50 protein-coding genes (1 of these 50 running past the window's edge) are annotated in these 56,693 nt (G+C 72.7%); 31 read left to right on the top strand and 19 right to left on the bottom strand.

Features of this window, described 5'->3' with window-relative positions:
• Positions 1–534, bottom strand: partial view of an FAD-dependent monooxygenase gene (locus tag ACWCPW_RS43830; RefSeq protein ID WP_449767218.1) — the start only. 996 nt of this gene lie to the left of the window's left edge; 534 of the gene's 1,530 nt are visible here — the first part of the coding sequence; its start codon is at positions 532–534; its stop codon lies off the left edge, out of view.
• Positions 535–867: 333 nt separating this feature from the next.
• Here ACWCPW_RS43830 and ACWCPW_RS43825 point away from each other — a divergent pair, with 333 nt between their 5' ends.
• The 4 genes from ACWCPW_RS43825 (at position 868) to ACWCPW_RS43810 (ending at position 6,615) form a co-directional block, all read left to right on the top strand.
• A complete protein-coding gene (locus tag ACWCPW_RS43825) occupies positions 868–2,103 on the top strand; it encodes an amidohydrolase family protein (protein ID WP_449767217.1) in 1,236 nt (411 codons plus the stop codon).
• A 133-nt stretch (positions 2,104–2,236) separates the two neighbouring features.
• Positions 2,237–3,751: an FAD-dependent monooxygenase gene (locus ACWCPW_RS43820; RefSeq protein ID WP_449767216.1), complete on the top strand. Its 1,515-nt coding sequence runs from the start codon at positions 2,237–2,239 to the stop codon at positions 3,749–3,751.
• A gap of 280 nt (positions 3,752–4,031) precedes the next feature.
• Positions 4,032–5,510, top strand: coding sequence for an MFS transporter (locus tag ACWCPW_RS43815; protein WP_449767215.1), 1,479 nt, complete (start codon positions 4,032–4,034; stop codon positions 5,508–5,510).
• Positions 5,511–5,565: 55 nt separating this feature from the next.
• Positions 5,566–6,615, top strand: coding sequence for an LLM class flavin-dependent oxidoreductase (locus ACWCPW_RS43810; RefSeq protein WP_449767214.1), 1,050 nt, complete (start codon positions 5,566–5,568; stop codon positions 6,613–6,615).
• 238 nt (positions 6,616–6,853) lie between these two features.
• Here the strand turns inward: ACWCPW_RS43810 and ACWCPW_RS43805 are convergent, their stop codons facing one another.
• Positions 6,854–8,191, bottom strand: a complete 1,338-nt coding sequence (locus ACWCPW_RS43805) for an alpha/beta hydrolase family protein (protein WP_449767213.1) — start codon at positions 8,189–8,191, stop codon at positions 6,854–6,856.
• Positions 8,192–8,525: 334 nt separating this feature from the next.
• Positions 8,526–9,824, bottom strand: coding sequence for an NAD(P)/FAD-dependent oxidoreductase (locus ACWCPW_RS43800; RefSeq protein WP_449767212.1), 1,299 nt, complete (start codon positions 9,822–9,824; stop codon positions 8,526–8,528).
• A 265-nt stretch (positions 9,825–10,089) separates the two neighbouring features.
• On the opposite strand from ACWCPW_RS43800, the gene ACWCPW_RS43795 reads away from it, so the two are divergent.
• From ACWCPW_RS43795 to ACWCPW_RS43785, 3 genes are all read left to right on the top strand, one after another.
• Complete coding sequence (locus tag ACWCPW_RS43795) at positions 10,090–10,764, top strand: GAF domain-containing protein (RefSeq protein WP_449767211.1); 675 nt, start codon at positions 10,090–10,092, stop codon at positions 10,762–10,764.
• Positions 10,765–10,773: 9 nt separating this feature from the next.
• Positions 10,774–11,316 (top strand): PucR family transcriptional regulator, encoded by a 543-nt coding sequence (locus ACWCPW_RS43790; protein ID WP_449767210.1) that lies wholly within the window; start codon positions 10,774–10,776, stop codon positions 11,314–11,316.
• Between the two features lie 100 nt (positions 11,317–11,416).
• Positions 11,417–13,636, top strand: a complete 2,220-nt coding sequence (locus tag ACWCPW_RS43785) for an NADP-dependent isocitrate dehydrogenase (protein ID WP_449767209.1) — start codon at positions 11,417–11,419, stop codon at positions 13,634–13,636.
• Positions 13,637–13,797: 161 nt separating this feature from the next.
• On the opposite strand, the gene ACWCPW_RS43780 is transcribed toward ACWCPW_RS43785, so the two are convergent.
• Both ACWCPW_RS43780 and thpR read right to left on the bottom strand, forming a co-directional pair.
• Positions 13,798–15,144: a sulfite oxidase gene (locus ACWCPW_RS43780; RefSeq protein ID WP_449767208.1), complete on the bottom strand. Its 1,347-nt coding sequence runs from the start codon at positions 15,142–15,144 to the stop codon at positions 13,798–13,800.
• A 401-nt stretch (positions 15,145–15,545) separates the two neighbouring features.
• On the bottom strand, positions 15,546–16,133 hold the full coding sequence (gene thpR / locus ACWCPW_RS43775; protein ID WP_449767207.1) for an RNA 2',3'-cyclic phosphodiesterase: 588 nt from the start codon (positions 16,131–16,133) through the stop codon (positions 15,546–15,548).
• A 573-nt stretch (positions 16,134–16,706) separates the two neighbouring features.
• On the opposite strand from thpR, the gene ACWCPW_RS43770 reads away from it, so the two are divergent.
• The gene (locus ACWCPW_RS43770) at positions 16,707–17,666 is read left to right on the top strand and encodes a hypothetical protein (protein ID WP_449767206.1); all 960 of its coding nucleotides are present in this window, start codon (positions 16,707–16,709) and stop codon (positions 17,664–17,666) included.
• 35 nt (positions 17,667–17,701) lie between these two features.
• Here the strand turns inward: ACWCPW_RS43770 and ACWCPW_RS43765 are convergent, their stop codons facing one another.
• From ACWCPW_RS43765 to snpA, 3 genes are all read right to left on the bottom strand, one after another.
• Positions 17,702–18,157, bottom strand: a complete 456-nt coding sequence (locus tag ACWCPW_RS43765; RefSeq protein ID WP_449767205.1) for a hypothetical protein — start codon at positions 18,155–18,157, stop codon at positions 17,702–17,704.
• 146 nt (positions 18,158–18,303) lie between these two features.
• Positions 18,304–18,714, bottom strand: a complete 411-nt coding sequence (locus tag ACWCPW_RS43760) for an NTP pyrophosphohydrolase (RefSeq protein ID WP_449767204.1) — start codon at positions 18,712–18,714, stop codon at positions 18,304–18,306.
• A 340-nt stretch (positions 18,715–19,054) separates the two neighbouring features.
• Positions 19,055–19,726 carry a snapalysin gene (snpA, locus tag ACWCPW_RS43755; RefSeq protein ID WP_449767203.1) on the bottom strand — a complete coding sequence of 224 codons (672 nt, stop codon included), beginning with the start codon at positions 19,724–19,726 and terminating at the stop codon, positions 19,055–19,057.
• Between the two features lie 228 nt (positions 19,727–19,954).
• Between snpA and ACWCPW_RS43750 the strand changes: the two genes are divergently transcribed.
• Both ACWCPW_RS43750 and mtnB read left to right on the top strand, forming a co-directional pair.
• Complete coding sequence (locus ACWCPW_RS43750; protein WP_449767202.1) at positions 19,955–20,920, top strand: LysR family transcriptional regulator; 966 nt, start codon at positions 19,955–19,957, stop codon at positions 20,918–20,920.
• A gap of 183 nt (positions 20,921–21,103) precedes the next feature.
• The gene (gene mtnB, locus ACWCPW_RS43745) at positions 21,104–21,751 is read left to right on the top strand and encodes a methylthioribulose 1-phosphate dehydratase (RefSeq protein WP_449767201.1); all 648 of its coding nucleotides are present in this window, start codon (positions 21,104–21,106) and stop codon (positions 21,749–21,751) included.
• 116 nt (positions 21,752–21,867) lie between these two features.
• On the opposite strand, the gene mtnA is transcribed toward mtnB, so the two are convergent.
• Complete coding sequence (gene mtnA, locus ACWCPW_RS43740) at positions 21,868–22,863, bottom strand: S-methyl-5-thioribose-1-phosphate isomerase (RefSeq protein ID WP_449767200.1); 996 nt, start codon at positions 22,861–22,863, stop codon at positions 21,868–21,870.
• 657 nt (positions 22,864–23,520) lie between these two features.
• Here mtnA and ACWCPW_RS43735 point away from each other — a divergent pair.
• From ACWCPW_RS43735 to ACWCPW_RS43700, 8 genes are all read left to right on the top strand, one after another.
• Complete coding sequence (locus ACWCPW_RS43735; RefSeq protein WP_449767199.1) at positions 23,521–24,591, top strand: BMP family ABC transporter substrate-binding protein; 1,071 nt, start codon at positions 23,521–23,523, stop codon at positions 24,589–24,591.
• Positions 24,592–24,700: 109 nt separating this feature from the next.
• Positions 24,701–26,338 (top strand): ABC transporter ATP-binding protein, encoded by a 1,638-nt coding sequence (locus ACWCPW_RS43730; protein ID WP_449767198.1) that lies wholly within the window; start codon positions 24,701–24,703, stop codon positions 26,336–26,338.
• Positions 26,339–26,351: 13 nt separating this feature from the next.
• Complete coding sequence (locus tag ACWCPW_RS43725; RefSeq protein WP_449767197.1) at positions 26,352–27,584, top strand: ABC transporter permease; 1,233 nt, start codon at positions 26,352–26,354, stop codon at positions 27,582–27,584.
• A 2-nt stretch (positions 27,585–27,586) separates the two neighbouring features.
• Positions 27,587–28,555: an ABC transporter permease gene (locus tag ACWCPW_RS43720; RefSeq protein WP_449767196.1), complete on the top strand. Its 969-nt coding sequence runs from the start codon at positions 27,587–27,589 to the stop codon at positions 28,553–28,555.
• A complete protein-coding gene (locus ACWCPW_RS43715; protein WP_449767195.1) occupies positions 28,552–29,340 on the top strand; it encodes a nucleoside phosphorylase in 789 nt (262 codons plus the stop codon). The genes ACWCPW_RS43720 and ACWCPW_RS43715 overlap by 4 nt, the downstream gene beginning before the upstream one ends.
• Entirely contained in the window at positions 29,337–30,710 is a 1,374-nt protein-coding gene (locus tag ACWCPW_RS43710) for an amidohydrolase family protein (RefSeq protein WP_449767194.1), read from the top strand. The genes ACWCPW_RS43715 and ACWCPW_RS43710 overlap by 4 nt, the downstream gene beginning before the upstream one ends.
• Complete coding sequence (locus ACWCPW_RS43705) at positions 30,707–31,321, top strand: sulfite oxidase-like oxidoreductase (protein WP_449767193.1); 615 nt, start codon at positions 30,707–30,709, stop codon at positions 31,319–31,321. Before ACWCPW_RS43710 ends, ACWCPW_RS43705 begins: the two co-directional genes overlap by 4 nt.
• Positions 31,314–32,129 (top strand): ferredoxin reductase, encoded by an 816-nt coding sequence (locus tag ACWCPW_RS43700; protein ID WP_449767192.1) that lies wholly within the window; start codon positions 31,314–31,316, stop codon positions 32,127–32,129. The genes ACWCPW_RS43705 and ACWCPW_RS43700 overlap by 8 nt, the downstream gene beginning before the upstream one ends.
• Before the next feature lie 118 nt (positions 32,130–32,247).
• Here the strand turns inward: ACWCPW_RS43700 and mtnC are convergent, their stop codons facing one another.
• Positions 32,248–32,997: an acireductone synthase gene (gene mtnC / locus ACWCPW_RS43695; protein WP_449767191.1), complete on the bottom strand. Its 750-nt coding sequence runs from the start codon at positions 32,995–32,997 to the stop codon at positions 32,248–32,250.
• Entirely contained in the window at positions 32,994–33,575 is a 582-nt protein-coding gene (locus tag ACWCPW_RS43690; protein WP_449767190.1) for a 1,2-dihydroxy-3-keto-5-methylthiopentene dioxygenase, read from the bottom strand. The genes mtnC and ACWCPW_RS43690 overlap by 4 nt, the downstream gene beginning before the upstream one ends.
• Positions 33,576–34,104: 529 nt before the next feature.
• Here ACWCPW_RS43690 and ehuB point away from each other — a divergent pair.
• The 4 genes from ehuB to ehuA all read left to right on the top strand — a co-directional run bounded on the left by ehuB (position 34,105) and on the right by ehuA (position 37,343).
• A complete protein-coding gene (ehuB, locus tag ACWCPW_RS43685; RefSeq protein WP_449767189.1) occupies positions 34,105–35,052 on the top strand; it encodes an ectoine/hydroxyectoine ABC transporter substrate-binding protein EhuB in 948 nt (315 codons plus the stop codon).
• A 61-nt stretch (positions 35,053–35,113) separates the two neighbouring features.
• On the top strand, positions 35,114–35,812 hold the full coding sequence (gene ehuC / locus ACWCPW_RS43680) for an ectoine/hydroxyectoine ABC transporter permease subunit EhuC (RefSeq protein WP_449767188.1): 699 nt from the start codon (positions 35,114–35,116) through the stop codon (positions 35,810–35,812).
• Positions 35,809–36,471 carry an ectoine/hydroxyectoine ABC transporter permease subunit EhuD gene (gene ehuD / locus ACWCPW_RS43675; protein ID WP_406294498.1) on the top strand — a complete coding sequence of 221 codons (663 nt, stop codon included), beginning with the start codon at positions 35,809–35,811 and terminating at the stop codon, positions 36,469–36,471. The genes ehuC and ehuD overlap by 4 nt, the downstream gene beginning before the upstream one ends.
• Before the next feature lie 50 nt (positions 36,472–36,521).
• Positions 36,522–37,343: an ectoine/hydroxyectoine ABC transporter ATP-binding protein EhuA gene (gene ehuA / locus ACWCPW_RS43670; RefSeq protein WP_449767187.1), complete on the top strand. Its 822-nt coding sequence runs from the start codon at positions 36,522–36,524 to the stop codon at positions 37,341–37,343.
• Between the two features lie 331 nt (positions 37,344–37,674).
• On the opposite strand, the gene ACWCPW_RS43665 is transcribed toward ehuA, so the two are convergent.
• On the bottom strand, positions 37,675–38,511 hold the full coding sequence (locus ACWCPW_RS43665; protein ID WP_449767186.1) for a LuxR C-terminal-related transcriptional regulator: 837 nt from the start codon (positions 38,509–38,511) through the stop codon (positions 37,675–37,677).
• A 326-nt stretch (positions 38,512–38,837) separates the two neighbouring features.
• Here ACWCPW_RS43665 and ACWCPW_RS43660 point away from each other — a divergent pair, with 326 nt between their 5' ends.
• Complete coding sequence (locus tag ACWCPW_RS43660) at positions 38,838–40,526, top strand: AMP-binding protein (protein ID WP_449767185.1); 1,689 nt, start codon at positions 38,838–38,840, stop codon at positions 40,524–40,526.
• A gap of 37 nt (positions 40,527–40,563) precedes the next feature.
• Here ACWCPW_RS43660 and ACWCPW_RS43655 read toward each other — a convergent pair whose 3' ends face one another.
• The gene (locus ACWCPW_RS43655; protein ID WP_449767184.1) at positions 40,564–41,658 is read right to left on the bottom strand and encodes a nucleotidyl transferase AbiEii/AbiGii toxin family protein; all 1,095 of its coding nucleotides are present in this window, start codon (positions 41,656–41,658) and stop codon (positions 40,564–40,566) included.
• A 157-nt stretch (positions 41,659–41,815) separates the two neighbouring features.
• Here ACWCPW_RS43655 and ACWCPW_RS43650 point away from each other — a divergent pair, with 157 nt between their 5' ends.
• On the top strand, positions 41,816–42,193 hold the full coding sequence (locus ACWCPW_RS43650) for a DoxX family protein (protein WP_449767183.1): 378 nt from the start codon (positions 41,816–41,818) through the stop codon (positions 42,191–42,193).
• 14 nt (positions 42,194–42,207) lie between these two features.
• On the opposite strand, the gene ACWCPW_RS43645 is transcribed toward ACWCPW_RS43650, so the two are convergent.
• Positions 42,208–43,020: a DUF5984 family protein gene (locus ACWCPW_RS43645; RefSeq protein WP_449767182.1), complete on the bottom strand. Its 813-nt coding sequence runs from the start codon at positions 43,018–43,020 to the stop codon at positions 42,208–42,210.
• Between the two features lie 291 nt (positions 43,021–43,311).
• Here ACWCPW_RS43645 and ACWCPW_RS43640 point away from each other — a divergent pair, with 291 nt between their 5' ends.
• Complete coding sequence (locus tag ACWCPW_RS43640; RefSeq protein WP_449767181.1) at positions 43,312–44,298, top strand: serine hydrolase; 987 nt, start codon at positions 43,312–43,314, stop codon at positions 44,296–44,298.
• Between the two features lie 52 nt (positions 44,299–44,350).
• On the opposite strand, the gene ACWCPW_RS43635 is transcribed toward ACWCPW_RS43640, so the two are convergent.
• Genes ACWCPW_RS43635 through ACWCPW_RS43625 form a run of 3 tightly spaced genes read right to left on the bottom strand, consistent with a single transcriptional unit; the run spans position 44,351 to position 47,552 of the window.
• Positions 44,351–45,139, bottom strand: a complete 789-nt coding sequence (locus ACWCPW_RS43635) for an ABC transporter permease (RefSeq protein WP_449767180.1) — start codon at positions 45,137–45,139, stop codon at positions 44,351–44,353.
• Complete coding sequence (locus ACWCPW_RS43630; protein WP_449767179.1) at positions 45,136–46,623, bottom strand: ABC transporter permease subunit; 1,488 nt, start codon at positions 46,621–46,623, stop codon at positions 45,136–45,138. The genes ACWCPW_RS43635 and ACWCPW_RS43630 overlap by 4 nt, the downstream gene beginning before the upstream one ends.
• On the bottom strand, positions 46,623–47,552 hold the full coding sequence (locus ACWCPW_RS43625; RefSeq protein WP_406294512.1) for an ABC transporter ATP-binding protein: 930 nt from the start codon (positions 47,550–47,552) through the stop codon (positions 46,623–46,625). Before ACWCPW_RS43625 ends, ACWCPW_RS43630 begins: the two co-directional genes overlap by 1 nt.
• Before the next feature lie 165 nt (positions 47,553–47,717).
• Here ACWCPW_RS43625 and ACWCPW_RS43620 point away from each other — a divergent pair, with 165 nt between their 5' ends.
• The 3 genes from ACWCPW_RS43620 (at position 47,718) to ACWCPW_RS43610 (ending at position 50,214) form a co-directional block, all read left to right on the top strand.
• Positions 47,718–48,824 (top strand): sensor histidine kinase, encoded by a 1,107-nt coding sequence (locus ACWCPW_RS43620; RefSeq protein WP_449767178.1) that lies wholly within the window; start codon positions 47,718–47,720, stop codon positions 48,822–48,824.
• Positions 48,821–49,504 (top strand): response regulator, encoded by a 684-nt coding sequence (locus ACWCPW_RS43615; RefSeq protein ID WP_449767177.1) that lies wholly within the window; start codon positions 48,821–48,823, stop codon positions 49,502–49,504. The genes ACWCPW_RS43620 and ACWCPW_RS43615 overlap by 4 nt, the downstream gene beginning before the upstream one ends.
• A 113-nt stretch (positions 49,505–49,617) precedes the next feature.
• On the top strand, positions 49,618–50,214 hold the full coding sequence (locus tag ACWCPW_RS43610) for an HhH-GPD-type base excision DNA repair protein (protein WP_449767176.1): 597 nt from the start codon (positions 49,618–49,620) through the stop codon (positions 50,212–50,214).
• Positions 50,215–50,232: 18 nt separating this feature from the next.
• Here ACWCPW_RS43610 and ACWCPW_RS43605 read toward each other — a convergent pair whose 3' ends face one another.
• Entirely contained in the window at positions 50,233–51,699 is a 1,467-nt protein-coding gene (locus tag ACWCPW_RS43605) for a DHA2 family efflux MFS transporter permease subunit (protein ID WP_449767175.1), read from the bottom strand.
• Between the two features lie 124 nt (positions 51,700–51,823).
• On the opposite strand from ACWCPW_RS43605, the gene ACWCPW_RS43600 reads away from it, so the two are divergent.
• Positions 51,824–52,318, top strand: a complete 495-nt coding sequence (locus tag ACWCPW_RS43600; RefSeq protein ID WP_449767174.1) for a winged helix-turn-helix transcriptional regulator — start codon at positions 51,824–51,826, stop codon at positions 52,316–52,318.
• A gap of 107 nt (positions 52,319–52,425) precedes the next feature.
• Here ACWCPW_RS43600 and ACWCPW_RS43595 read toward each other — a convergent pair whose 3' ends face one another.
• On the bottom strand, positions 52,426–52,683 hold the full coding sequence (locus ACWCPW_RS43595) for an SCO5918 family protein (protein ID WP_449767173.1): 258 nt from the start codon (positions 52,681–52,683) through the stop codon (positions 52,426–52,428).
• 275 nt (positions 52,684–52,958) lie between these two features.
• Here ACWCPW_RS43595 and ACWCPW_RS43590 point away from each other — a divergent pair, with 275 nt between their 5' ends.
• Complete coding sequence (locus ACWCPW_RS43590) at positions 52,959–54,386, top strand: helix-turn-helix domain-containing protein (RefSeq protein ID WP_449767172.1); 1,428 nt, start codon at positions 52,959–52,961, stop codon at positions 54,384–54,386.
• A 291-nt stretch (positions 54,387–54,677) separates the two neighbouring features.
• A partial coding sequence (locus tag ACWCPW_RS43585) for a M4 family metallopeptidase (RefSeq protein WP_449767171.1) occupies positions 54,678–56,693 on the top strand: 2,016 nt, incomplete at its 3' end.

Raw genomic sequence — 56,693 nt, 5'->3', positions numbered from 1 at the left:
CACCCCGGCGTACTCCTTGCCGGACGCGACGAACTCGATGCCGGCCAACCGCCGTACGGTGCTGTCCGCGCCGTCCGCGCCGACCAGGTAGGCGGCGCGCAAGGTCTCCTCGGTGCCGTCCTCGGCGCGGGTGTGGACCGTGACGCCGTCCGCGTCCTGGGTGTAGTCGCTCACCCGCACGCCTCGGCGCAGTTCCACGCCCAGTTCGCCGGCCCGCGCGCGCAGCAGCCGCTCCAGGCGCCACTGCGGGTAGGCGTAGGTGTATTCGGTCGGGCCGACCGACCTCAGGTCGAGCCAGTGGAAGGCGAACGGGGTGCGCGGCCAGGCGAACATCTCGTGTTCCCCGATGCGGTCCGCGAGTGCGCGCTGTTCCAGGATCTCCAGGGTGCGGCCGTGCACGGCCATGCCCGGGGAGAACTCGGGATCGTCGGTGCGCGCTTCCACCACGACGGGTTCGGCGCCGGCCAGGGCGAGTTCGCACGCGAGCAGGAGACCGGTGGGGCCTCCCCCGGCGATCACGACGGTGCGGCTCATGCTCTTCTCCTCCGCGCTGGGCGTTGGGGGTCGGCCCAGAGCTTGAGCGCAACGGCTAAGGCTGGGCTTAAGGGCGCCGGGCGGCCGGGCTCGCGGGGGCGTTCGAGGGCGCCCTTCACCCGGGCCGGCGAGCGCCGCCCCGGCATCCCGGCGAGCGGGCCGGTGAGCCGCCGGCACCGGCGCCGTGACCGGTCGTAAGAGTCGCTTTAGAACCGGCTGTGACAGTGGGCGCGAACGACCGGGGGCACCCGTCGGCGAGGCAGTGGGAGGGCCTGCCGCGGGCGTGGCCCCGCCCGGCGGTCGCGGTCTCACGGTGCCGAGGAGAAGCAGTCCATGACAGCACGGATCATCGCCGCCGACCGGGTGTTGCCCGGCGCGGGGGCCCCGGAGGTGCCCGACGGGGCGGTCCTGGTGGCGGACGGACTGGTCCGGGACGTGGGCCCGCGGGCCGAGGTCCTGGCCCGGGCGCCGGCCGGCACACCGGTGTCCGATCATCCGGGCGCCAGCGTCCTGCCGGGGTTGATCGACAGCCACGTCCATCTCGTGTTCGACGCGAGCGCGGATCCGGTGGCCGCGTTGGCCGGGGTCGACGACCTGGACCTGCTGCCGGCGATGGCGAGCCGGGCCCGGCTGCTGCTGGACAGCGGCGTGACCACGGTGCGCGATCTCGGCGATCGGGGCGGCTTGGCCCGGCGGTTGCGGGACGCGATCGCCGCCGGGCTGTTGCCGGGGCCGCGGGTGCTCGCCGCGAACACGCCGCTTACCGTGCCCGGCGGGCACTGCTGGTTCCTCGGTGGCGAGGTGGCCGACCACGACGAGTTGCTCGCCACGACCCGCGCGCACATCGCCTCCGGCGCGGACGTGCTCAAGGTGATGGCGACCGGCGGCAACCTGACCCCCGGCGGCCCCCAGGCGTGGCAGCGCCAGTTCGGCGCGGACGCGATCGAGCTGGTCGTGCGCGAGGCGCACGCCGCCGGACTGCGGGTGGCCGCGCACGCGCACGGCGCGGTCGGCGTCGAGGCGGCGCTGGCGGCGGGCGCGGACACCCTGGAGCACTGCACGTTCATCCCGGAGGCGGGCCCGGCGGCGGGTCCGGACGTACGGCTGGACCTGGTCCGCGAGATCGCCGAGCGCGGGGTGTTCGTGTGTCCCACCTTCAGTCGCGCGTTCGATCTGACCCGGGATCGGATCGGCCACGAGGCGATGGGCCCGTGGCTGGACGTGGCCCGGGTGTTGCACGAACACGGCGTGCGCCTGATGGCCGGTACCGACGCCGGCATCGCGGGGGCGCGCTTCGACGCCTACGTGATTGGCCTGGAGTGGCTGGCACGGTCCGGCCTGGCCAACACCGACGTGTTGGAGATGGCCACCACGAACGCGGCGGACGGGCTCGGGCTGGGTGATCGCACCGGGCGGCTGGCCCCGGGCTTCGCCGCCGACCTGGTGGTCGTCGCCGGCGATCCGCGCGCCGATCTCGCGGCGCTGCGCGCGGTGCGGCTGGTACTGGCCGACGGCCGCGCGCATCTGCCGCCGGCCGAGGTCGAGGCCCGGCTCCACGCCGACCGCTGAGCGCCGGGCGGGCCGGCCGAGGACCGCCCGCCCGCCCCCGGGGCGCCCGGGGCCGCGCCCGCGTGTCGGCGGATCCCCCTCGTCACACATCGCACATCGCACATCGGACATCGCACATCGCCGAGGAGTCGAGATGGAACGCACCGAGCACAGCGATCGCACGGTAGTCGTCGCGGGGGCCGGGCCCAGCGGCCTGATGTTGGCCTGTGAGTTGGCACTGGCCGGCGTGCGCACGATCGTGCTGGAGCGGTTGGCGGAGCCGCCGGGGTGGTCCCGGGCGCTCGGGCTGCAGTACGGCTCGATTCGGGCTTTGGAGCAACGCGGCCTGGCCGCACCGGTGTTCGAGTACGCGCCGATCAAGCACTTCGGTTTCGGGATGTTGCGGTTCACCGGGCTGGAGGAGCACCTGGTGCCGCGCCGGGTGCCGCAGCGCCGGATCGAGCAGCATCTGGAGGAGCGCGCGGTGGAGTTGGGGGTGGACGTGCGCCGGGGGCACGAGGTCGCCGACTTCACCCAGGACGAGTCCGGGGTCGCCGTCACGGTGCGCACGGCGGACGGCGAGTACCGGGTGGCCGGCGCGTATCTGGCCGGGGCCGACGGCGGCGCCAGCGTGGTGCGCAAGCGGGCGGGCATCGACTTTCCCGGCACGCCGTCGGTGGCCGACGGCATCACCGGCGACCTGCGGATCCCGGTGGAGCGGCAGATCCGGATCGACCCGTCACTGCACCCGAACGGGATGTTCGCGCTGATCCCGTTGGAGGACGAGCTGGTCCGGGTCACCGTGGCGGAGTTCGGCGCGCCCCGGACCGGACGCGAGGTCCCGGTCACCGAGGAGGAGTTGCACCGGCAGATCCGACGCGTGGTGGGCCGCGAGTTCGACCTGGGTACTCCGCAACTGCTGTCCCGGTTCGGCTCGTCCGCGCGGCAGGCGGAGCGCTATCGGCGCGGGCGGGTGATCCTGCTGGGCGACGCCGCCCATGTGCACTTCCCGATCGGCGGCCAGGGGCTGAACACCGGCTTGCAGGACGCGGTGAACCTGGGCTGGAAACTGGCCGCGACGATCCAGGGGTGGGCGCCGGAGGGGTTGTTGGACACCTACGCCGTCGAGCGACACCCGGTGGCCGCACGGGTGTTGATGAACACGCGGGCCCAGTTGTCGCTGATGTTCCCGCTTGCCGAGGCCGAGCCGCTGCGCGAGGTGCTGGGCGAGCTGCTGGCACAGGAGGAGGTCAGCCGGCATCTGGTGCACATGATCGCGGGAGTGGACATCCGCTACCCGGTCGCGGAGCGGTCCGGCATCGGCGCGGACGGGGGCGCCGCCGCCGAGGTGGGCGCGCACGCCCTGCTGGGCGAGCGCTTCCCGGACGCGGCGCTGGTCACCGAGGCGGGCGCGACGAGCGTGGACCGGGTGCTGCGGACCGGCCGCGCGGTGCTCCTGGACCTGTCGGCGGGCGGCGCCGAGCCGTTCGACATCACCGGCTGGAAGGACCGGGTGGACGTGGTACAGGCCGCCCCGGTCCCGGAGTCGGCCGCCTCGGCCGTGCTGCTCCGGCCCGACGGGTACGCCGCCTGGATCCGCCCGGAAGGCGCGACCGGGGACGGCGGCCTGCGACTCGCCCTGACCGGCTGGCTCGGCGCGCCCGCGTAGGGACCCGCTCGTTCGCCCGCGCGTTCGTCCGCCCGGTGCACCGTGTACCCGGCCCCAATTCCCGGACCGGACACGCGGGTTGCTGATGCGATTGAAAAGTCGAGAGTTCCTCCGTATCGTAAGTCGAGAGATCCTCCGGTTTGCTTTCGGTCCGGAAGGGGCGCCGTCGCGTGCCTTGCCCCGGCCGGCCACACCCGACCGGCACAACGGTCATCGCTGCGGGCACCCCGAGCCCGCGCACGCTCACCGTTCCCCCTTCTTGGCCCCTTGTGGAGGCACCATGTCGACCCCGCCGGCAGTTGGCACACCGGCCGATCCGGTCTCGGCCGTCGAACGACGCGAGCGCCGCCCCGGCCTCGCGCTGGCCGTGATCCTGGCCTGCCAGTTGATGGTCATCCTGGACGCGACCATCGTCAACATCGCACTGCCGGACATGCAGGAGGCCCTGGACTTCTCACCCACCGGCCTGACCTGGATCATCAACTCGTACACGCTCGCCTTCGGCGGGCTGCTCCTGCTCGGCGGGCGCGCCGGCGACATCCTCGGGCGCCGCAAGGTCTTCATCGCCGGCATCGCGCTGTTCACGCTCGCGTCGCTGGTCGGCGGCTTCGCCAACTCCGAGGCGATGTTGCTCACCGCCCGCGCCTTCCAGGGCGTGGGCGCCGCGTTCGCCGCGCCCAGCACCCTCGCGCTGTTGAACACCAACTTCGAGGGTCCCGCCCGCGCCAAGGCGCTCGCCGTCTACTCGGCGGTGTCCGGCGCGGGCATGGCCTTCGGCCTGGTCTTCGGCGGCCTGCTCACCGACGCCACCTCCTGGCGCGCGGTGTTGTTCATCAACGTGCCCATCGGCATCGGCATCCTCGCCCTGGCACCGCTGTACATCCGCCAGCCCGAGCGCCACCCCGGCCGCTTCGACATCCTGGGCGCGGTCACCTCGACCGCGGGCATGGTCGCCCTGGTCTACGGCTGCATCCGGGCCGCCTCCGACGGCTGGAGCGACGGTCTGACCATCGGCGCGCTCGTCCTGGCCGGGGTGCTGCTCACCGCGTTCATCGCGATCGAGTCCAAGGCCGCGCAGCCGATCACCCCGCTGCGCCTGCTCGCGCACCGCAACCGGGCCGGCGCGTACCTGAACATGCTGCTGCTGCCCGCCACCATGTTCGCGATCTTCTTCTTCCTCACCCAGTTCCTGCAGACCGTGATGGGCTACAGCCCGCTCAAGGCCGGCTGCGCGTTCCTGCCGATGGCGCTGTGCCAGTTCGCCTTCGCCCGGGCAACACCCAAGCTGCTGCCCAAGTTCGGCCCCAAGCCGATCCTGGTCTTCGGCGGCGTCCTGGTCGCGCTGGGCATCCTGTGGCTGACGCAGATCGACGACTCCAGCAGCTACGCGGGCGGCGTGGTCGGACCGATGCTGCTGTTCGGCATCGGCTCGGGACTGAGCTTCATGCCACTGAACATGATCATCCTGTCCGAGGTCCCGCCCAAGGACGCGGGCGCCGCCTCCGGCCTGCTCCAGGCCCTCCAGCAGGTCGGCGCGAGCCTGGGTCTGGCCATCCTGGCCACCATCTCCGGCACCGCGAGCAAGAACGCCGCCGAGCACCCGCCGGCCGGCCTCGATCCCGAACAGACCGCACACCACGTGCTCACCGAAGGCATCTCCACCGCGGCCATCGGCGCGGCGGTCTTCGCGGTCGGCGCACTCGTCGTGTCGATCTTCGTGATCCGCCCCAAACCCCCCGCCCCCAAGCCCGCCGCCTGAACCGCGTCCCGTGCCGCGTCCGGCGCCGACCGGCCCTTCGGAAGGAACTTCCCGCATGACGGACACAAGCAGTCGACTTCCCCTGTCGGTGCTGGACTTCGCACCCGTGGCCAGCGGTGCCTCGGCCGCCCAGGCACTGCGCGACACCGTTCGGATCGCGCAGAGCGTGGACCGACTCGGGTATCTGCGCTACTGGATGGCCGAACACCACAACGCGCCCAACATCGCGAGCTGCTCGCCGCCGTTGATGATCGGTCGGATCGCCGCGGCCACCTCGCGGTTGCGGGTGGGTTCGGGCGGGGTGATGTTGCCCAACCACGCCCCGCTGGTGGTCGCCGAGCAGTTCGGCACCCTGGAGGCGCTGCACCCCGACCGGATCGACCTGGGCATCGGCCGGGCCTCGGGCACCGATCCGATCACCGCCCGGGCGCTGCGCCGCAGTTCCGACCCCGGTGACGACTTCCCGCAGCGCTTTGCCGAACTCCTGGACTACTTCGAGTCGCCCGCACACGGCGGCCCGATCTCCCCGGTCAGCGCGATCCCGGCGGAGGGCAACCGGCCGCCGATCTGGATGCTCGGCTCGAGCCCCTCCAGTGCCCGGATGGCCGGCATGCTCGGCCTGCCGTTCGCGTTCGCACACCACTTCAGCGCGGAGAACACCATTCCGGCGTTGGCCACCTACCGGGAGAACTTCCGTCCGTCGGCCGACCTGGACCACCCCTACGCCATCGTCGCGGCCATCGTGATCGTCGCCGAGACGCAGGAGCGGGCGGAGTGGCTGGCCGGACCGATGGGGCTGTCGTCGCTGCTCCAGCGCACCAGCGGGATCACCGGGCCCTACCCCAGCCCGGAATACGCCGAGGCCTTCGAATACAGCCCGGATGAGCGGGAGTTCGTCCGTCAGCGGATAGCGGCGCACCTGGTCGGCGGACGGCACGACATCGCGGCCAAGATCGACGCGTTCGTCGACCGCACCGGCGCCGACGAACTCATGGCGCTGACCCTGGTGCACGGTGTCGACGACCGCATCCGCTCGTTCGAGATCCTCGCCGAAGCGACCGGACTGGTGCCCTCGGCGCACTCGGCCGACTCGCTGACCCGCTGACCCCCCGACCCCCTGACCCGGGTCGCTCGACCCCCCGGTCGCTCGCCCCGACCGGCCGCCCGACCCGCCGGCCGGCCGGTGAACCGACCCGCGAACCCGGTTGCGTCGCGGGCGGCGGGGCAGCGATACCACCAGACCGCTCGACGGCCCGACCCCGGCCGCCGGGCGCTCCGTGCCCGCCCGCCTCCATCCCCGTGAGCGGGCGGGCACCAGCCCCGGTCCGGCGCGCGTGCGGGTCTCAGGCCGCCGGACCGGGGGCCATGTGCTTGTCGAACCAGGCCGGCAGCCGGGCGCAGTGGTCGATCACGGCCGGGAAGGCGCGCACTCCGTGGCCCTCCCGGGGATACACCACGAGCGTCGACTCCACGCCCGCCTCCACCAGCGCGCGATGGAACTCCCGGGCCTGCCCGGCGGGCGTGCAGCGGTCCAACGCGCCCGCCGTCACCAGGGTGGGCGTGCGCACGCTCGCCGCAAAGCGCAGCGGGCTGCGCTCGACGTAGCGGCCGGTGTACGAGAGCGGTTCGTTGGCCAGGAAGATCCGGTCGAAGTGCGGGATGTCGGAGGTGTGGTGCTGCGAGATCCAGTCGGTGACCGGGGCGGTCGGCGCCGCCGCCGCGAACCGCGCGTCCTGGGTGATCAGCCACGCCGACATGAACCCGCCGCACGAACCGCCCATCACGCCGAGGCGAGCCGGATCGGCGATGCCCCGGGCGACCATCGCGTCGATCCCGGACAGGATGTCCCCGGTGTCCGCGCCGCCCATGTCGCCGAACACCCCTTCGACGAACCGCTGTCCGCGCCCGGAACTGCCGCGCGGATTGGGGTGCAGCACCGCGTATCCCCGGCTCACCAGCAACGGCGTGCCCTGGAAGGCCGACGACCAACTGTTGCGGAAGCTCCAGACCGGGCCGCCGTGCAGATGGGTCACCAGCGGATACGGCCCCGGGCCCGCCGGTCGGCACAGGATCCCCTGGATCTCCAGGCCGTCGGGGGCGGTCCAGCTCACCGCCTCGGCGATGCCCGCCCGCTCCCTCACGTGCTCCGCGCCCGGATGGCTCAGTGACGCGATCGTGCGTACCGACTGCCCTGCCACGACCGCCAGTTCCGGATAGCGATCGTAGCCGTGCCGCACTCCGGCGTGCCCGTGCACGGAGAAGGAGAGCTCGGGGTAGCGGCCACCGAAGGTCTCGGTGCCGCGGCAGAGTTCGGTGACCTTGCCGGAGGTGCGGTCGTACTCGCCGACCACCGTGTCCAGCCCGGCTATGCCGGCCCACCCGAGCCGGTCCTCGTCGAGCCAGCCGGTCGAGGTGACGTCCACGCCGTTCGTGTCGATCCGCACCGCGTCCGTCGCGGCCCCGGAGCGATCCACCGCGAGCAGCACCAGGTCCCCGGCGACCACCTGGCGATCGGAGCACAACGCCTCCACCACGGCCACCGCACGTCCCGACGGTGTCGCGGACGGCACCCCGAACTGCCGCTCACCCGTGCGCAGTACGGTCTGCCTACCGTCGGCCCGGGCGATCCGCCGCAGGTCGGCGGTGTACCAGCCCTCCTCGCCCGCCTGCGGGCTCGTCACGCAGACCAGCGCGTCGGGACCGCCGGAAGTGCTGTTCGACGGTGTCGAAGTACTCGGGAGTCAACACGATCTCCATTCGGTGGTTCGGACGCGCCCGACGGTCGCCCGACTGCCGCCCGGCGGTGTTCCGACGCGGAGTCGGCGAACACCCGCCGGGCGACCGCCGGAAAGCGAGGCGGAACACAATCGGAAGCGATGAGGAGCCTGGCGGGGAAGCGATGGGGAGCACGGTGGGAAGGCGATGAGGAATGCGGTGGGAAGGCGTTCGAGAGTGCGGGTGCGAAGGCGATACGGAAGGCCCGACGACGTGCCGGTTACCGGCGGCACGAAGGCATCAGCCGAACACCGTCCCGGAGTTGGCCGTGTTGACGCTGCGCCGACGGGAGAACGCGCCCAGGTCGATCGGCTCGCCGGTGTGTACGCCGACGAACCGCACCGGTTTCGCGTCGTGATCGATCCCGCTCTCCACGCCCTCGATCAGGGTCGCCATCAACTGCCCCACCAGCGGCGCGTTCTTGAACTGGTTGCCGCTGGTGCCCATCGCCACATAGAAGCCGTCCAGGTCGGTGCGGTCGTAGATCGGCGTCCAGTCGTCGGCGACGTCGTACACCCCGGCGATGCCGCGCGGCCGATTGGGCACGGTCAGCCCGGTCAGCCGCCGGGCCGCGCGGGTCACCTGCGCCTCGAAGACGTCCGGCGTCGGGTTCGGGTCGGCGGCGTCGGGGTCGTCGAGCCATTGGAGCGGGTCGCACTCCGGCTCGGTGCCGCCCACGAGCAGTCCGCCGTCGACCTCGCCGCGCAGGTACACGCCCAGGTCCAGATCCGCCACGGTGACCCCGGCCGCCCCCTCCGGGTTGTAGCCGGCGGGCGCCCGCAGGTATCCGACCTCCTGCCGCATCGGCCGCACGCCGATGGTGAAGTCGGCACCCACCCCGGCCAGTTCGTTGACCCGGCCGGACCACGGACCGGCCGCGTTGACCACGGTCGGGCAGGCCACCACCGTGCCGTCGTCCAAGGTCACGCCGACCACCCGGTCGCCGGTCGAGCGCACCGCGACCACGGTCCGCCGGAACCGGAACTCGGCGCCGTACCGCGTCGCCGCCGCGGCCAGGTTCTGCGCGGCCAGTTGCGGATCGCTGATGTAGCCCGCGTCGGGCGTGAAGACCGCACCGAGCGTGCCGGCCGGCTCCGCCCAGAAGTCCTCGTCGTCCAGGCGCTTGGGCGGCCCGTACCGCCCGGTGTCCAGGCCCGGGATCCTGGCCGCCAGGGTGTCGGCGTCCCACTCCTCGTAGGGCACCCCGACCGCGTCGAACAGCGGCAGGTAGGCGCCGCGCGGCGCGGCGTCCACGTCGAGCAGGGCCAGGCCGCAGCGTACGAACCGGACCGGGTCGCCGACGTCGCAGCCCAGGTGCTCGCGCCAGGCGCGCCAGCAGAACTGCGCCTCCCACGACGCGGCCACCCCGGCGTGCGTGGAGAAGTTGAATCGGATGACGGCGCTGGAAGCGCCGGTGGAGCCCAGGCCGACCCCGCCGGCCTTGTCCACCACGAGCACCCGTCGTCCGGCTCTGGCCAGTTCGAGCGCGATCGACGCGCCGATCACCCCTGCTCCGACCACCACGACGTCCGTGTTCATCCGGGTTTCCTCCCTGGCGATGCGGCGGCACGCGGACGGGTGCCCGGTGGGTCGTCCCGGTCCGTGTCACCGCTCCAGTCTGACCGGCGGACCGCTCCGGGGCAGTCGACCACCGTCGCGGATCGCGACCGGTCGATGCGACGATCGTCGCGCCCCCGGCCGGGTCCGCGCCCCGGGCGGGGCGTGGTCGCGGCCCGGCCCGTGCTCCAAGCGGGGCGTACTCCGGCCCGACCGTCGACCGCACGGCGCGCACGGAGGAGGTCCGATGGGTGACGACGATCTGCAATCCCTGGTCGACGAGCTCTCCGAGCGCCTGCAGCGGTCCGTGGCGATCGACGACGCGGGCATCCGGTTGTTGGCCGCCAGTCGACACTTCGGCGACGAGGACGCGGTCCGGGTGGCCTCGGTGCTGAACCGGTCGGTGCGGCCCGAGATCGCCGACCGGGTGCCGGCCCAGGGAATCGCCGGTTGGACCCGACCGGGCCGGGTGCTGATCGACGTCGCGGGCACCCGGCCGCGCTGGTGTGCGCCGATCCGCTGCGACGGGCTGCTGCTGGGCTACCTGTGGTTGATCGACGACGCGCCGCCCGCGACCGAGGCGCAGCTCGCCCTGGCCGAGGCGGCGGCCGGGCGGGCCGGCGTCGTGCTGTACCGGCGGTTGTTGTTGCGCGAGCGGGTCAAGGCCCGGCACGAGGCGATCCTCCGCGAGCTGGTCGGGTCCGATCCGGCCGGTCGGCTCCAGGCCGCCGCGGATCTGCGCGCCGAGCAGGTGTTCACCGAGGGGGCCGGCCCGTTCCGGGTGATCGCGGCGCAGTGCGTCGAAGAGCCGGGAGCCACGGACGGCTCGCGCGAGGTCGCGCTGGCCGCGGCGGTCGAGGACGGCCTGCGGGCGCTCCCGGAGCGGGGCCGGCTGATGGTCGCCCAGCGCTCGCGGGCCTAAATCCTGCTGGTGCCGCCGGCCGCCGCGGCGGCGGAGCTGCCGGACGTGCTCGGTGCGCGGATCACCGCCAGGTTCCGGGGTCTGACCCACGGCGCCGGACGGGTGGTCGTCGGGGTCGGCGCGCCGGTGGATCGCCTCGACCTGGTGCCGGATTCGTACCGGCAGGCGCTGCCGGCCGTGCGCGCGACGCTGCTGGTGCCCGGCCTGGGCGACATCGCGCGCAGTGGTGCGCTGGGGCCCTACGACCTGCTTCTGCGGCTGCCCGCAGCGGAGCTGCGCGCGGCGGCTCGGGTGCCGGCCCTGGTCGCGCTGGAGCGGGCGGACGCTCACGGGGTGCTGCTGCCGACACTGGCCGCCTTCCTCGACCACGCCGGCGATGTACGGCGCACCGCCGCGTTGTTGTGCGTGCACCGGGCGACGTTGTACCACCGGCTGCGTCGGATCGAGGCGCTCACCGGCTGCCGGCTGGACCACGGCGACGACCGGCTGACCCTGCATCTGGGCCTCAAACTCCGCGCCCCGGCCGGTCCGGACCGGCCCGACGCCGAGTGACCCCGTGGCTGCCGGGACGGGCGGGGGGCGGGACGCGAGGGGTTCCGCCGCAAGATATCTTGATGTCGAGCAATGTTGCGGACATGGAGCGGAGCATCCTGTGACTGACCCGACCATCATCTATACGCACACCGACGAGGCCCCGGCCCTGGCGACGTATTCGTTCCTGCCCGTGGTCCAGGCGTACGCGGCGACGGCCGGGGTCAAGGTGGAGACCCGTGACATCTCCCTGGCCGGGCGGATCATCGCCCACTTCCCCGACCACCTGAAGGCGGACCAGCGGCTCGAGGACGCGCTCGCCGAGCTCGGTGACCTGGCCAAGACGCCCGAGGCCAACATCATCAAGCTGCCGAACGTCTCGGCCTCGATCCCGCAGCTCAAGGCGGCCATCGCCGAGCTTCGCGAGCAGGGCTACGCGCTTCCGGACTACCCGGACGACCCGAAGACCGACGAGGAGAAGGACGTCCGGGCGCGCTACGGCAAGACCCTGGGCAGCGCGGTCAACCCGGTCCTTCGCGAGGGCAACTCGGACCGCCGCGCCCCCGCGTCGGTCAAGAACTACGTCCGGGCGCACCCGCACCGCATGGGCGTGTGGACGGCCGACTCGAAGACCAACGTCGCGCACATGGTCGCCGACGACTTCCGCTCCACCGAGAAGTCCGCCGTGATCGCCGAGCCGGGCTCGCTGCGCATCGAGCTGGTGGCCGAGGACGGCACCACCACCGTGCTGCGCGAGTCGGTACCGGTGCTGGCGGGCGAGGTCGTGGACGCCTCGGTGATGCGCGCGGCGGCGCTGCGCGAGTTCCTCGCCGCGCAGGTGGCCCGGGCCAAGGCCGAGGGTGTGCTGCTGTCGGTGCACCTGAAGGCCACCATGATGAAGGTCTCCGACCCGATCATCTTCGGCCACGCGGTCCGCGCCTACTTCCCGCAGACCTTCGCCGAGCACGGCGACGCGCTCGCGGCGGCCGGTCTGAGCCCCAACGACGGTCTCGGCGCGATCCTCAAGGGTCTCGAGTCGCTTCCGGACGGCGCGCGGATCAAGGCGTCCTTCGACGCCGAGCTGGCCTCCGGCCCGGCGCTGGCGATGGTCGACTCCGACCGGGGCATCACCAACCTGCACGTGCCCAGCGACGTGATCGTGGACGCCTCGATGCCGGCCATGATCCGTACCTCCGGTCACATGTGGGGCGCGGACGGCAAGGAGGCCGACACCCTGGCCGTGCTGCCGGACAGCAGCTACGCAGGCGTGTACCAGGTCGTCATCGAGGACTGCCGCAAGAACGGCGCCTACGACCCGGCCACGATGGGCTCGGTGCCCAACGTCGGTCTGATGGCGCAGAAGGCCGAGGAGTACGGCAGCCACGACAAGACCTTCGAGATCCCCACCGCGGGCATCGTGCGGGTCGTCGACGGCGCGGGCACCGCGGTCCTGGAGCAGGTCGTCGGCGCGGGTGACATCTTCCGGATGTGCCAGACCAAGGACGCGCCGATCAAGGACTGGGTCAAGCTGGCCGTCACCCGCGCCCGCGCGACCGGCAGCCCGGCGGTGTTCTGGCTGGACGAGGGCCGCGCGCACGACGCGAACCTGATCGCGAAGGTCCGCGCGTACCTGCCCGAGCACGACACCGAGGGCCTGACCATCGAGATCATGTCGCCGGTCGAGGCGACCGCGTACTCGCTGGAGCGCATCCGTCGCGGCGAGGACACCATCTCGGTGACCGGCAACGTGCTGCGCGACTACCTCACCGACCTGTTCCCGATCCTGGAGCTGGGCACGAGCGCGAAGATGCTCTCGGTCGTCCCGCTGATGGACGGCGGCGGCCTGTTCGAGACCGGCGCCGGCGGCTCGGCGCCCAAGCACGTGCAGCAGTTGGTCAAGGAGAACTACCTGCGCTGGGACAGCCTGGGCGAGTTCCTCGCGCTCGCGGTCAGCTTCGAGCACCTCGCCCAGTCCGTGGGCAACGCCCGTGCCCAGGTGCTGGCCGACACGCTCGACCGCGCCACCGGCACCTTCCTGGACAACGACAAGTCGCCCAGCCGCCGGCTCGGTGGCATCGACAACCGGGGCAGCCACTTCTTCCTGGCGTTGTACTGGGCCCAGGAGCTGGCCGCGCAGACCGAGGACGCGGCGCTCGCCGAGGCGTTCGCGGGCCTGGCCCGGACGCTGACCGAGCAGCAGGAGACGATCGTCGCCGAACTGATCGCGGTACAGGGCTCGCCCGCCGACATCGGCGGCTACTACCGTCCCGACCCGGCCAAGGCGTCGGCCGTGATGCGCCCGTCGGCCACCTTCAACGAGGCCATCGCCTCGCTGGGCTGACCCGTTCGGGGCGGGCCGACCTCCTCGGGGTCGGCCCGATCCCCGCGAACCCGGGCCGACACCCTCGAACCCGGGCCGACACCCTCGAACCGCCCCGACCGGCACTGCGCCCGGTCGGGGCGGTTCGGCGTCTCCCGTGCCGGGAGTGGCCGAACCGGCGCTCAGTCGACGGTCACCGGGTGGCGCACGACCGCGTCGAAGAAGTAGCCCTGGGTGTTGAACGTCGAACGATCGGGCTGCACCCGCCCCGAGGTGTCGCTCGCCCGGGCGAGCAGTTCCGTCGGGCCGCCGGTGGTGGGCTGCCAGTCCACGCTCCAGCGCACCCAGCCGTCCCGACGCGGCCGGTCCCGCAGCCGCGCGCGGCGCCAGGTCGCGCCGCCGTCCGTGCTGACGTCCACCCGGCGTATGCCGCCCGCGCCGGACCAGGAGCGGCCGTCCAGACGGTGCGTGACGTGCGGCGCGAAGCGGGCACCCGTGGGCAGTTCGAAGGCGCTCTTGAGGGTCTGTCGGGTCAGCGGCGCGCTGCCGCCCTCGGGGTGGGCGGGCCCGAACAGCCGGTAGAAGTCGGTGTTCCACGGCGAGTAGAGCGGCTGCGCGGAGACCTCGATGTCGCCGACCCACTTGATCGAGGAGATGCCCACCCACGACGGCACGACCACCCGCACCGGCGCACCGTGATCGGCGGTCAGCGGCTCGCCGTTCATCTCGTACGCGAGCAGCACGTCGTCGAGCGCCTTGGCCAACGGCAACGGCCGGCGGACCCGGCCGAGGTTGACGCCGCCGGTGACGTACTCCTCGTCCAGCCCTCGCGGCAGCACGTCCACCGCCTCGCGGCGCAGACCCGCGCGGCGCAGCACGTCCGACAGCCGCGCGCCGCGCCACCGGGCCACGCCGATCGCGCCGAGCGTCCAGGCGGTGCCGGCCACCGACTCGCCCTGTTGCGAGGTGTAGAAGCTGCGGCCGTTGCCGGCGCACTCGATGGCGGCCGAATGGGTGTGGGCGGGCAGTCGGCGCAGGTCGGCCAGGTCGAGTTCGATCGCGTGGGCCTGGTCGGCGGACCCGCGCAGGCCGCTCCCCCACAGCCGCAACCGCCAGTCCCGCGTGGACAGTTGCGGTGTCGAGGTGTGGTTGCGCACGAAGAACCGGTCGACCGGGGTGTGATAGCCGCTCCCGCGCAACGCGTGGAAGTTGGTCTCCGCGTTGGTGCCCCGGATGGTGAACAGCTCGGGTGGCAGCGGCTTGACGATCCCCGGGGCCGCGAGGGCACTTCCGGCGGCGGGCGGCGCGGCCGGCGCGGAGGTCGGGCTCGCGTCGGTGGGGGCGGCAGGGGCGGTGGGAGCGGTCGGGTCGGCCGCGTACGCGGTGCCCGCGGGCAGCGCGGTGAGTACGCCCGCCGCGCCGAGCAGCTTGAGCAGTTCGCGTCTGGGCACCCCGTCGGCGCGGGCGGTTCCGCCGATCCACTGCCGCAACCGGTGTCGGTCGTACGAGACTTCGCTGATCGGTGTCATCGAGGCTTCCTCTGCTGAGGGGACGTCGGGAGGCGCGCGCGGACATCCGGGCGCGGCGGTGCGTCGATCGCGCGGAGAAGGTCGGATCAACAACAGCGACAACGCGGCACGGCGACGCGCGAAGGCGCGTTCATGCTGGTGCGGCGGTGGCCGAGGATCACAGCGCGATGCTAGAGGACCCGACCGCGAACCGTCGACGGCCGGCCGGCGGCAGATCCGGTCCCGGGCTCGGCCCTCCGCCGCGGCCGGGGGTCACCGCGCGGCGCCGCGGCCGTGCCGACGTGGTGGAGCCGGAGCGATGCGTCCCCGGCGCCCGGGCCGTCGGCGAGGCGCCGTCGGCCCCGGGCCGCGTCCGGGTTTCGGCCGCCGAGGCGATGGGCGCGGCGGCCGGGCGATGGGCCTCAGCTCCCGGCCAGCGGCCAGGCGTCCACGTCGCGGTAATGGATCGGGCCCGGGCCCCGGCCGAAGTTGCTGCCGACCAGGTGCAGTCGGCGCGCCGACCAGCGGCGGCCGACGAAGTCCGCCAGTTCGCGCGCGGCGGCCCCGATGCCGTCGGGGTTGTCCCGACGGGCCCGGGCCAGCGTCAGGTGCGCGCGCAGCGGGCGGTCCTCCCACACGACGCCGCCCGCCCGGACCACGCCGCGAACCGCGTCGGCCAGCGTGTGCAGCGCCGCCAGGTCGCCGCGCACGTCGCTCCACAGGACCCGCTCGTCGAACTGCCCGGCGCCGCGCAGTTCCAGGTCGACCGGCCGGGTCGAGGCGGCGACCTCGGCCAGCGGCGCGCGCAGGGCCTCGACCACGTCCAGGGCCACCTCGCCGAGGAAGGCGAGGGTGATGTGCCAGTCCTCGATCCGGTTCCAGCGCAGCCGCGGATGCGCGGCGTGCACCGGCCGCAGCGCCCGGGCCAGTTCGTCCTTGGCATCGTCCGGCGGGGCGAGCGCCACAAACAGTCGTACGGTCCTGGGCGGCGTCGGGGCATCGTCGATCACAGGTGATTTCGTACCGCATCACCGCCGACCATCGCGCGCCGGCCCCCGCGCGCCGGCCCACCGACACGGCCGAAATCGCGCCGGGACGCACTCGCCCCGGCCACCCGCCGCGACCCGACGCACCGCGCGTGCGACCCCGCTCCGTCGTCCGGGTCGCGCGCTTCCCCGGCCGACGAACCCACCGTCGGTCACGCGCTACCCGGACGCGCCGGCGCTCGCACGTCTGCGGCCCGCCGCCCCCGTTCTCCCGGCGGGCCGGCCCGGCGAACGGTTCGACACTGCGGGTCCGGGGCGGCCGGCGGGAAGGTGATCCGCGTGTCCCGGACGGCGACCGCGTGTCCCGGCTGGTCACGGCGCCGACCGGAACACGTTCCGAACGGGACGGGACAGGGGTCCGGACCGGACGCCGATCCGAGGGCCGTCGCGGACCGGCTGCCGGCCCCTCCGCGGAATCGATCGATTCGGGTCCGGATTATCGCTTTTCTGGGACTCCCCGACCCGTCGAACTGCCGGCACGATGGGTGCCGAATCAGCTACGGCGAGTGTGTGTCGGTGCGAACGAACGGGAGACTCGTGACACGGCGTGACGACAGTGCTCCACAACCGGACTCCGCGACCACGGCGGCGGAGTACGTGGCCGCGTTGCGTGCCCTGCGCGAGTGGTCGGCGCTGACGTACCGTCAACTGGCGGCCAAGGCCGAGGCGTCCGGGCATGTACTGCCCGCCAGCACGGTGGCCGCGGCGCTCGGTCGCAGCACGCTGCCCAGAGCCGATCTGGTCGAGGCGCTGGTGTTCGCCTGCGGACTGGACGCCGACGCCGCCGCGCGCTGGATCGCGGTCCGCGAGGATCTCGCGGCGGGACGCGTCGCCGAACGCCGGGTGGTCGAACCGCCCGAGCCGGCCGCCGGTTCGGCGGACGAACCGCCGCCGGGACCGTGGTGGCGTCGCCGCGGCGCGGTGCCGATGGTGATCGGCGTGGTCGTCGTGCTGATCGCGATCGGCTCGGTTCTCGCCGTCCGCCACTACTCCGACGACCAGGACGTCTCCCGCCTCGCCGACGGCCGATACCTGGTCAAGCCCGGCCAGATCGTCGACCAGTCGCTGTGCCTGGGTGAGGGCCCCGAGCGCAACGGGCGCACCGACCGGCCGTTGGCCGTGCAACGCCCGTGTGCGGGTCTGGTCCCGGACACCTACCTCAAGGCGCTGGCCCCGGACGTCTACCAGATCGAGTGGCGCCATCCGGTGGAGGGCGTCGGCTGCCTGCGCGTGGACGAGGCGTTGTTGACCCCGGGCGCGCTGCTCAGCCCCGGCGTATGCACGGGTGCCGCCAACGAGCGCTTTCTGATCGAACCGGCCGACCCGCTCCTGCCCGGGCTCTTTCGGCTCCGGCCGGTGCACAGCGGCCTGTGCGTCGGGATCCTCGGCGGCCCCGCCGAGATCTCGATCGGGGCCGAGGCCGCGCAGGCCGGCTGCTCGGGCACGGCCGACCAGCGCTTCCGGTTCGAGCGCGTACCGGACCGCGAGAAGCGCTGAGCCCCGGGCGGGCTTCGCGCGGATCGAGGGCCGGGTCAGGCGGGCAGGTTCGGGTGGCCGATGCCCTCGAACGGCTTGATCCGGACGATCGGTTCCCGGCCGCCGCGCTGCGGCACGGTCTGCACGGTGCCCCAGGGTCGGTCCGGGAGGGTCACGGTGAAGGAATAGGTGTTCGCGCAGCCGGTGCAGTCGTACCGGTCCTGCCAGAGCTCGACGTCGGTGTCGCTGCCGGGGATCCGGGCGGCGTGCCGGTAGGTCGCGTGGCAGCGGGTGCAGCGCTCGCCGGGGGCGCAGGTGCCGCCGCACGGACAGGGCAGATCGAGGCTCTCGGCGGGCTCCCAGTAGCGGGTGGCCAGCGCCGCGGCGGTCCGCGCGTCGGGGGCCTTGGACCCGCGCGGAACGGTCATCCGCCGGGCGGCGACGACGTACGACTCGCCGGAGGCGGCCATCCGGCCTCGGATCACGCCCTTGCGGACTCGGTTGGTGGTCATGGTTCCTCCGGCGATTGCCCACGGATCGGGTGTCGGGTACGGCCGGCGACGCGGACGGGACCTCGGGACGTCGGACCCGCGTGGGCGGGGCCGCCGTACCTCACGATATCCGCCCTTCGCGGCGAGCCCGAATCCCGGCGGCGCGATCAGCCCGGACGCACCGCCCGGGGACCGGTCACCTCGGCGGCGAACGCGCGCACCCTCTCCCGCAGGTCGCGGTCGGCGGTCACCACGAGGCAACGACGCGCGGGCGTTCTCGCGTACTCGGCCGCGACGAACTCGACGATGCGGTCGTCACCGCTGCCCGAGGCGCGCAGGACCCGAACGCCGGGCACCTCGGCGACTCCGCCGGCCGCGCCCTCGACCACCAGGACCACGTCCAACGGCCCGCGCCGCGCCCACTCCGGCACGGAGCCGCCACCGGGCAACCCCGCCGCCGCCATCCCCGCCAACGCGTCCCGCAACCGCTCGGTGGCCCCGTGCCGATCCCGCCACCACCCGTCCGGCACCGCCCCCACCACATTCGCCCCATCCACCACCACCACACCACCGCCCATCCCCCCATCCTGCCCACCCCCACCCCCCACAACAGCCCGACACAGCGACAACGCGGCGAACCGAACCAACCCAGCCGAACCAAACGGCGCGGCGCGGCAGCGGGGCGGCGGGGCGGGGCGGCGACGCAGAGCCGCAGGGCGGGACGCCGCGGGGCGCGAATCGGGGTGGCAACGGCGTGGGCGTCGGGGCGCGCCGAGGGCCCGGCGGAGCAAAGGGCCCCGCCCCCGGGCGTGGAACGGCACCCGGCCACCGCGGGGGGCGGTGGTCGGGTGCCGGATCAGGGGACGAGGTGACGCGCGGGGGAGCCCCGGGTGTCCGGGTGCGCGTCGCCGGATCGGGTCAGGAGGCCGCCGCGGAGAACGCCACGAGGCCGTTGCGCCAGAGCTGGTTCACCCGCGAGCGTTCCGCGGCGTTCGGGTTCGCGTTGGTGCAGGAGGTGCCGGGGCCGCCGCCGGACATCAGTTCGCTGCACGGACCCGAGTAGTGGTCCGGCAGACCGAGCACGTGTCCGGTCTCGTGGGCGGTGACCCGGGTCGAGTTGTACTGCTGGTTCTGCCGGTAGTCGAGGAAGATGTAGCCGTTGCCGTGGCCGTCGGTGCTCGCGTACGAACCCCGCGAGTCGTTGCCCTCGTAGTACCGGAAGTCGGGGTTGCTGCCCTCCTGGAGGCGGACGTTGGTGACCGAGCTGTTCCAGATCTGCGTGGAGCGGGCGATCTGGGTGCGGAAGCTGGGTGCGTTCGCGGTGCTGTACACGACCGTGACCGCCGCCGCCGAGTTCGGCGCCGCGGCACGCTTGGCCGCCACGGACTTCATCACCGCGTCGAGGAAGGCCTGGTTCTGCGCCTGGTCCTCCTGGGCGGAGGTGTAGTGCGCGGAGGCGCGGAGGGGGGCCGCGACTCCGTCGGTGCCGGCCGCCGCGGCGGGCGCGGCGATCAGTCCGGCGGCGAGGCCGAGGCCGAGCATGGCGGTGACGATGGTCTTACGGGGATTCCGGGGACGCACTGGGGACATGGGGGGCTCCTTGGGTGCCGAAGACCTGTTCGGTGCGCAACGAGTCTCACGGGAGCCCGGTCCGGCCCGGATGATGACAATCGGCGATAGCACGGTCGTATCACCACCCGTTCCCGCACCGTCACCGCGCATTCACGCATCGTGTTACACAAGATTCACGCCTCCCCGCCGATCCCGCGCGCACAGGTGTCTGGTACGACCTCGGTGGTGCGTCCTATCCTCCGCATCATGGAGCTCGAGGTGAGGCACCTCCGCGCACTGTGTGCCATCGGCGACACCGGCAGCCTGCACGCCGCGGCCCGGTTGCTCGGCATGACCCAGCCGTCCTTGACCGCACAGCTCAGACGAATCGAAAACGCTCTGGGCGCACCGTTGTTCGTCCGCGACCGGACCGGCAGCCGACCCACTCCACTGGGGCTCACGATGCTGCATCGGGCCCGCCCCATCATGGCCGAGATGAGCGCGCTGGTCATCGACACCCAGGCCGAGGCGGTCCGAACCGCCGGTCCGCACCTACGGATCGGCGGCACCGCGAACCGGGTGATCGCCGACTGGTTGCGCCGGCTGCGGCTGCGACTGCCCACCACGGACACCTATTTGCGGGTGGACGTGTCCGCGAGCACGCTGCTCGGGATGGTCGCCGCCGGCCAGCTCGACGTCGCGTTCGTGCACGAGGTCGAGGGCTTCCCGCTGCGCGTGCCGGACGGTGTGCGACGCCGCGTCCTGGTCGAGCGGGAACCGCAGTTCATCGCGATGTCCCCGGACCATCCGGCCGTCGCCGAGTCCGAGGTCAAGCTCGCCGAGCTGGCCGACGACCAGTGGATGGTCGACCCGAGCGTGGACGGCGAATGGGAGGGCCTGCGCGAGGTGTTGACCGACGCCGGCATCAACCCCCGCATCCTGCACGGTGATTACCTCACCGCGGCGTCCCTGGTCGCGATCGGCGAGGTGGTCACCCCGTGCCAGCCCACGTCGCGGCCCCGGCCGGACATGGCGGTGCGACCGCTGGCGGGCGATCCGCTCGCGGTCCGGCTGTTCCTGGCCTTCCGCACCGAGAACGGTCCCGCCCCGGCCCTGATCGACACCGTCTATCACGAGTTGGAGGCCGCCTACCGCGAGGCCGCGTGGCTCGCGGTGGCCTATCGACAACGGCTGCTGCGCGAGGACAGCCCGATCCTGCGCTACGACGCGTAGGACCGATCGCCGCGCCGCGAGCGCGGCCGCCCGGCCCAAAGGCGCTCGCACGGCCGGCCACACGGCCACTCGCGCCGGTGCCGATCCGGGCTCGCCTCGGCGCGGGTGAAATGATGGCTCGCACTACCGGTTCGACCACACTGTGAGCCGGTGCGTCCGGACCGTGAACAGTAAGGAACCTTCATGACGACCCCCGACGCCGCCGGCCCTGCCCTGGTCCCGGCCTCCGTGCGCGCGGACGCCGGCGCCACCCTCGCGCGGGAAGCGGCGCGCTTCGCCGGGCTCGGCTGGATGCGCGGCACCTCCGGGAACCTGTCCGTGGTGCTCTCGCGCGAGCCGCTGCGGATCGCGGTCACCGCTTCGGGCCTGGACAAGGGCGAGTTGACGCCGGACGACCTGGTCGTGGTGGACGCGGCCGGCGTACCGGTCCCGGAGGAGGCGAGCACGCCGCCGCGTCGGCCGTCCGCCGAGGCCGCGCTGCACGCCCGGGTCGTCGCGCTCACCGGCGCGAACGCGGTCTTCCACGTGCACACCGTGTCCGCCGTGCGCGCGGGTCGGCGCTGGCCGGCCGGAATCGAGTTGCGCGACCTGGAGATGCTCAAGGGCATCGGCCGCTCCGCGCACGACGAGACGGTCACCATCCCGGTGATCGCCAACAGCCAGGACATGACCGAACTCGGCGACCGGCTCGAGGCCACGCTGGTCCCGGGCGTGCCGGCCGTCGTGGTCGCCTCGCACGGGATGTACGTCTGGGGCGCGGACCCGATCCAGGCTCGGCACCACGCCGAGATCGTCGAATGGCTCCTCGAATACCGCGTCGCCGAGGGCTGAGCCCGACCCGCGGCGCCCGCACGCCCATCGGCCCACAGGCCCACAGGCCCGCAGGCCCACAACGCGCGGGGGCGGGACCACGATGCACTCGTGGCCCCGCCCCCGCGCGCCGTGGGTCAGTACTCGCGTACGCCCGTCTCGTCGACGATCGCGCTGATCAGCCGGGCCGGAGTGACGTCGAAGGCCGGGTTGAACGCGCGCGAGCCGGCCGGGGCGACCCGGACGCCGGCCACCTCCAGCACCTCGGACTCGGGGCGCTCCTCGATGGTGATCTCGTCGCCGTGCGCGGTCGCTGCGTCGAACGTGGTCAGCGGCGCCGCGACCACGAACGGGATGCCCGCGTCGGCGCAGGCCAGCGCGACGCCGACCGAGCCGATCTTGTTCGCGGTGTCGCCGTTGGCGGCGATCCGGTCCGCGCCGATCACCGCGACGTCCGCCAGACCGCGCAGGATGGTGCTCGCCGCCGCGCCGTCCGGCTGGACCAGGTGCGCGATGCCCTCCTGGTCCAACTCCCAGGCGGTCAACCGCGATCCCTGGAGCAGCGGGCGCGTCTCGTCGACGTAGACCAGCTCCAGGACGCCGCGCGCGTGCAGTTCGCGGATGATCCCCAGCGCGGTCCCCCAACCGGCGGTGGCCAGCGAGCCGGTGTTGCAGTGGGTCAGTACGCGCAGCGGCCGGCGCTCGACCCGGGACAGGATCCAGTCCGCGCCGTGCCGGCCGATCGCGTGGTTGGCCTCGACGTCCTCGCGGACCACCGCCTCCGCCTCGGCGAGCACCGCGTCCACACCCTTGGCCGCGAACGGCAACACCCGGTCCACGCCGCCGGCCAGGTTGACCGCGGTGGGCCGGGCGTCCCGGATCCGGGTGACCTCGGCGGCCAGTCGGTCCGCGTCCCAACCCTCGCGTGCGGCCTGCAGCATGGCCACCGCGACGCCGAACGCGCCGGCCGCGCCCAGTGCCGGCGCGCCGCGCACCGCGAGCCTGTGGATCGCGTCGATCAGCGCGTCCACGTCGGTGATGTCCAGGTGCACGATCCGCTGCGGCAACGCGGTCTGGTCGAGCAGGCGCAGGCCGGTGCCGTGCCAGGCGAGCGAGCGTATCTCGGAGGCCATCGGGGGTCCTTTCCGGGCGGGTGGTCGAGCGCCGGGCGCGGGCGGCGGCCGCACGGGCGGGCGAGGGCACCGGCCCGCCGGCACGCCGCGGGTGGGAGCGAGCGCGTGCCTCGGCACTACGGATGCTACGTGGCCGGCGGGCTCGGTCCCGACTCCCGCCCGGCATCCGGGACGGCCGCGTATCGGTCCGGTAACCGAATGTTCACATCGTGGACAATCTGTCCACATTCTGAACAAGAGCGAGAAGTGCCTGGTGAGGGTGCTAACCTCCCCCGAAACCAGTCGGATGTGATGATCACATCGAGACCCGGACTGGTGTGATCGGAAGGGAGCAGGCTGTGGCCGAAACGTGGCGTCATGACGTACGTATCGAGTGCCGCGGCCGCTCCATGGCGTGTGACAGTCCGCCGCTTCCGCTCGACAAGCGCGGTGTGCGCGGCGTCTGTATCCGCCGCACCGGCCGCTGTTGTCGGCGCCTGTACTGATCGATCGCCCACCGAACGATCACCCCACCGCCGATCGACACACGCGAACACATCGCCCCCGAAGGGTCGCGGCGCCGTCCGCGCCGAGACCCGCGGGACCGCGAGGTTCCCGTCCCCGAACCGCCGATTCCGCACCGCCCCGCCGGGGTCGACACTCCTCTCAAGGACGCTCATGTACCGCATCACCTCGCGCCACCGCCTGACCGTGGCCGCACTCGTCGTCGGCACCGCGCTGGCCGCCACCGCGTGCAACGCCTCCGCCGACAAGGACAAGTCCCCGGCCGCAGGCGGCACGGGCGGCGACTCGGCGAAGAACGTCGTGCTGGTGACGCCCGAACCGATCGGCGTCAACGACTTCCTCAAGCTCGCCGCCACCGGCGCGCAGAACGCGGCCCGCAAGGCCGGCGGCAGCGCGACCGTCCTGGAGAGCAAGGACACCAGCGCGATCCAGCAGAACGTCGAGGCCGCGGTCCGCCAGAAGCCCGCCGTCGTGGTCGCCGTCGGCTTCGAGTTCGCCGATGTGCTGGCCCAGCAGGCCGAGGCCAACCCCAAGCAGCAGTTCCTGTTCGTCGACTCGTGCACCACCAAGCCGTACCCGAACATCACCTGCGCGACCTTCCGCGAGCACGAGGGCACCTTCCTCGCGGGCGCCGAGGCGGGCCTGTTGACCAAGAGCGGCAAGGTCGGCGCGGTGGTCGCGCTGGACAGCCCGCAGATCCGCCGCTTCTCCGACCCGTTCGGCGCCGGCGCCAAGCAGACCAACCCGGCGAGCGCCTTCACCCAGTTGTTCGTCGGCGGCCAGAAGCCGTTCAACGACCCGGCCCGGGCCAGCGAGCAGACCGCGTCGCTCAAGGCCAAGGACGTCGACCAGGTCATGGGCGCCGCCTCCGCCGCGGGCAACCTGGGCGTGTTCAACGCGGCCAAGGCGGCCGGTGTCCAGGCGTACGGCGTCGACGTCAACCAGTGCTCCGCGGCGCCGGGCACGGTCGTGGACAACGTGATCAAGCGCACCGACGTCGCGGTCGCGCAGGGCGTCGAGCAGATCGTCGGCGGCAAGCCCGGCGGCGTCACCTCGTACGGCCTCAAGGAGGGCGGCATCACGCTCACCGGCATGGAGCCCGGCCTGGAGACCTCGCAGTGCCTGATCGCCCAGCACCCGGACGTGCTCAAGACCGTGCTGGGCCTGCGCGACCAGATCGTCGCGGGCACGATCACCGTGGCCGACCCGGCCGCCGCCAAGTAGTCGCCGAGCAGTCGCGGACTGCCCGCGGTTCGCCGGTGTCGGGTCCACCGACCCGACACCGGCGGCCACCCCGCCAGGCCTCGCCCCCTTCCCACCGGAGAGACGCCCGATGAACGATCAGCACGCCGCCGCCCCCGGTGCCATCGCCGAGGTCGAGATGCGCGGCATCGTCCGGCGTTTCCCGGGCGTGCTGGCCAACGACCGGGTCGACCTGCGGGTCGAACGCGGCGAGATCCACGCGGTCATGGGCGAGAACGGCGCGGGCAAGTCGACCCTGATGTCGATCCTGTACGGCCTGCAACGACCGGACGCCGGCCACATCCTGCTGCGCGGCACCGAGCACTCGTTCGGCTCGCCCGTGCAGGCCATCGCGGCCGGACTGGGCATGGTCCACCAGGGCTTCAAGCTCTTCCCCTCGCTGACCGTCACGGAGAACGTGGTCTACGGCGGCGAACCCACCCGGCGCGGCCTGGTCGACCGCGCCGCGGCGCGCGCCCGGGTCGCCGCACTGGTCGAGACACACGGCCTGCGCGTCCCGCCCGACGCGCGCGTCGCGGACCTGCCGGTCGGCGTCCAGCAGCGGGTGGAGATCCTCAAGCTGCTCTACCGCGACGCGCGGGTGCTGATCCTGGACGAGCCCACCGCCGTGCTGACCCCGGCCGAGGCGGACCGGCTGCTCGAGGTGATCCGCGGACTGGCCCGCTCCGGGCGCACCGTCCTGCTGGTCACCCACAAGCTGGGCGAGGTGATGGCGGTCAGCGACCGGGTCACCGTGCTGCGCGACGGCCGGGTCACCGCCCGGCTCGCCACCGCCGAGACCACCCCGGCCGAGATCGCGCTGGCGATGACCGGCCGCCGGATCGACCTGGACCGCACCCACCCGGCCGGCGCCCCCGCCGCGGAGGTGCTCGAGGTACGGGGCCTGACCGTCTCCGCCGGACGCGGCGCCAAGCCGCTGGTCGAGGACGTGTCGCTGACCGTGCGCGCGGGCGAGATCGTCGGCATCGCGGGCGTGGCCGGCAACGGACAGAGCGAACTGGTCGAGGCGCTGGCCGGGTTGCGCCCGAGCGGCGCGGGCCGAGTGCTCGTGGCGGGCCACGACGTCGGCGACGCCTCGGTGCGGCACCGGCGCCGCGCGGGCCTGGCCTATGTGCCCGAGGACCGGGCCACGGTCGGCGCCGCGCGCGACGCCTCGCTGGCCGACAACCTCGCGATGGGCTTCCACCGCGGCCCGCCGCTGGCCGGCCGCGGCGGCTTCCTGCGGCGTACCGCGATCCGCGAGCACGCCGCGCGCGTGATCGAGCGCTTCGGGGTCAAGGCCGCCTCCTCCTCGGTCACCATCGGCACGCTGTCCGGCGGCAACCAGCAAAAGGCCATCCTCGGCCGGGAGATCACCCACGACGCGCCGCTGCTCCTGGTCGAGCAGCCCACCCGCGGCGTGGACATCGGCTCGATCGAGAACATCCACGCGCGGTTGATCGAGTATCGCGACGCCGGCCACGGCATCCTGCTCGTCTCCGCCGAGTTGAGCGAGATCCTCGCGCTCTCGGACCGCGTCCTGGTCATGTACGAGGGCCGGATCGTCGCCGAACTGCCGCGCGCCGAGGCCGACGTGCGCACGATCGGCCTGGCCATGGCGGGCGGCACCGCCACCCGCACGAGTACCGACGCCGCGACGGACGCCGAGGCCGAGGCCGACAGCGACGGCCGGCAGGCCGGCGCACCGACCACCGCCCACCAGGCCTGACGGGTTATCAGATATGACTGCCAGCAAGGCCGGTACGGCCACCGAGCACCCATCCGGTCCGATCGCGCATCTGGCGCTGCGCGTGCGCGGCGTGGTGTTCTCCCCGGTCACCGTGTCCATCGTGGCCGCGCTGATCCTGGGCGCGATCATCCTGGCCGGCACCGGAGCCGACCCGCTGACCGCGTACGGCTCGGTGCTCACCGGGGCGTTCGGCTCCGAGGGCATCGGCGACACGCTCGGCGAGTGCATCCCCATCGTCGGCATGGCGCTGGCGCTGGCCATCCCGCTGCGCGCGGGCCTGGTCAACCTCGGCGGCGACGGCCAACTCGTGCTGGGTGGCCTGGCCGCCGCCTCGGTCGGCCTGTACTCGCCCTTCCCCGACGTGATCACCGTGATCCTGGCGCTGCTCGCGGGCGTGCTCGCGGGCGGTCTGTGGGCCGCGCTCGCCGCCGTCCTGGAGACCCGGTGCGGCGTGCCGCTGCTGGTCTCCAGCCTGCTGCTGAGCTACCCGGCGATGTCGTTCGTGTCCTACATGGTGCGCTTCCCGCTGCTCCAGAAGGGCTCCGGCATCCCGCAGACCGACCGGCTGCCGGAGGGCGTCAAGCTGCCCGAGTTCGCCGCCGGATCCGGCGCGGGTACCGGGGTCAGCGTCGGCATCGTGCTGATCGTGCTGGCCGCGGTGGTCTACTTCGTGGTCGACCACCGCACCGCCGCCGGCTACGAGGTGCGGATGACCGGCCTGGGCGCGCGCTTCGCCGGCTACGCCGGGGTGGACCGCTCCCGGCTGACCCTGCGGCTGATGTTCGCCTCCGGGTCGCTGGCCGGCCTGGTCGGCGCGATCGCCGTGCTCGGTTTCCCGTACCGCCTGGTCGACGGCGCGCTGATCACGCCGGGCTACACCTGGACCGGCCTGCTCGCCGCGCTGCTCGCCGCCGCGTCCCCGCTGGGCACGGTGGCCGCCGGCTTCTTCTTCGCCGCGCTGACCATCGGCGGCTTCGGCATGGAGCAGGAGACCGCGGTGCCGCAGCAGCTCACCGCCGTACTCCAGGCCGTGGTGATCCTGTTCCTCGCGGTGCGCGGCGGCGTCTTCCGCAAGGGCGGTTGGTTGCGCCGGCTCGGCCGAGGACCCGACGCCGAGGCCCATCCACCACCGCCCGATGCCAAGCCCGGTTCGATCGACGCCGGCGTACTCGAGACCGGCGTCGCCGGGCCGCTCGCTCCCGCGCGCGGCGACGGAGGTAACTGACCATGTCCTTCGACGCGGAACTGATCTTCTCCGCCCTGCGCGCGCTCACCCCGATCCTGTTCGCCGCCCTCGGCGGCGCGCTGTGCGAACGCGCCGGGGTGTTCAACGTGTCCCTGGAAGGCACCATGCTGATCGGCTGCTTCGCGGCCGTCACCGGTAGCTGGTTCGGCGGCAGCGTGTGGGTGGGCGTGATCTCGGCGGTGCTCGCCGCGATGGTCTTCTCGCTGCTGCTCGCGATCGGCGCGGTCACCCTGGGCGCGGACGCGGTCGTGTTGTGCATCGCGCTGAACCTGCTCGCCGTCGGCCTGACCGGCTTCCTGCTGCGCACGATCTTCGGCAAGCAGGGCACCTTCGGCGACCCCGACCTCAAGGGCCTGCAACCGGTGGACATCCCCGGCCTCGAGTCGGTGCCCTTCCTGGGCCGCGCGCTGTCCGGCCACTCGCCGCTGGTGTACCTGTCCTGGGTCGCGGTCGTGGTGATCGCCGTGCTGCTGTCCCGGCACCCGTGGGGCGTACGGCTGCGCGGCGTCGGCGAGGCGCCGGAGGCCGCCCAGTCGCTGGGCGTCGGCGTCGCGCGCTACCGCTACGCGGCGATCCTGACCTCGGGCGCGCTGTGCGGGCTCGCCGGCGCGCAGCTCGCGCTGGGCAACGTGACCCTGTTCTCCGAGAACATGACCGCCGGCCGCGGCTGGATCGCGGTGGTCGCGGTGATGCTCGGTCGTGCGCTTCCGGTCGGCGTCCTGCTCGCCGGCATCCTGTTCGGTCTGGTCGAGGCGGTCGGTTTCCGGCTCCAGGGCGAGGGCATGCCGCAGCAGGCCGCCGATGCCGCGCCGTACGTGATGACGCTGGTCGCGCTGTTCCTGGCCACCCGCTCGCGCACCAGGCGCGGTACCGCGCCGCCCGGCCGGCTCACCGGCCGCATCCCCCGTCCCCGCCGCCTCGCCCGCACCACCTCGGAGCCGTCCACATGAGCAGCACCACTCGTCCGGCCGTACTGCCGATCACCAAGATCCCCAGCAGCGGCCTGCCCGCCCACGCGCTGGTCGTCGGCGACCCCGCCCGCGCCGCACTGGTCGCCGAGCGACTGGACGACGCGCGGCAGATCGGCGCCAACCGCGAATACGTCAGCTATGTGGGCGGTTGGCGCGGCGTACCGGTCGTGGTGTCCTCGCACGGCGTGGGCGGTCCGGGCGCGGTGTGCCTGTTCGGCGAACTGGCCGAGGCCGGCGTACGCACCTTCATCCGGCTCGGCACGGCGGGCGCGATGGCGCGCGGCGTGGGCGACGGCGACCTGGTGGTGGCCACCGGCGCGGTCCGCGACGACGGCGTGACCCAGCAGTTGGTGCCGGCCGAGTTCCCGGCCTTCTCCACCCCCGAGGTGGTCCTCGCGCTGCACGGCGCGGCCCGCGAGCACGGCGCGCCGCACCACCGGGGCGTCGTGTGGACCCGGGCCGCGTTCATGCCGGGGGTGCTCGAACTGCCGATGAAGCCGTACCAGGCGGCCGGCGTGCTGGCCATCGAGATGGAACTGTCCGCGCTGCTCGTGTTCGCCGCGCTGGGCGGACACCGGGCCGGCGGCGTGCTGGTCGTGGACGGCATCGCCGCCGACGACCTGGTCGACGAGTCCGGCAGCTCGACCTACGACCCGCACCGCCGGGTGGTCGCCGAGGGCGTCGAGCGCGGTGTCGTGGTGGCGCTGGACGCGCTGTACCGACTGGCCCTGGACGAGGCGGGCGAGGCGGCGGACCGGGCGTGACCGACCTGCTCGTCACCGGCGGAGCGGTGCTCACCGCAGACGCCGCCGACACGTACATACCCGACGGCGCGGTGGCGATCGAGGCCGGCCGGATCGTCGCGGTGGGCACCGCGAGCGAGCTGGGCGCCCGGTATCGCGCCGCGCCGACCCTGGACGCGCGCGGCTGTCTGGTGTTGCCCGGGATGGTCAACGCGCACGCGCATTCGGCGATGACCCTGTTCCGGGGCCGGGCCGACGACGTCGACCTCCAGGTGTTCCTGGAGCGGTTGGTGGCCGCCGAGAGCGCGGTGCTGACCGCCGAGGTGGTGCGGGTCGCGGTCCGGCTGGCGCTGGCCGAGTCGATCCGGGCGGGGGTGACCACCGCGATGGACATGTACTGGTTCCCCGAGGCGGGGCTCGCGGCCGCCGCCGAGGCGGGCTTTCGGCTGGTCACCGGGCCGACCTTCATGGACGTGCCCGGGCCGCCGGACGGTCTCGACTTCGCCGCGCGCCTGCGGCTCGCGCCCGCGTTGCTGGCACGCTCGACCACCCGCTGCGTGACTCCGCACAGCGCCTACACCCTGGCCCCGGAGCAGTTGCTCGCGGTGGCCGAACTGGCCCGCGAGCACGACGCGCTGCTGCACATCCACGCCGCCGAGAACGCGGTCGAGGTGGCGAACGTGCGCGCGCGGTACGGCCGCCGCCCGGTGGAGCTCCTGCACGACCTCGGGCTGCTCCGCCCGGGCACGCTGCTCGCGCACGCGGTCTGCCTCACCGACGAGGAGATCGCGCTGATCGCGGCGTCCGGCGCGGGCGTCGCGCACTGCCCGGTGTCCAATCTCAAGCTCGCCTCCGGGGTGGCCCGGCTGCCCGAACTGCTGGCCGCCGGCGTGCCGGTGGGCCTGGGCACCGACGGCGCGGTCAGCGCCAACGCGCTCGACCTGTTCGGCCCGATCCGCGCGGCCGCGACGCTGCACCGGGTCACCCCGGGCGCCTCGCCCGATCCGACCCTGATCGGGGCGCGCACCTCGGTACGGATGGCCACCGTCGACGGCGCCCGGGCGATCGGGATCGGCGCGCTGACCGGGTCGATCGAGGCCGGCAAGGCGGCCGACCTGGTCGTCCTGGACCTGAACCGGCCGCACCTGACGCCCCGACACGACCCGTGGTCGATGCTCGCCTACGCCGCCGGGCCCGCCGACGTACGCGACACCGTGATCGACGGCCGGATCGTCATGCGCGATCGTCGACTGCTTACGATCGACGAGGGCGCGGCGATCGAGGAGCTGAACGCGCTCGCCGCCACGCTGCCGAACCCGTCCGGTCGACCGAATCGGGATCCCGAGATGAACGACACCACACCGAAGCGAGCATCGGAGGTCGCGCCATGAGTTCCACCACGCGCGGCTTCGTCGGCCGGCACACCGCCGCCGAACGCGACCCCAGGCTGCCGCCGGGTCAGTACGACGCACGCCACGACTTCCCCGTGCTCTCCGCCGAGGTCACCCCCGAACTGGCGCCGGGCGACTGGTCGTTCCGGATCGACGGACTGGTCGAGCGGCCGCGCGCCTGGAGTTGGGAGCAGGCCCGCGCGCTGCCCCGGGAGAGCTACGACGGCCCGATCCACTGCGTCACGTCCTGGTCCAGGCTGAGCACCGACTTCACCGGGGTCTCGCTGGACACGTTCCTGGCCGAGGCCGGTCCCCTGGCGACGGCCACCCACGCGGTGGCCTACTCGCACACGGGCTACACCACCAACCTCACGCTCGCCGACCTGACCGGCGGCCGGGCCTGGATCGCGTTCGACTTCGAGGGCGCCCCGCTGACCCCGGCACACGGCGGGCCGGCCCGGCTGCTGGTGCCGCACCTGTACTTCTGGAAGAGCGTCAAGTGGATCGCGGGCCTGCGCCTGCTCGACCACGACGAGCCGGGCTTCTGGGAGGTCAACGGCTATCATCACCGCGGCGACCCGTGGGCGGAGGAAAGGTACTCGGGTGACTGAGACGACCGCGGTGACCGCGGCGGGCGGGGCGAACGGGCCCGGCGCGCCGCCGATTCCGGCCTTCGCCGCGCCCGGTCGGGCCGCGCCGAGTCTGCGCGGAAAGGTGGACTGGCAGGCCGCGACGGTGGTCGAGGTGCGCCGCGAGACGCCCAACGCGGTCACCGTACGCCTCGCGCTGCCGGTGTGGAACGCGCATGTCGCGGGCCAGCACTACATGTTGCGGCTCACCGCCGCCGACGGGTACACCGCGCAGCGCCACTACTCGGTCGGCTCGGCGCCCGACGACGCGGGGCACATCGAGTTCACCGTCGACCGCATGCCGGGCGGCGAGGTGTCCGGCTTCGTGCACGACGTGGCCCGGCCCGGGGACCTGCTGGAGGTACGCGGTCCGCTCGGCGGCTTCTTCGCGTGGGCGGGGGATCGACCGGCGTTGCTCGTGGCCGGCGGTTCCGGCCTGGTCCCGCTGATGGCCATGGTCCGGCACCGCCGGCGGCGCGCGCTCGCCGTGCCGCTGCGCCTGGTGGCGTGTGCGCGCACCCCGGAAGACCTGTTGTACGCCCGCGAGTTGGCCGCGCTGCCGGGCGAGGAGCACACCGTGCTTTACAGCCGCGCGGCGCCGAGCGGGTATCCGCATCCGGTGGGCCGGCTGCGCGCGGATTCGCTCGCGCCGCACGTGGCGGCGGTGCTCGCGGACGAGCGCTACGAGGTGTTCGTGTGCGGATCGACCGGCTTCGCCGAGCACGCGGGCCGGTTGCTCACCTCGGCGGGCGTGCCGACCTCGCGCATCCGGGTGGAGCGCTTCGGCTGAGCGCGGCCGGTGGTACGAACCGCCGTACCACCGGCCGCTTTGGGTCTTCGCGTGCGTTGGGTCACCGGCCGCGTTTCGTCACCGGGCGCGTTCGTCACCGGCTCACGCGGGTGCGGGCTCAGACCTCGCGCAGGATCGGCCGGTCGCCGGTCAGGTCCAGGCGCGCGAACGTCGCCGTCTCCGGGTGGTCGCCGACGCCTCGGTCGTAGTACGGCTCGTCCGCGTCGGGACGGCGTACGCCGATCGTCCACCAACCCGCCTCGCGCGCCGCGTCCAGCTCCTCGACCAGGTCGGACAGGAAGACCAGCCGCTCCGGTCGCGGCTCGCCGATCATCGCCGCGATCGTGCGGTACGACTCGGCCACCCGCTTGGGGCCCGCGTTCTCGGTGTCGAAGTGACCGGAGAACAGCGGCAGTAGCGAACCCTCGGGCGAACTGCCGAACCACGCGCGCTGCGCGGCGACCGAACCGGACGAGAAGATGTACAGCCGGTGCCCCGCCGCGTGCCACGCGCGCAGCGCCGGGATGGCGTCCGGGTAGAAGTGCGAGGTCAGTTCGCCGGACGCGAAGCCCTCGGCCCAGATCAGGCCCTGGAGGGACTTGAGCGGGGTGACCTTCTCGTCCCGGTCCAGCCAGCCTTCGAGCGCTTCGACGATGCGCTTGGTGTCCGCGTCCGGCTCGCCGATCAGCGCCCGCACGCCCTCGGCCGCGCGCACGACGTCCGGGTGGTCGCCGTGTTCGTCGAGCCAACGCGCGAAGTGCACGCGGGAGTACGGGTAGAGCTGCTCGGTGATGAAGCCGGTGGCACTGGTGGTGCCCTCGATGTCGACGACGACCGTCAGCGGGGTGGTGGTGGTTTTGTCGCTCACGCCGCGTACCCCGCCCAGATCTCGTCGAAGTCCGGGAAGCGGGAGGAGATCGGGTCGCCGGTGAAGTCGCCGATCCAGCCGTCCTCGTCGTGGAAGAACCGGATCGCGGCGACCGAGGGCTCGACGCCCATGTCGAACCAGTGGGTGATGCCCTTGGGCACCGAGAGCAGGTCGCCCGCCTCGCACAGCACGGCGTGCACCCGACCGGCGATGTGCAGGTAGAAGATGCCCGCGCCCTCGACGAAGAAGCGCACCTCGTCGTCGTCGTGCGTGTGCTCGGTGAGGAACTTGGCACGCGCCCCGGCGGCCTTGGCCGGCCACTCCGGGTCGTCCGAGGGCTGGAGGCGGATCACGTCGACCTGGATGTAGCCCTCGGCGGCGGTGATCCGGTCCACCTCGGTCCGGTACGCCGCGATCACCTCGTCCTGCGTCGCGCCGTCGGGCAGCGCGACATCGGCCGTCCAGCGCTCGAAGCGCACGCCGATCGGCTCCAGGGCACGCGCGATCTCGGCCGGGTCAGAGGTACGCAGGATCTGCGCGGCGGCGTCGGTCTCGGGCCAGACGGTCAGCAAGGACATGGCGTCCCTCCTTGGCAACTGAATCGGGGCGGACTCCCCGAGCGATCGGTCCTCGTTCGCGACCGGTCGCGGAGGCGATCGTGGACCGATCCCAAAACTACCGTCTCGGCCCGTTCCGACCGAGAGCGCGATCACCCTCCGAGACGGCGGCGCCGGCGCCGGCGCCGCCGCCGGCCGTCACGTCCGAATAACGAACGCGATCGCTCGCCGACCGCGTCGAGCACGCCCGCCACCTCGGGTATCCGGCAAGTCGGACACCAGTCGTTATCGATTCGTGATAATCGACCTCCGAGGCCACAGGGCGATCACGAAACGGGCGTTCAAGTTTGCCCGGATCGTTGTCGCCCGCTTCCGGATCGGCCTAGGGTCGCCACTTCGCACCACCGGGTCCCGACCGCTACCGGGCGCCGACTCCCGACCGCTGTGCGGCGTCTGCGCCGCGGCGGCTCTCGGAAGTCGAGGCTCGACACCTTCGGTCGACAGCCGCGGCGGGGCGTGACCTGTCCCCTGCGGAAGGAGCTGACCGCGTTTGCGTGCCGCCGATGCGAGACCCCGACCCGGCCACGGAATATCCCGGCGCGGCCTGCTGCGCGGCGTCGGCGCCGTCGGCCTGGCGGTGGCCGCGGCCGGCGGCGCCGCCGCGACCACCGGCTGCAGCCGGGTGGACCTCAACGACGAACCGGACGGCGGCACGTTGCTGCACCGACTGCGCGAGCGCGGTTCGGTACGCATCGGCTTCGCCAACGAGGCGCCCTACAGCTTCCTCGACAAGGACGCCGAACTCACGGGCGAGGCGGCCGAGTTGGCCAAGGCGGTCTTCGATCGCCTGGGTGTGCGCCGGATCGAGCCGGTGCCCTCCGACTTCGGTGCGCTGATCCCGGGTCTGCGTGCGGGCCTGTTCGACATCGTCGGTGCCGGCATGTCCATCACTCCCGCGCGGTGCACGCAAGTGTTGTTCACCGACCCCGAGTTCGACGCCGCCGAGGCCTTCCTGGTACCGAAGGGCAACCCGCGACGGCTGGCCACCATGGCCGATGTGGCCGCGAACTCGAACGTGCGGCTGGGCGTCCTGCTCGGCGCGGTCGAGGCGGACGTGGCCGATCGAAGCGGCGTACCCGGCGCCCGGATCACCCGGTTCGCCGACCAGCCGAGCGCGTTCGACGGGATGATCGGCGGTCGGGTGGACGCGGTCGCGCTCACCTCGATCTCGCTGAACTGGGGCCTGCGCCAACGGGCGCACGCCGACCTGGAGGTCACCGCTCCGTATCGGCCGGTCGTCGACGGCCGGCCGATCACGGCGGCCGCCGGCGCGTTCGCGGTGACGCCGGATCAGACGGACTTCGTCGCGGCCTTCAACCGGGAACTGCACACGCTTCGGGACAGCGGCGAACTACTGCGCATCCAAAGGCCGTTCGGCTTCACCGAGGCCGATGTGCCGGCCCCGGAGCTGACCGCGCCGCGGGTGTGTGCGGCATGAGCGACGGCGACCGCGCCGACGCGCGCAGGCCACCCGCCCGTCCCCGAATGGAGGCCGCCGGATGACGTCCGGGCAACTCGAACTGTTGCTCCACGGTGCGCTGAACACCGTCTACCTCACCTTGGGTGGCGGGGCGCTCGGCCTGGCCCTGGCGCTGGCCGCCGGGCTGGCCCGATGCAGCGAGCATCGGCTGCCCCGGTGGATCGGGTCCTGCTACGTGGAGATCTTCCGCGGCCTGCCGACCCTGGTGCTGGCCTTCTGGTTCGTCTTCGCGGTCCCGGCCCTGGGTTGGCAGTTGAACCCGATGTGGGCCGGCATGCTGGCGCTCGGCCTGAACATCGGCGCGTACGCCGCCGAGGTGGTGCGCGGCGCGATCCAGGCGGTGCCGGCCGCGCAGATCGAGGCCGCGATCGCCCTCAACTTCACCCGCGCCCAGCGGATCCGCCGGGTGCTGCTGCCCCAGGCCTACCGGGCCATGCTGCCGCCGCTGGGCAACAACCTGATCGAGTTGCTCAAGATGTCCGCCGTGGTGTCGATCGTGTCGATCCCGGACCTGACCTTCAACGCCCAACTCATCCGGATGTCCTCGGGGGAGACCACCCTGGTGTTCACCGGCCTGCTGTTCGGCTACGCGCTGATCGCCCTGGTACTGATCACGCTGATCCGCGCACTGGAACGCCGCGCCGTGCGCTCGCTCGGCCGAACACCGGAACCGGGACCGCTGCAACGGCTGCTGCGGCGCGCGGAGGTGGTCCGATGAGTTGGGATTGGGACTACGCGTGGGACATCGTCCCGGACCTGTGGTCCGGCATGCTGGTCGCGCTCCAGGCCACGCTGTACGGCTACGTGTTGGCGCTCGTACTGGGCCTGGTGTTCGCGCTGTTGCGGCGCAGCCCCACCCGTTGGGTGTCCGTGCCGGTCGCGCTGATCTGCGAACTGATCCGCTGCACCCCGCTGTTGGTGCAGTTGTTCTTCATGTTCTACGTGCTGCCCACGATCGGGATCGACTGGGCGCCGCTGACCGTCGGCGCGTTGACCCTGGGCATCCACTACGCGACCTACGTGTCCGAGGTCTACCGCGCGGGCATCGAGGGCGTGCCGGTCGGCCAGTGGGAGGCGGCCGTCGCACTCCACCTGCCGCGCCGGCGGGTGTGGACGTCGGTGATCCTGCCGCAGGCGGTACCGCGGGTGTTGCCCGCGTTGGGCAACTACCTGCTCTCGATGTTCAAGGACACGCCGCAGTTGATCGCGATCACCGTGGTGGAGGTGTTCTCCACCGCCCGGGAACTCAACGCGGAGACCTTCCGCACACTGGAGCCGTTCACCGTCGCCGGCGTCTTCTATCTCGTCGTCACGCTGGTGATGTCCGCGCTGTTGCGGCTGGTCGAGCGGCGGTTCGGGCGGGTGCGCTCGACCTGACGCCCTCGCGCACGCACGGACCGCCCGGCTCGACGTTGGAGGAACACACGATGACCCAGACCCAGACCCCGCCGACGCCCTCCGCGGACCCGGTACCGCCCACCGACCTGATCACCTTCGACCGGGTCGGCAAGCGCTTCGGCGACAACGTGGTGCTCGACGACCTGTCGTTCGGCGTGCGCGCCGGCGAGCGGGTCACCCTGATCGGGCCCAGCGGTTCCGGCAAGACCACCATCCTGCGCATGCTGATGACGCTGGCCCGGCCGGACACCGGCGTGATCGAGGTGGGCGGCGAACCGCTGTTCCACGAACGGCGCGAAGGTGCACTGGTGCCCGCCTCGGAGCGGCACATCCGGGCCATGCGCGGGCGGATCACCATGGTCTTCCAACAGTTCAACCTGTTCCCGAACATGCGGGTGCTGCGCAACGTCACCGAGGCGCCGATCCGGGTACACGGCGTCCCGAAGGAGGAGGCCGAGGCCCGCGCCGCCGACCTGCTCGAACTGGTCGGCCTGCGAGACAAGTTGTCCGCCTACCCGGCTCAACTCTCCGGCGGCCAGCAGCAACGGGTGGCGATCGCAAGGGCGTTGGCGGTCGAACCGGACATCCTCCTGCTCGACGAGGTCACCTCCGCACTCGACCCCGAACTCGCCGCCGAGGTCCTGGACGTCCTGCGCGAGGTCGCCCACACCACCGACGTCACCATGCTGTGCGTCACCCACGCGATGCGCTTCGCCCGCGACGTCTCCGACCGAGTCCTGATGTTCTGCAACGGCCGAATCATCGAATCGGGACATCCGGAATCCCTCCTCGCCGCCCCCACCCACCCCCGCACCCAACGCTTCCTCAAATCAATCCTCACCGAATCCTGACCCCCCGCCCCAAGACCCGCCCGAGCGCAAAACCACGATCGGGCAACACCACAACGGGGCGCGGCGGCGAGCAGCGGGCGAGCGTAACCCATCCAGCCCGTCCGGCGCTTGAGGACAACAAGCACACGAACGCCCAAACAAACCACAGCAAAGCCCCGAAAATCCGCCCAACCAATCCAGCCAGTCCGGCGCATGAGGACAACAAACACACGAACGCCCAAACAAACCGCAACGAACCCCCGAAAGCCCACCCACCCAATCCAGCCCGTCCGGCGTTCGAGGACAACCACGCCGGATGCCACGTGTGCATCGGACCCAACCACCCCCGGGCCTACGGCAAGAAGCCCCCCGCGCGCGCCGCAACCACCGCTTCGACGCGGTTGTGCGCCCCCAACTTCCGCATCGCCGACCGCAGGTAACTCTTCACCGTCTCCGGCCCCAGCACCAGCACCCGCGCCACCTCCGCGTTGGTCCGCCCCACCGCGACCAGGGCCAGCACATCCGTCTCACGAGGCGTCAGCCGTACTCCCCGCGCCGGTCCGCCGGAGGCACTCGCGGCCGTCCGCGCCAGCCTCCCGCACACCTCCCGCAACCGCTCCCCCAGCCCCGGATCGCTCGCGGCCCCCGCCAGCGCCAGCAGATCGGCGTGCGCCAACCGGATCTCCAACGCCGCCCACCCCGGCAACTCGGCCGCCCGCGCCATGCGTTGCTCGACCTCGCGGGCCACCGCGATCTCGTGCCCGGCATCCCGCGCCGCATCGCAGGCCGAGGTCAGAATCCCGTCCCCGAAGTCGGACGGCCGCCGCAGCGCCCCGTACAGCACCGCGGCCACCCCGCGCCCCGCGAGCACCGGCACCGCGAACACCGCGCGCACCCCCTCCGTGGTGACCGCCCGGTCGTACTCGTGGCTGATCGCCGACGCCGCGACGTAGTCGACCACCCGGACCGGCCGCCGCGTGGTGATCGCCTTGCCGCCCACCCCGGTCCCCGCCACCACCGTCAGTCCCGACAACACGCGCGTCGAGGTCCCGCTCAGATACGAGATCACCAGCCGATCCCCCGCATCGGGACACGGCCCGGCGAACGCGACGTCCACCCCGGTCCGCGCCCGAAACCGCTCGACGGCCCGACCCACCGGATCACCGACCGACCCCGCGTATCCGCTCATGGCTCCTCCATATATCCCGCCACGGACGCCCCACCCGACCTCGGCGACCCACCACCGAATGCCCCACATCCACGCCCACGCAAGGGCAACGTACTCCCGCCCCCACCCCCACATCACCCCCATTCGGGGGTACTCCGCTCGCCGCCCCCACCCCCTCCCACCTACCTTCGCGACAGCACCGCCCCACGCCCGCAACACCCCCGCACCACAGCGCCACCGCACCCCACACGACCGCACACCCACGCCGCACCACCACCGCACCCCCACAAGCACCCTCGCGCCCACGGCACGCACCCCCCGCATCCCGACCAGGCAGGTGACCCGCGATGACCGCTCCCGCGCCGCCCCCACCCCCGCAGTCCCCGGACGCCCCGCCGGCCCGGACCCCCCTCGCCACCCGCCAGGGCGAGCGCACGCCACCGCTCCCGCACGAGACCGTCGGCGCCAACCTGGCCCGGATCGCCGCCACGTACCCCGACCACGACGCCCTCGTCGAGTGCGCGAGCGGCCGGCGCTGGACGTACGCGGAGTTCGACGCGGCCGTCGACGACCTCGCCCGCGCGCTGATCGGCGTCGGGATCGAGGCCGGCGACCGGGTCGGCGTCTGGTCGCCCAACTGTGCCGAGTGGACCCTGGTGCAGTACGCCTCCGCCCGGGTCGGCGCGATCCTGGTCAACCTCAATCCGGCCTACCGTGCGCACGAGATCGAGTACGCGCTGGCCCAATCCGGCACCAGGCTGCTGGTCGCCGCGTCGCGCGTGAAGACCAGCGACTACCCGGCGATGGTCGCCGAGGTCCGCGCCGCCTGTCCCGACCTGGAACGCGTCGTACACATCGACACCCCGGACTGGCCGGCCCTGGTCGCCGAGGGCGCAGCCGTCTCGATCGACCGGTTGCGCGCCCGCGAGGCCACGCTGCGTCCCGAGGATCCGATCAACATCCAGTACACCTCGGGCACCACCGGCTTCCCCAAGGGCGCCACGCTCTCCCACCGCAACATCCTGGGCAACGGCTTCCTGGTCGCCGAGATCCAGGGCTGGACGGCCGACGACCGGGTGTGCCTGCCGGTGCCCTTCTATCACTGCTTCGGCATGGTGATGGGCAACCTGGGCGCGACCAGCCACGGTGCGTGCATGGTCGTCCCGGCGGCGCTGTTCGACCCGGCCGCCACACTGCGCGCCGTGCACGAGGAACGCTGCACGGTCCTGTACGGCGTGCCGACCATGTTCATCGCCGAACTCGCCCTGCCCGACTTCGAGGCGGGCAAGTACGACCTCTCCACGCTGCGCACCGGCGTGATGGCGGGCTCACCGTGCCCGGTCGAGGTGATGAGGCGGGTGATCGACCGGATGGGCATGACCGAGGTGACCATCTGTTACGGCATGACCGAGACCTCGCCGGTGTCCACCCAGACCCGCCGCGACGACTCGCTGGAGCGCCGCGTGGGCACGGTCGGCCGGGTGCACCCGCACCTGGAGATCAAGGTGGTCGACCCGAGCACCGGCGCGACCGTCCCCGAGGGCGCACCGGGCGAGTTCTGCACCCGGGGCTACTCGGTGATGCTCGGCTACTGGCAGGACCCCGACCGCACCGCCGAGGTGATCGACGCGGACGGTTGGATGCACACCGGCGACCTCGCGACGATGGACGCGGACGGCTACGTGTCGATCGTCGGCCGGATCAAGGACATGGTGATCCGAGGCGGCGAGAACGTGTACCCGCGCGAGATCGAGGAGTTCCTGTACGGCCACCCGGACATCGAGGACGTCCAGGTCGTCGGCGTGCCCGACGAACGCTTCGGCGAGGAACTCATGGCCTGGATCAAACTCCGCCCCGGCGCCCCCGACCTGACCGCGACCCACCTCCGCGAGTTCTGCGCCGGCCGCCTGGCCCACTACAAGATCCCGCGCTACGTACACCTCGTCGACGCCTTCCCGATGACGGTCACCGGCAAGATCCGCAAGGTGGAAATGCGCGAACGCTCCATCGAACTCCTCGACCGCGAACCCACCTGACCAAGACCGCCCCCAAGTCAGCCGATCGACCCCCCGCTCACATCGCCTCCCCCGCCGCGAACGTCGGCGCCAGTGCGCGGAGCAACCGTGTCCGCAGATCCGCGCCGGCCGACTCGGGGTATTCCATGCGGAACTCGCGCAGATCAACCTCGCGGGTGAACAGGTCCGCCGTGAACGGGTGGCCTCCGTGGCCGGGATCGGAGGCCACGAAGGTCGCCCGCAGCAAGGGCAACCCCGGCGACGTGTTCTCGGCGAGCAGGACCGCGTCGTAGAGGTCCTTGCCCTGCGGATGGATGTCGTCGATCAACCAGAGCAGCTTCCAGGCCAGGGACTGTTCCGGAGTGGCGCCGAGCAGTAGATGTGTCCCCCTCCCGTCCGATCGCGGGATCTCGGTCGGCTCGGGTGCACTGGGCAGGTGTTCACCGAACACGAAGTCCAACTGCACCGTTCCGGACGGCATGCCGTCCGCCCGCCACGGCAGCACCAGCCGCCGGCCCGGAACGCGGTCGTAGGTCCAGATCTCGTCGCTCAACGCGAGGGTCGCCACGACTCGCACGTCGGGTTCGCCGCCGGTGCCGGATATCCGTGCGGCGTGCCGCGCGATGTCGGCGAACATCCGGTCGGTCCGACCGTCCCGGGCGCCCCATCCGCTCGGCGTCACCACGAAGTCCAGGTCGCCCGGCTCGCGGGCGGCCGACCCGTACCACGCCTTCAGCAACACGCTGCCGCGCAGCACGAGATCGTCCACCCACCGAGAGTCGGCGACCGCCTCCAGTACATGGTCCATCGCCTGTCGGCGCGCCCGGTGCCAACGCGCCGCCGTCCCCGCGTCCTCGAATCGGGGTTCACCGGCACGCATCGCACGCGCGTAGTGCGTGAGCGCGGGGTCGAACACGGGACTCTGCGCGACACCGGCGCCGGGTACGACGACGAGCGAACGCGGGAGTTCCAGGTGCGCCCGGCCGGCCTCGCTCGGCGTGGCATGCGGCAGACGATCGGCCGCGGACCAGGGCCCGCGCGGGAATTCGGCCCAAGCCGCGTCGGTGTCCGAGGCGCGCCGGGCGTGCGAACCGGGCGAAGCGCGCGGGACGTCGACGGCGGACCGGCGAGGAGGTACGGAGGAGGCGGTCACGGTCCGATCATCGAACAGGTGGAAGGACATGGCGTTCGATTTTTCGACGGTCGTTCGATGTCGGCGAAACCCAGGGCAACGGGAATCGGCGCGAGGTGTGGTGTTTCGGGGGTGAGATTGTTACTGTCGGGTAACTTTCCCGGGCGAGGAGGACCGTATGGCCGGCGCATCGTCGTCCGCGCGCGCTTTGGTGGCGTTGCTCGGCGGAGCGGGCGTGGCCCACTTCGTGTACCCGAGGCCATTCGACGCGGTGGTGCCTCGAAGCCTGCCGGGCAGCCCACGGGCGTGGACCCGGGGAAGCGGCGTGGCCGAGTTCGCCCTGGCGGCGGCCGTGGCCGTGCCGCGCACGCGGCGGGCGGGCGCCCTGGCCGCGGCGGTGTTCTTCACCGCGGTCTTCCCGGCCAACGTCAAAATGGCCGTCGACTGGCGTACGCGGCCGGCCCCACAACGCGCCGCCGCCTTCGCCCGCCTGCCCCTCCAGGTCCCGCTGGTGTTGTGGGCGCTGCGCGTGCGGCGGGACGCGAGTCGGTCCTGAACTCGACGTCGGCGTCAGCCGGGGCCGCCCGCCGAGGCGCGCAACAGGGCGGCGCCCATCCGTACGGCGGACCAGTCGGTGTCGGCGCGTCGGGACATCGCGCGGCGCAACCACGTGGCACGGTCGAGTTGTTCGCGGCGTAGCGCGCGCGGGTCCACATCGACTCCGGCGGGTGGGCCGCTCGCCTCGAAGCCGGCGACGCGTTGCTCCATCGCGGCGAACAGCTCGCGGTCGAACGTGGTCACGGCGGCGATGAAGGCCTCGGTCGGGAAGGTGACCCGACCCGTCGGCGGGGCGGTGAAGGCGATCGGGTCCTCGTCGTCCGGATCGGCCGCGTGGGCCCAGGTGACGGTCATGGTGTCGGCATCGTCCGAGAGTGTGCGCCGGAACCGGATGTCCGGCGCGGCGCTCAAGTGGCCCATGCCCAAAGCGTGACCCGCGTGCCAGTACCGCGCGGCCTCGGCCTCCGGTGCCTCCGATGCCCTCGGGCGCCCAGCGTCGGGGATCGCGCCCGCCACGAAGTCGAGCAGGTCCGGCGGCACCGGCTCCAGCACCCGTGGCATCAGCTCGACCAGGTCCTCCCACAACCGCACCACGTGGTAGTCGACGTAGGCGTCGAGGCCGCCCGGCTCCCGGGGTTCCGCGCACCCGGCCGGCGGCGAGGACCGCGGACCCGGCGAGCGCTCCGCGTAGCGCAGCAGTTCATGCCCGCCCAGTTCGATCCAGTACCAACCGTCCGTCAGGATGAACCAGCCCAGCCGGGGCACGTCCTCGCCCCAGGGCCGGACATCGCACAGCGGACGCAACACGAACCGAAACCGCAACATCCGGGGAGTCTCCCAGTCCCTCGAAGCCCACCGACCACCCGACCACCGGGCGAACCCTCACGCCCACCGCCGAGCGAACACCACGTTCACCCCCCGGGGCGAACCCTCACGCCCACCGCCGAGCGAACACCGACGCTCGCCCCCGGACCAACCCTCGCCCCCACCCCCAGGCCGACCCTCACCCTCACCCCCGGGCGAACACCCGCCCACACCCCGGCCGAACGCCCGCTCTCATCGACTCTTAAGACTCGTCTCACCCGCCGCACAGCCCCGCCCGCAACCGTGTCGTGCATGAGCCCCGCCCGCGAAGGAACGCACCGCGCGGCACGCCGCCGCCGATCCGTCCTCACTCCCCTGGCGGTGGTCCTCGCCTGTGCGACCCTGCTGTGGATGGTCGTCTCCGGCAACCGCGCGGAGCCGACCTCGTTCAGCCCCGCGCCGACCGCGAGTTCGGCCGCGGACCCGCCGGCGGTACCGCCCGAGAGCACGGAGCCCACGTTGCCGTCGACCGACGCCCCCACCGACGTCGCCCGAGGCGCCGACCGGCAACCCGCCGTCGGCCCGACCGCCGCGACCGCCCTCGCCGCCGCCCTGCCCGAAATCGCCGGCAACCTGTCGGTGGCCATCCTCGACCCGGCCGGCGGCGAACCGGTCGGCTACAACACCGACCGGTCCTACGTCACCGCGAGCATCGTCAAGGTGGACATCCTGGCCGCGCTCCTCCTCCGGACCCAACAGGAGCACCGCGCCCTCACCACCGCCGAACGGGCCACCGCCGCCGCCATGATCGAGCACAGTGACAACGACGCCGCCGACACCCTGTGGTCCGCGATCGGCGGCGCCGCCGGCCTCCGCACCGCCAACACCACCCTGGGCCTCACCGAGACCGAACCGACCGGCCTGTCCTGGGGCCTGACCCGGACCACCGCCACCGACCAGGTCCGCCTGCTCGACGCGATCACCGCGATCGACTCCCCGCTCGACGCCGGCTCCCGCGCCTACCTGGCCGACCTGATGACCTCCGTCGAGGACGGCCAGACCTGGGGCGTGGCCACCGCCGCCGACCGCGACACCACCCCGGCCCTGAAGAACGGCTGGCTCCCCCGCGACGCCACCGGCCTGTGGGTGATCAACAGCATCGGCCACATCACCCACGCCGGCCGGCCGCTCCTGATCGCCGTCCTCTCCGACGACCAGCCCTCCATGCCCACCGGCATCACCCAACTCGAAGCAGTGGCGCAAGCCGCCGTCCCGGCCGTGGTGGCCGCCGCGAACTGAGCCCGACCCGCCTCCCCTCCGCCGCCGCCCCGCCCCCGACGGGACCCGCGCCTCACGCGTCCCGCCGCAGGAAGCGCCAGGTGCCCAGGGCCAGGGCCAGGGCGGCGTAGCCGGCGAGGACCGTGAGGCCGGGCCAGGGGGCGATCGGGAGGTGGTTCAGGTCGCGCGTGGTCTGGATGGCCAGGCCCGCCGTCATCGGGGTGATCCGCTCCAGGCGGCGGTGCCAGTCCGGGTCGGCGATCGCCTGGACCAGGAGCGGGAGGATGTAGAGCAGGGTCAGCAGCACCGCGACCGCGCCGGTCGTGTCCCGCAGCACGAACGCGACGCCCAGCGCCAGCAGCGCGATCAGCACCAGGTAGAGCACCGTGCCGCCGGCCGCGCGCAGCGTCGGCCCGTCGGTCGCGGACAGCGCGGGATAGCCGTGCTCGGGGGTGAAGCCGTTGCCGTCCAGGATCACCCGCCCCGCCGACAGCGACCCGAGCACGCCGATCGTGCCCGCCGCCGCGACCATCGCCACGAGCAACATCGCCTTGCTGCCCAACAACACGATCCGGCGCGGGAGGGCGGCCAGCGACGTGTGGATCATCCCGGTGCCGTACTCGTTGCCGATCATCGACACCGCGAGCAGGACGACCGCGATCTGGCCGACCCGAACACCGGTCAGACTGTCCTTGGTGGTGTCCTCGAAGCACCCGGCCGGCGTCGCGCAGGCCGAGGCGTGCATGGCCGACGTGGTCAGTACGCTCACCGCCACCGTGGCCACGACCAGTGCGCACAGCAGCCAACCGGTCGAGCGCACGGTGCGCAGCTTGGTCCACTCGGCGAGCGCGGCGTTCCTCATGCGTCCCGCTCCCGCAGCCGCCACGCGGCGAGCGCCAGCGCCACCGCGGTGTACGCGCACAACACGCCCAGCCCGGCCCACGGTGCGATCGCGGTGTCGTACCGGTCGAAGGTGCGCTGGATGGCGAATCCGGCAGAGGGGGTGAGTCGTTCGAGCCACGCCCCGGTGGACACCGGCAGGCCGCTGCCCACGATGCGCGGGATCAGCAGCAGCGCGAGCACGAGAGTGATCGCGGGCGCGCCTCGGCGCAGGATCGCGCCGACCGCCAGCGCGAACATCGCGGCGACCGCGAGCAGCACGGCCGTACCGATCAGCGCGCGCAGCACGTTCGGATCGGACAGCCCGACCGGGATGCGGTTCTTCGAGCGCTCCACCGGTCCCGTGGCCAGGAACGCGCCGAACGCGCCGACCAGTCCGGCGACGAACGTGGCCGCGCCGACCACGATGGCCTTGGCCGCGAGCACCCGCCCTCGGCGGGGGGTGGCGGCGAACGTGGTGCGGATCGTGTCCCGGTGGAACTCGGCGGTGATCGAGACCACGCCGAGCGCGACCACGGCGATCAGCGCGATCAGCACGCCGCCGAGGATCGTCTGCGTGGCGTCCTCGCCGAACCGGTCCGGGCCGATGTCGCCCATGCCGATCACCGTGAAGGTGCCGTCCACCTCGGTGAAGCCGGGCGGCGGCCCGGCGTCCGGCCCCTCCGTCGCCGGTCCCGCGGACGCGCCCGCCCCGCCCGGTCCGGCCCGGTTCTGCCAGGTCCCGGCGGGCTGTTGCGGCTGCGCCGGCTTCAGGCTGACGTGGTCGAAGGTGGCCTTGCCGGTGGTGCTCTGCGAGGAGATGCCCTCGCTGCCGAACGCGCGCTCGACCTTCACCGCGTCCGGCGACGAGACGAACAGCCCGATCCGAGCGGTCCGCGGCAGATCCTCCAGGTCGACCCGGCCGACCCGACGCCACCCGGCACCGTCGCTCGACTCGTACGCGGTGATCGTGTCACCGGCCCGAACCAGCTTGAGCCAGCGCGGCACCGGACCGCCGCCGCCCGCCTTGTCGCTGTCGTATCCGCTGTGCAGGCGGACCCCGTGGTCGGGCGTGACCACCACCGCCGCGTACGCCGCGCCGAACGCGTCGCTCGCCCGGATCATCAGGCCCGCCTTGGCCCGCCCGGCACTGCGCTCCTGCGTGCTCACCCGGGCGACCAGCTCGCCGTCGCCGGCCAGCTCGCGCTCGACGAACTGGCCGCCGTCGGCGAAGTGGTCGGCCGGCTTGACCTTCTGCCCGCCGCCGCCCGACACGTCCTTGACACCGGTCCCGCCCGCGATCAGCAGGCCGACCAGCACGGTCAGCACGGCCGCCGCGGTCAGTGTGAGCAGCCATCGGCGCACCGACCTGAGCTTGGTCCACTCGGCGCGCAGCAGCCCACCGAAGCCGTCCCGGCCGCCGGTGAGCGGGCTTCGGTACGGCGTCGTGGTCGTGGCGTCCGCCATCATCGCTCCCCGGCGTCGGTCGCGGCGCGGAAGTCGACCGCGTCCCGGGTGAGTTCCATGTAGGCCTCCTCCAGCGAGGCGCGGTGCTCGGCGATCCCGGAGAACGGCACGCCGTGCTCGGTGAGCAGCCCGATGATCCGCTCCGCGTCCAGGCCGGTGACGGTCAGTGCCTCGCGCTCGGTGGCCGCGACGGTCGCGCCGACCCGGGTCAGCACGGTCATCGCCTCGCGGCGCCGCGCGGTGCGCAGCACGATCCGGCCACCCGACGCGGCGGCGAGCAGTTCGCCGATGCTCGTGTCGGCGATCAGCCGGCCTCGGCCGATCACCACGAGGTGGTCGGCGCTGTCCTCCAGTTCGCTCATCAGGTGGCTGGAGACCAGCACCGCGCGGCCCTCCGCGGCCAGCGCGCGCAGCAGCCCGCGGATCCACATCACGCCCTCGGGGTCGAGGCCGTTGACCGGTTCGTCGAGCATCAGCATCGGCGGATCGCCGAGCAGCGCGCCGGCTATGCCCAGGCGTTGCCGCATGCCGAGCGAGAAGCCGCCCGCGGGCCGACGCGCCGCCGACGCGAGGCCGACGCTCTCCAGGACGTCGTCCACCCGGCGCGCGGGCAGGCCGTTGGAGTGCGCCATCCACAACAGGTGGTCGCGGGCCGGGCGGGCCGGGTGCACCGCCGCCGCGTCCAGCAGCGAACCCAGGTGCCGCAGTGGCGTGCGCAGCGTGCGGTAGTGCCTGCCGCCGACCAGCGCGGAGCCTTCGTCGGGTCGGTCCAGGCCGACGATCATCCGCATGGTCGTGGACTTGCCGGCGCCGTTGGGTCCGACGAAGCCGGTGACCTGGCCGGGCGCGACGGTGAACGAGAGGTCGTCCACGGCGGTCTGCGGACCGTAGCGTTTGCGCAGGCCGCGAACTTCGATGGTTGCTTCCATACCCCGGAGGCTATGAATTCGGCCGGGTCCGGCACATCACGCGGGCGAGCCAAACCGGGTTCCCCGCGTGGGGGGAGGCCCACCGCACGCCTCCCCGGCGCGGGGGAGGCGGATTCCCCGGCCCGGGGGAAGCCGACCGCGTGGCCCGCCCGGGACAATGACGCCATGAAGCACAGCGATCCGGTCCCCGGCCGCGTCCTCGACCTCGGTCGTCGACGCGGAGAGCCGTGGTGGCACCCCTTCGGCGCGGGGGTGGCGCTCGGCTTGTTCTCGCTGCCGGAGACGGTGGTCCGCACCGCGCCGCGCTCCGACGAGGCGGCGGGCATGTTGTCGGTGGCGCTGATCCTGGCCCTGTGCGCGACGGTGCCGTTGGTCCTGATGTGGCGCCGGCCGGTGACGGTGGCCGTGACGGTGACGGTGGCGGTCGTTCCCGTCGGGGTGCTCTACGGGGGTGTTCCGATCGCCGCGACGATCGCGGTGGTGATCGCGTGGGCGGCGCTGACGCTCGCCCGGGTGCGCGGCGCCCGCACCCGCAACGCCGAGCGGGACGCCTCGCGGCACGCCATCGAGAGCACCCTGCTGGAGTTCACCGCGCGCGGTGAACGGGCCAGGATCGCCCGGGAGTTGCACGACGTGGTCGCCCACCACATCTCGATGATCTCGGTACAGGCGGAGACCGCCCGGCTGGCCACGCCGGGGATGCCGAAGGAGGGCGCCGAGCGGCTGCTCGCGATCGGCGACACGGCCCGCACCGCGCTGACCGAGATGCGCCGCCTGCTGGGGGTGCTGCGCGAGGACGCCGGCGCCGAGCCGACCCGCCGACCGCAGCCGGGCCTCCAGGAGCTCCTGGAGTTGATCGACGAGTCCCGGGACTTCGCCGGCGCGGGCGTGCGGCTGATCGTGCGCGGGCGGATCGCCGTGCTCGATCCGGGTGTCGAGTTGGCGGCCTACCGCATCGTCCAGGAGTCGTTGACCAACGCGCGCCGGCACGCGCCCGGAGCCGCCGTCGACGTGCTGCTCGACTACTCCGACGATGATCTGCTGCTGGTGCGGGTCCGCGACAACGGCCCGGGGCCGCGCGCCGGCGCCGGTCCGGGCGGGCACGGCCTGCTGGGGATGCGCGAGCGCGCCGCCAGCGTGGGCGGCGAGCTGCGCACCCGGAACCCGCCGATGGGCGGATTCGTGGTCGAGGCGACCTTGCCGGCCGGCCGGGTGGCCGGCACCGCGGGCATACCCGCCGGGGGGCTCGCAGCCGCGGGAGGGGTCGGATGAGCGGGCCGGCGGCGTTGCGGATCGTGGTGGCCGACGACCAGGAGGTGGTTCGGGCCGGTTTCGCCGCACTGCTGGACACCCAACCGGACTTCACCGTGGTCGGTACCGCCGCCGACGGCGCGGAGGCGATCCGCCGCTGCCGCGAGCAGCGCCCCGACGTCGTGGTGATGGACGTGCGGATGCCGGTCATGGACGGCATCGAGGCCACCCGGCGGATCCGCGCGAACACCGTCGAGGACGAGCCGCCCCGGATCCTGATGTTGACCACCTTCGACCTCGACGAGCACGTCTACGACGCGCTGGTCGCGGGTGCCGGCGGCTTTCTGATCAAGGACGTGACCGCCGAGCGCCTCTTCGACGCGGTGCGTGTGGTGGCCGCCGGCGAGGCGCTGCTCGCGCCGAGCGTGACCCGCCGGCTGATCGGCGAGTTCACCCGGCTGCGTCCGCGCCCGGCCCCGCCCGGTCTGGCCGACCTCACCCCTCGCGAGGTCGACGTCCTGCGGCTGGTCGCCGAGGGCCTGTCGAACGCGGAGATCGCCGGCCGTCTGGTGGTCGGCGAGGAGACGGTCAAGTCGCACGTGAGCCGGGTGTTGCGCCGACTGGGCCTGCGCGACCGGGTCCAGGCCGTGGTCATCGCGTACGAGTCGGGCCTGGTCGTACCGCGCTCCGGCGGCCGATGAGCGAACCGGCCCCGGAGCCGCCCGGCTCCACCAGGCTCCGCGGCCGGTGACCTGCGGGCGCACGTCGGCGAGTCCGCGTGCGGGTCCGGGGCCGCCCGGGAGATCATCGGGGGATGAACACGACAGTGCACCTGGCCCAGCAGGCCGAGGCGGACGAATTGCTCGGGCGCAGTGCGTTGGCGGCGCTGGTCGGCATGCTCCTGGATCAGCAGATCCCGATGGAATGGGCCTTCGCCGGCCCGTACACGATCGCCCGGCGCCTGGGCCGCACCGATCTGGACGCGCACGAGATCGCCGCGTACGAGCCGGACGCGTTCGCCGAACTCCTGTCCACCAAGCCCGCCGTGCACCGCTATCCCGGGTCGATGGCGCACCGCGTGCAGCAGTTGTGCCAGTACCTGGTCGAGAACTACGACGGCGAGGCGAGCGCGGTGTGGGCCGACGCGGACACCGGTGCCGAGTTGCTCAAGCGGCTGCAGGCGTTGCCCGGCTTCGGGAAGCAGAAGGCGCAGATCTTCCTGGCCCTGCTCGGCAAGCAGTACGGCGTGACCCCGAAGGGCTGGCGCGAGGCGGCCGGCGGCTACGGCGAGGCCGGCTCGCACCGGTCGGTCGCGGACATCACCGGCCCCGAATCGCTGGCCAAGGTCCGCGCGCACAAGCAGGAGGCCAAGCGCGCGGCCAAGGCCGCCAAGGCGGCGAAGGACTCCTGACCGCCCGCCCGCGCGCGATCAGTTCACCCGCGTGGCCTGCCCTGTCGCCTCGGCTGTCGACGCGGGTGCCGACGCGGGAGTCGACGCGGGTGCCGAGGCACCCGGTGCCGCCGGCGCGGTCCGCCCGGATCGGGGCAGGAACAGCGCGGCCGTCGCGGTCAGCAGGGTCGCCGCGCCGAGAATGGCCCAGGCCTGGTCGTACCCCTCCAGGGTGGCCGGGGCGCCCACGGCCGCGACGAACACCGCGACACCGAGCGCCGCGCCCACCTGGCGCAGCATGGTGATCACGCCCGAACCGGTGGCGAAGCGATCCGGGGTCAGTGCGCCGGTCGCGGTGGCGATCAGGGTCGGCAGGATCAGGCCGACGCCGATGCCGGTGAGGATCGAGCCGGGCAGCAGATCGCTCGCGTAGTGCGCGTGCGGTTCGAGCCGCACGATCCACCAGCCCAGTCCCGCGCTGAACGACAAGCCGCCGACCACGACCAGCGCGCCCGGCCCGAAGCGGGACACGTAACGGCCCGCCAGGATGCTCACGAACGGCACACACAGGGGTCCGGGCACGGTGCCGAATCCGGTGCGCAACGCGCTCCAGCCCCACACGGTCTGCATCCACATCGTCGACGAGAACAACATTCCGGCGAACGCGACACCGAACAGGATGTTGGCGATTCCCGAGACGGCATAGGTGCGGTTGCGCACCAGGGCCCCCTCGACCACCGGCCGCGGATGGCGTCCATTGCGCAGCAGGAAGCCGGCCACGAGCACCGCGGTGGCCACCCACACGCCCACCGCACGGCCGGAGAGCCATCCCCAGTCGGGCGCACGCACCACGCCCAGGGACAACGCGCCGATCGCCGCGGTCAGCAGCACGGCGCCGAGCAGGTCCGGCAGCGGACCCCGGTCGGTGGGCGCCGTATCGGGCAGTCGGCGCACGCCGAGCACCAGGGTGAGTACACCGATCGGCAGGTTGACCACGAAGACCCAGCGCCAGCCGGGTTCGAGCAGCAGCCCGCCCAGGATCGGCCCGAGGGCGGCGGCGAGCCCGCCGATCGCGGCCCACGCGCGGATCACCGAGCCGCGCCGCTCCGGCGGGTACGAGGAGAGCAGCAGACCCAGTGACGCGGGCGTCAGCAGCGCGGCACCGACCGCCTGGGCGAGTCGCGCGATCACCAGCACCGCGAGCGTGGGCGAGGCGGCGCACAGCGCGGATGCCGCGGTGAACACCGCGATGCCGGCCAGAAAGGCGCGCCGGTGGCCCATCCGGTCGGACAACCGGCCGCCGGGCACCAGCAGCGCGGCGTAGACGACGGTGTACGCGTTGAGCACCCAGGACAGGTCGGCGAGCGAGGCGCCGGACCAGCTCTCGGCCAGCGAGGGCATCGCCACATTGACGATGAACAGGTCGAGATTGACGAGTACGACGCCCGCGCAGACCAGGACTGCGGCGAGCGCGCGCGGCGGGTGATCCGGTTCGGTGTCGGCCATGACGACTGCCCTCCCAGGTGGGTTCCACAACTGAGTTCTATGACGAAACTCAACGTAGGGCTCGTCAGTTCTATAATGCAACTCAATGAGTTCCATGAAAGGACTCACCGGCTAGGATGGAGCCATGCGTCGGAAGAGTTTCCAGGAGATGGCCTGCTCGGTCGCCCAGTTCCTCGAGGTGGCCGGGGAGTGGTGGACGATGCTGATCGTGCGGGACGCCTTCCTGGGCGTGGCCCGCTTCGACGACTTCCACGAGCGGCTCGGCATCTCCCGCAACGTGCTCACCCAGCGGCTGGAACACCTGGTCGAGCACGGCGTGCTGACCCGGGAGGCGTATCAGGACAAGCCCGCGCGCTACGACTATCGGCTGACCGACAAGGGCCGCACCATGTGGCCGGTCCTGAACGCGATGCGCCAGTGGGGCGACCAGTGGGCCGCGCCCGACGGCCCGCCGCTGATCGTCACCCACAGCGCGTGCGGCCAACCGGCCACCGCGGTACACGTCTGCTCACACTGCGGCGACCCGCTGACCTCGCGCGATCTGCGCGCCTCCGCGGGCCCGGGCGCCCGGGACGGCCTGCTGGAGGGCCTGTCCCCCAAGGCCGCGCCCACGGCGTGACCCGCACCGTCCGCACGAGCCCCGCCGGGTGACCCCCGACGCGCGCGCGTACCCCGTGTGGCCCGACCGGCGTTGCGGGCCGACCGGGCCGACATCGTTCGCGAGGATCAGAGCGTCGGCTCGGCCGGCGGCGCGGTCGGAAGCACGGTGAAACCGAGCTTGGTCAACGCCCGGGAAACCTCCGCGGCGCTGAAGTCGCGCGGAAGTTGGCCCGTGATCACCGAGCCCACCTGCTTGACCGGATAGGTACGGCGCCCGATACGGACCGATTCGCCGGTGATCGGGTCGGGCTTGACCCCGCTCATGGCGCGCTCCACCTCGTTCATCTGCAGGTGGAAGGACTGGCCAGCGATCGTGCAGCGCATATTGCCTCAGCAAAGGAAGGGGTGAGTGCTACCGGTGTGGCAAGTCTTGCGCAGTCCCGGCCGCAAGCACAGTCCATGACCGCCGTCCGGGGGCCGGCCGGGTAATGCGGGGTGATATGTCACATCGTGTCGCCTCGGGTTCGAGCCCTGTACACCCATCCGGCAAAAGCGGAATGCCTCGTTCCACCGCAGACAACCCGCACCATCGTCTGTCACCCTGCTCCGGGCAGTGACCAACCGTCGACCATCCGGAGTTACCCTCGGGGAGGACGAACGTGAACAGGCTCCCGAACGCGCCCGTCACCACAAAGGTCGCGTCCACACCGCTAAAGGTCGCGTCGACACCGTTGTGGGCGGAGTTCGGCCGCACCTTGCGGACCCGGCGCCGCCTCGCCGGAATGACGCAGCAGCAACTCGGTCTGCGCGTCGGCTACCACCACAGCCTGATCAGCAAGCTGGAGGCCGGTCTGCGCGAACCGCCCGCCGGCCTACCGCGCCGACTCGACGATCTCCTGGACACCGGCGGGGACCTGTCCGCGCTGCTGACGAGCCGATCGATCCCGACGCCGGCCCTGCACCGCACCCACTTCTCGGTGATCCCCGGCGGCGAGGCGCCCGCGGGCCTCGCACCGCTGGCCGACCGGTTCTGGCCCGATCGGCTGCCGTACCACGGGCTGCCCTGCCCGCTGCACGGCAAGGACGGCTGTCACGAGTGCGAGGTCCCGCCGTACGCCGACGCGCTCACCATCCTGGGCGACATCGACGGGAACAACCCCGCCGGCGTGGACCCCGACGTCGTCCACGTACTCACCGCCCTGCTCGGCGGCTACACCCAGGCCGGTCTGCACGGCGGCGCCACCACCGGGCTGGTCGGCTCGGTCGAGTACGTGCTGCGCCGGATCGTCAGTTGGGCCGAGTCGCTCAACGCGCACGGCCGCTCGCCGCACGCGCAGTTGCGGTTGGCCGCCGACTACGCCCAGCTCGCCGGTCGCTTCCGGATGCAGCAGGGGCAGAGCGTGATCGGCATGGCCTGGTACGACCGCGGCCTCAACTGGGCGGACGTGTGCGAGAGTCCCGGCGCCCGCGCGTCGTTGCTCGGCGACGTGTGCTCGCTGGCCCGCCTCGACGGTGACGCGGCGGCGGCGCTGGCCTACGCCCGCGCGCTGGAGGCGGTGGACACCGGCCGGGCCTGGATCACCACGTTGGCCCAGCTCTATCAGGCTCGCGGACACGCGCTCGGCGGTGACATCGGCGAGTGTCGCCGGCACATCACCACCGCGCATCGACACGTCAGTCGTTTCGACGAACGCGACCGGGCCGAGGCGCCGTGGCTGACCGGACTTGCCGGCCGGTTGCGGATGGAGGCCACCATCGGCGGCGCGCTGCGCGACCTGGCCGCGCGCACCGGCGACCTGGCCTCGGCCCGATCCGCGGTGCAGTCGGTCCAGGCGGCGCTCGACCTGCTGCCGATGCCGATGCGACCGGCTCGGGTGCTGCTCACCGTGCGCTTGGCCGACGCGCTCGCGTGCGCCGGGCAGCCGGACGCGGCGGTGCTCGCCGCCGCGCCGGTGGTGCACGAGGCAGCCGGCCTGGGCACCGCGACCACAAATCGGGAACTACTGGGCCTGCGCCGACGTCTGACCCAGCATTGGAGCGATCTGCCCGAGGTCCGCGACCTGTTGGAGCAGATGCCTGGTCAATGAGCGGCGGTCGGCCGAAACCCCCGGTCCTCGAACGGCCCCGGAGCCGTCTTCGAGGCCCGAACGACCGCCCGATCGGTTGACCCGGCACTCCCGCGACTCCCGGGGCCTGCTTGGTGTTTGCCAGAATTTGCCGGCCGTTGCCGATCGCTTCACCGCATCCCCACACCCGTGTGAGTGTTTCGCTCGCTCGGGCACGAACCCGGCCTGCACGGTCGCCCGCGTCGCTCACGAGGCGTACGCGGCGCAAGCCGGCGACGTGGTCGAGGCACGCCTTCCACCCAAGGAGCCTCGATGAATCGCAGAACGACCACGGCCGGGACCGTCCTGGCCATGCTCGCCGGCTTGGCGATCGGCGCGGCCGGACCCACGGCCGCCGCCGACCCGTCCCCTCCCCCCGCCAACTCCCAGGCACTCGCGGTATCCGCCGCCGACCGGGCGGCCGCCAGCGGCCTGGACAGTCTTGCCAAGGGGCCCGACGAGCAGTACGAACGCCAGGTCGTGACCCCGTGGGTCAACGACCTGTACTCGGTCGCGTACCAGCGCACCTACCGCGGCCTCCCGGTCGTCGGCGGGGACGCCGTGGTGCTGGCCGACGGAAAGGGCCGGGTGCGGGCGACCCAGTCCTCCACCGGAACGCAGGTGTCGGTCACCACCCAACCGACCATCACCGCCGGTGCCGCGGAATCAACCTCCAAGGCCCAACTCGCGGTCGTGGACAAGGTCGACTCGCACCGCCTGGTGGTCCGGGTCAAGGACGACAAGAGCGCGCTCGCCTGGGAAACCGTGCTGGTCGGTCGTACCGCCACCGCGCCCAGCAGGCTGCACGTGTTCGTCGACGCCGGCACCGGAGCGGTGCTCGACAGCTACGACGACGTCCGCGCCGGCAGCGGCAACAGCCAGTGGAACGGGCCGAACCCGCTCACCATCGACACCACCGGCTCGGGCAGTTCCTTCTCGCTGCGCGACCCGAGCCGGCCCGGCCTGTCCTGTGCGGACTACAGCACCGGCCAGGTCTTCACGAAGTCCACCGACTCGTGGGGCAACGGCCAGGCCACCAGCAAGGAGACAAGCTGCGTCGACGCCATGTGGGGCGCGCAGAAGGAATGGAACATGCTCCGCGACTGGCTCGGTCGCAACGGGCACAACGGCAACGGCGGAAGCTGGCCGATCAAGGTCGGCCTGAACGAACTCAACGCCTACTGGGACGGCTCGACCGTCACCATCGGCCGCAACCAGCAGAACCAGTGGATCTCGTCGATGGACGTCATCGGCCACGAATTCGGCCACGGCATCGACCAGTTCACCCCCGGCGGCGCGGGCAGCGAGGCCGGACTCGGCGAAGGCACCGGCGACATCTTCGGCGCACTCACCGAGGCGTACGCCAACGAGCCCTCCCCCTACGACGTCCCCGACTACACCGTCGGCGAGACCGTCAACCTGGTCGGCCAGGGCCCGATCCGCTACATGCACAAGCCCTCCACCAACGGCGACCCCGACTGCTACAGCTCCTCCATCCCCAGCACCGAGGTCCACAAGGCCGCCGGCCCCCTGAACCACTGGTTCTACCTCCTCGCCGAGGGCACCAGCCCCGGCGGCGGCAAGCCCAACAGCCCCACCTGCAACAACACCACCCTCACCGGGGTCGGCATCCAGCAGGCGGGCAAGATCTTCTACGGCGGCATGCTCCTCAAGACCAGCGGCATGACCTACAAGAAATACCGCACCACAACCCTGACTTCGGCCAAGACCCTCGACCCCACCTGCGCCCTGTTCGCCAAGACCAAGGCCGCGTGGGACGCCGTCAGTCTGCCGGCGCAGCCGAACGACCCCACCTGCAACGTGAATCCGGGTCCCGACTTCTCCATCGCCGTCAGTCCGACCAGCGGAAGCGTGGCGCCCGGTGGCACCGCGACCACGACGGTGACCACCAGCGTGACCCAGGGCGCGGCGCAGAACATCACCCTGACGGCGGGTCCGCTGCCGTCCGGCGTGACCGCGTCCTTCAACCCGGCGACCGTGCAGGCCGGTGGCACCTCGGTGTTGACCCTGACGGCGAGCGCCTCGGCACCATCGAGCACCACCGCGATCACCGTGACGGGTACGGGCACCAGCGTCACGCACACCGCGCAGTACAACCTGACCGTCTCCAGCGGACCCACCAACCCGATTGACCCGCCGGACATCAGCGTGGCCAACGTGCAGGCGCACCTGGCCCAGTTCGGCACGATCGCCTCGCAGAACGGCGGCAACCGCCGCTCGGGCACCGGCGGTTACACCGCGTCGCTGGCATACGTCAAGGGCAAGCTC

Source organism: Embleya sp. NPDC001921, assembly GCF_053594475.1.
This window is presented reverse-complemented; position numbering and strand designations above follow the sequence as displayed.

Bases quoted from the DNA above. Each gene is read 5' to 3' on its own strand.
- ACWCPW_RS43825 (WP_449767217.1), top strand. From the start codon at position 868: ATGACAGCACGGATCATCGCCGCCGACCGGGTGTTGCCCGGCGCGGGG.
- ACWCPW_RS43820 (WP_449767216.1), top strand. From the start codon at position 2,237: ATGGAACGCACCGAGCACAGCGATCGCACGGTAGTCGTCGCGGGGGCC.
- ACWCPW_RS43815 (WP_449767215.1), top strand. From the start codon at position 4,032: ATGTCGACCCCGCCGGCAGTTGGCACACCGGCCGATCCGGTCTCGGCC.
- ACWCPW_RS43810 (WP_449767214.1), top strand. From the start codon at position 5,566: ATGACGGACACAAGCAGTCGACTTCCCCTGTCGGTGCTGGACTTCGCA.
- ACWCPW_RS43800 (WP_449767212.1), bottom strand. From the start codon at position 9,824: ATGAACACGGACGTCGTGGTGGTCGGAGCAGGGGTGATCGGCGCGTCG.
- ACWCPW_RS43795 (WP_449767211.1), top strand. From the start codon at position 10,090: ATGGGTGACGACGATCTGCAATCCCTGGTCGACGAGCTCTCCGAGCGC.
- ACWCPW_RS43780 (WP_449767208.1), bottom strand. From the start codon at position 15,144: ATGACACCGATCAGCGAAGTCTCGTACGACCGACACCGGTTGCGGCAG.
- ACWCPW_RS43765 (WP_449767205.1), bottom strand. From the start codon at position 18,157: ATGACCACCAACCGAGTCCGCAAGGGCGTGATCCGAGGCCGGATGGCC.
- ACWCPW_RS43760 (WP_449767204.1), bottom strand. From the start codon at position 18,714: ATGGGCGGTGGTGTGGTGGTGGTGGATGGGGCGAATGTGGTGGGGGCG.
- snpA (WP_449767203.1), bottom strand. From the start codon at position 19,726: ATGTCCCCAGTGCGTCCCCGGAATCCCCGTAAGACCATCGTCACCGCC.
- ACWCPW_RS43750 (WP_449767202.1), top strand. From the start codon at position 19,955: ATGGAGCTCGAGGTGAGGCACCTCCGCGCACTGTGTGCCATCGGCGAC.
- mtnB (WP_449767201.1), top strand. From the start codon at position 21,104: ATGACGACCCCCGACGCCGCCGGCCCTGCCCTGGTCCCGGCCTCCGTG.
- mtnA (WP_449767200.1), bottom strand. From the start codon at position 22,863: ATGGCCTCCGAGATACGCTCGCTCGCCTGGCACGGCACCGGCCTGCGC.
- ACWCPW_RS43735 (WP_449767199.1), top strand. From the start codon at position 23,521: ATGTACCGCATCACCTCGCGCCACCGCCTGACCGTGGCCGCACTCGTC.
- ACWCPW_RS43730 (WP_449767198.1), top strand. From the start codon at position 24,701: ATGAACGATCAGCACGCCGCCGCCCCCGGTGCCATCGCCGAGGTCGAG.
- ACWCPW_RS43725 (WP_449767197.1), top strand. From the start codon at position 26,352: ATGACTGCCAGCAAGGCCGGTACGGCCACCGAGCACCCATCCGGTCCG.
- ACWCPW_RS43720 (WP_449767196.1), top strand. From the start codon at position 27,587: ATGTCCTTCGACGCGGAACTGATCTTCTCCGCCCTGCGCGCGCTCACC.
- ACWCPW_RS43715 (WP_449767195.1), top strand. From the start codon at position 28,552: ATGAGCAGCACCACTCGTCCGGCCGTACTGCCGATCACCAAGATCCCC.
- ACWCPW_RS43705 (WP_449767193.1), top strand. From the start codon at position 30,707: ATGAGTTCCACCACGCGCGGCTTCGTCGGCCGGCACACCGCCGCCGAA.
- ACWCPW_RS43690 (WP_449767190.1), bottom strand. From the start codon at position 33,575: ATGTCCTTGCTGACCGTCTGGCCCGAGACCGACGCCGCCGCGCAGATC.
- ehuC (WP_449767188.1), top strand. From the start codon at position 35,114: ATGACGTCCGGGCAACTCGAACTGTTGCTCCACGGTGCGCTGAACACC.
- ehuD (WP_406294498.1), top strand. From the start codon at position 35,809: ATGAGTTGGGATTGGGACTACGCGTGGGACATCGTCCCGGACCTGTGG.
- ehuA (WP_449767187.1), top strand. From the start codon at position 36,522: ATGACCCAGACCCAGACCCCGCCGACGCCCTCCGCGGACCCGGTACCG.
- ACWCPW_RS43665 (WP_449767186.1), bottom strand. From the start codon at position 38,511: ATGAGCGGATACGCGGGGTCGGTCGGTGATCCGGTGGGTCGGGCCGTC.
- ACWCPW_RS43660 (WP_449767185.1), top strand. From the start codon at position 38,838: ATGACCGCTCCCGCGCCGCCCCCACCCCCGCAGTCCCCGGACGCCCCG.
- ACWCPW_RS43650 (WP_449767183.1), top strand. From the start codon at position 41,816: ATGGCCGGCGCATCGTCGTCCGCGCGCGCTTTGGTGGCGTTGCTCGGC.
- ACWCPW_RS43645 (WP_449767182.1), bottom strand. From the start codon at position 43,020: ATGTTGCGGTTTCGGTTCGTGTTGCGTCCGCTGTGCGATGTCCGGCCC.
- ACWCPW_RS43640 (WP_449767181.1), top strand. From the start codon at position 43,312: ATGAGCCCCGCCCGCGAAGGAACGCACCGCGCGGCACGCCGCCGCCGA.
- ACWCPW_RS43635 (WP_449767180.1), bottom strand. From the start codon at position 45,139: ATGAGGAACGCCGCGCTCGCCGAGTGGACCAAGCTGCGCACCGTGCGC.
- ACWCPW_RS43630 (WP_449767179.1), bottom strand. From the start codon at position 46,623: ATGGCGGACGCCACGACCACGACGCCGTACCGAAGCCCGCTCACCGGC.
- ACWCPW_RS43625 (WP_406294512.1), bottom strand. From the start codon at position 47,552: ATGGAAGCAACCATCGAAGTTCGCGGCCTGCGCAAACGCTACGGTCCG.
- ACWCPW_RS43620 (WP_449767178.1), top strand. From the start codon at position 47,718: ATGAAGCACAGCGATCCGGTCCCCGGCCGCGTCCTCGACCTCGGTCGT.
- ACWCPW_RS43615 (WP_449767177.1), top strand. From the start codon at position 48,821: ATGAGCGGGCCGGCGGCGTTGCGGATCGTGGTGGCCGACGACCAGGAG.
- ACWCPW_RS43610 (WP_449767176.1), top strand. From the start codon at position 49,618: ATGAACACGACAGTGCACCTGGCCCAGCAGGCCGAGGCGGACGAATTG.
- ACWCPW_RS43605 (WP_449767175.1), bottom strand. From the start codon at position 51,699: ATGGCCGACACCGAACCGGATCACCCGCCGCGCGCGCTCGCCGCAGTC.
- ACWCPW_RS43600 (WP_449767174.1), top strand. From the start codon at position 51,824: ATGCGTCGGAAGAGTTTCCAGGAGATGGCCTGCTCGGTCGCCCAGTTC.
- ACWCPW_RS43595 (WP_449767173.1), bottom strand. From the start codon at position 52,683: ATGCGCTGCACGATCGCTGGCCAGTCCTTCCACCTGCAGATGAACGAG.